47 protein-coding genes and 1 tRNA gene (2 of these 48 cut by a window edge) are annotated in these 57,671 nt (G+C 35.4%); 44 read left to right on the top strand and 4 right to left on the bottom strand.

Annotation, left to right across the window (positions count from 1 at the left end; all coding sequences use genetic code 11):
• Positions 1-702, bottom strand: the 5' portion of a protein-coding gene (locus tag Q5O86_RS05945) for a DNA repair protein (RefSeq protein ID WP_302626227.1). The gene continues 564 nt to the left of window position 1, outside the view; the window shows 702 of its 1,266 coding nt (coding positions 1-702); its start codon is at positions 700-702; its stop codon lies off the left edge, out of view.
• Positions 703-857: 155 nt separating this feature from the next.
• Between Q5O86_RS05945 and Q5O86_RS05940 the strand changes: the two genes are divergently transcribed.
• The 4 genes from Q5O86_RS05940 to Q5O86_RS05925 all read left to right on the top strand — a co-directional run bounded on the left by Q5O86_RS05940 (position 858) and on the right by Q5O86_RS05925 (position 4,821).
• Complete coding sequence (locus Q5O86_RS05940; RefSeq protein WP_302626226.1) at positions 858-1,229, top strand: GntR family transcriptional regulator; 372 nt, start codon at positions 858-860, stop codon at positions 1,227-1,229.
• 68 nt (positions 1,230-1,297) lie between these two features.
• Positions 1,298-2,167: an ABC transporter ATP-binding protein gene (locus tag Q5O86_RS05935; protein ID WP_302626225.1), complete on the top strand. Its 870-nt coding sequence runs from the start codon at positions 1,298-1,300 to the stop codon at positions 2,165-2,167.
• Positions 2,154-2,828, top strand: a complete 675-nt coding sequence (locus Q5O86_RS05930) for an ABC-2 transporter permease (protein ID WP_302626224.1) — start codon at positions 2,154-2,156, stop codon at positions 2,826-2,828. The genes Q5O86_RS05935 and Q5O86_RS05930 overlap by 14 nt, the downstream gene beginning before the upstream one ends.
• A 94-nt stretch (positions 2,829-2,922) precedes the next feature.
• Positions 2,923-4,821, top strand: coding sequence for a glycoside hydrolase family 16 protein (locus tag Q5O86_RS05925; protein WP_302626223.1), 1,899 nt, complete (start codon positions 2,923-2,925; stop codon positions 4,819-4,821).
• Between the two features lie 95 nt (positions 4,822-4,916).
• Here Q5O86_RS05925 and Q5O86_RS05920 read toward each other — a convergent pair whose 3' ends face one another.
• Positions 4,917-5,804 (bottom strand): LysR family transcriptional regulator, encoded by an 888-nt coding sequence (locus tag Q5O86_RS05920; RefSeq protein WP_302626222.1) that lies wholly within the window; start codon positions 5,802-5,804, stop codon positions 4,917-4,919.
• Between the two features lie 175 nt (positions 5,805-5,979).
• Here Q5O86_RS05920 and Q5O86_RS05915 point away from each other — a divergent pair, with 175 nt between their 5' ends.
• The 10 genes from Q5O86_RS05915 to Q5O86_RS05870 all read left to right on the top strand — a co-directional run bounded on the left by Q5O86_RS05915 (position 5,980) and on the right by Q5O86_RS05870 (position 17,880).
• Positions 5,980-6,207, top strand: coding sequence for a hypothetical protein (locus tag Q5O86_RS05915; protein WP_302626221.1), 228 nt, complete (start codon positions 5,980-5,982; stop codon positions 6,205-6,207).
• Positions 6,208-6,247: 40 nt separating this feature from the next.
• Complete coding sequence (locus Q5O86_RS05910) at positions 6,248-6,682, top strand: cupin domain-containing protein (RefSeq protein WP_302626220.1); 435 nt, start codon at positions 6,248-6,250, stop codon at positions 6,680-6,682.
• Positions 6,683-6,875: 193 nt separating this feature from the next.
• Positions 6,876-7,571, top strand: a complete 696-nt coding sequence (gene pyrH, locus Q5O86_RS05905; RefSeq protein WP_302626219.1) for a UMP kinase — start codon at positions 6,876-6,878, stop codon at positions 7,569-7,571.
• A gap of 17 nt (positions 7,572-7,588) precedes the next feature.
• Entirely contained in the window at positions 7,589-8,143 is a 555-nt protein-coding gene (frr, locus tag Q5O86_RS05900) for a ribosome recycling factor (protein WP_302626218.1), read from the top strand.
• Positions 8,144-8,247: 104 nt separating this feature from the next.
• Complete coding sequence (locus Q5O86_RS05895; protein ID WP_302626217.1) at positions 8,248-8,979, top strand: isoprenyl transferase; 732 nt, start codon at positions 8,248-8,250, stop codon at positions 8,977-8,979.
• A gap of 2 nt (positions 8,980-8,981) precedes the next feature.
• Positions 8,982-9,803, top strand: coding sequence for a phosphatidate cytidylyltransferase (locus Q5O86_RS05890; RefSeq protein WP_302626216.1), 822 nt, complete (start codon positions 8,982-8,984; stop codon positions 9,801-9,803).
• Positions 9,804-9,812: 9 nt separating this feature from the next.
• On the top strand, positions 9,813-10,955 hold the full coding sequence (locus Q5O86_RS05885; RefSeq protein WP_302626215.1) for a 1-deoxy-D-xylulose-5-phosphate reductoisomerase: 1,143 nt from the start codon (positions 9,813-9,815) through the stop codon (positions 10,953-10,955).
• Between the two features lie 2 nt (positions 10,956-10,957).
• Entirely contained in the window at positions 10,958-12,262 is a 1,305-nt protein-coding gene (gene rseP, locus Q5O86_RS05880; protein ID WP_302626214.1) for an RIP metalloprotease RseP, read from the top strand.
• A gap of 28 nt (positions 12,263-12,290) precedes the next feature.
• Positions 12,291-13,346, top strand: a complete 1,056-nt coding sequence (gene ispG / locus Q5O86_RS05875) for a flavodoxin-dependent (E)-4-hydroxy-3-methylbut-2-enyl-diphosphate synthase (RefSeq protein ID WP_302626213.1) — start codon at positions 12,291-12,293, stop codon at positions 13,344-13,346.
• A gap of 1 nt (position 13,347) precedes the next feature.
• Positions 13,348-17,880, top strand: a complete 4,533-nt coding sequence (locus tag Q5O86_RS05870) for a PolC-type DNA polymerase III (RefSeq protein WP_302626212.1) — start codon at positions 13,348-13,350, stop codon at positions 17,878-17,880.
• 55 nt (positions 17,881-17,935) lie between these two features.
• Here the strand turns inward: Q5O86_RS05870 and Q5O86_RS05865 are convergent, their stop codons facing one another.
• Entirely contained in the window at positions 17,936-18,754 is an 819-nt protein-coding gene (locus Q5O86_RS05865) for an SDR family oxidoreductase (RefSeq protein WP_302626211.1), read from the bottom strand.
• A gap of 104 nt (positions 18,755-18,858) precedes the next feature.
• On the opposite strand from Q5O86_RS05865, the gene Q5O86_RS05860 reads away from it, so the two are divergent.
• The 10 genes from Q5O86_RS05860 to Q5O86_RS05815 all read left to right on the top strand — a co-directional run bounded on the left by Q5O86_RS05860 (position 18,859) and on the right by Q5O86_RS05815 (position 27,716).
• Positions 18,859-18,930 (top strand) — tRNA-Glu (locus Q5O86_RS05860).
• Positions 18,931-19,169: 239 nt separating this feature from the next.
• A complete protein-coding gene (rimP, locus tag Q5O86_RS05855) occupies positions 19,170-19,637 on the top strand; it encodes a ribosome maturation factor RimP (protein ID WP_302626210.1) in 468 nt (155 codons plus the stop codon).
• Between the two features lie 15 nt (positions 19,638-19,652).
• Positions 19,653-20,864 (top strand): transcription termination factor NusA, encoded by a 1,212-nt coding sequence (gene nusA / locus Q5O86_RS05850; protein WP_302626209.1) that lies wholly within the window; start codon positions 19,653-19,655, stop codon positions 20,862-20,864.
• Positions 20,865-20,875: 11 nt separating this feature from the next.
• A complete protein-coding gene (locus Q5O86_RS05845; RefSeq protein WP_302626208.1) occupies positions 20,876-21,154 on the top strand; it encodes a YlxR family protein in 279 nt (92 codons plus the stop codon).
• Positions 21,147-21,479 (top strand): ribosomal L7Ae/L30e/S12e/Gadd45 family protein, encoded by a 333-nt coding sequence (locus tag Q5O86_RS05840; RefSeq protein WP_302626207.1) that lies wholly within the window; start codon positions 21,147-21,149, stop codon positions 21,477-21,479. The genes Q5O86_RS05845 and Q5O86_RS05840 overlap by 8 nt, the downstream gene beginning before the upstream one ends.
• A 14-nt stretch (positions 21,480-21,493) precedes the next feature.
• Complete coding sequence (infB, locus tag Q5O86_RS05835) at positions 21,494-24,523, top strand: translation initiation factor IF-2 (RefSeq protein ID WP_302626206.1); 3,030 nt, start codon at positions 21,494-21,496, stop codon at positions 24,521-24,523.
• Between the two features lie 12 nt (positions 24,524-24,535).
• Positions 24,536-24,892: a 30S ribosome-binding factor RbfA gene (gene rbfA, locus Q5O86_RS05830; protein WP_302626205.1), complete on the top strand. Its 357-nt coding sequence runs from the start codon at positions 24,536-24,538 to the stop codon at positions 24,890-24,892.
• A 10-nt stretch (positions 24,893-24,902) separates the two neighbouring features.
• Positions 24,903-25,850 (top strand): bifunctional oligoribonuclease/PAP phosphatase NrnA, encoded by a 948-nt coding sequence (locus tag Q5O86_RS05825; RefSeq protein ID WP_302626204.1) that lies wholly within the window; start codon positions 24,903-24,905, stop codon positions 25,848-25,850.
• 24 nt (positions 25,851-25,874) lie between these two features.
• Complete coding sequence (gene truB, locus Q5O86_RS05820; protein ID WP_302626203.1) at positions 25,875-26,783, top strand: tRNA pseudouridine(55) synthase TruB; 909 nt, start codon at positions 25,875-25,877, stop codon at positions 26,781-26,783.
• 18 nt (positions 26,784-26,801) lie between these two features.
• Positions 26,802-27,716, top strand: coding sequence for a bifunctional riboflavin kinase/FAD synthetase (locus Q5O86_RS05815; RefSeq protein ID WP_302626202.1), 915 nt, complete (start codon positions 26,802-26,804; stop codon positions 27,714-27,716).
• A gap of 84 nt (positions 27,717-27,800) precedes the next feature.
• Here Q5O86_RS05815 and Q5O86_RS05810 read toward each other — a convergent pair whose 3' ends face one another.
• A complete protein-coding gene (locus Q5O86_RS05810; protein ID WP_302626201.1) occupies positions 27,801-28,145 on the bottom strand; it encodes a helix-turn-helix domain-containing protein in 345 nt (114 codons plus the stop codon).
• 230 nt (positions 28,146-28,375) lie between these two features.
• Here Q5O86_RS05810 and Q5O86_RS05805 point away from each other — a divergent pair, with 230 nt between their 5' ends.
• The 20 genes from Q5O86_RS05805 to Q5O86_RS05710 form a co-directional block, all read left to right on the top strand.
• Positions 28,376-29,602, top strand: a complete 1,227-nt coding sequence (locus tag Q5O86_RS05805; protein ID WP_302626200.1) for an Ig-like domain-containing protein — start codon at positions 28,376-28,378, stop codon at positions 29,600-29,602.
• Positions 29,603-29,818: 216 nt separating this feature from the next.
• Positions 29,819-30,886, top strand: coding sequence for an AAA family ATPase (locus Q5O86_RS05800; protein ID WP_302626199.1), 1,068 nt, complete (start codon positions 29,819-29,821; stop codon positions 30,884-30,886).
• Positions 30,887-30,909: 23 nt separating this feature from the next.
• Positions 30,910-32,148, top strand: coding sequence for a CpaF family protein (locus tag Q5O86_RS05795; RefSeq protein WP_302626198.1), 1,239 nt, complete (start codon positions 30,910-30,912; stop codon positions 32,146-32,148).
• Between the two features lie 8 nt (positions 32,149-32,156).
• A complete protein-coding gene (locus Q5O86_RS05790; protein ID WP_302626197.1) occupies positions 32,157-33,014 on the top strand; it encodes a type II secretion system F family protein in 858 nt (285 codons plus the stop codon).
• 10 nt (positions 33,015-33,024) lie between these two features.
• The gene (locus Q5O86_RS05785; protein ID WP_302626196.1) at positions 33,025-33,897 is read left to right on the top strand and encodes a pilus assembly protein TadC; all 873 of its coding nucleotides are present in this window, start codon (positions 33,025-33,027) and stop codon (positions 33,895-33,897) included.
• Between the two features lie 30 nt (positions 33,898-33,927).
• Complete coding sequence (locus tag Q5O86_RS05780) at positions 33,928-34,158, top strand: Flp1 family type IVb pilin (protein ID WP_302626195.1); 231 nt, start codon at positions 33,928-33,930, stop codon at positions 34,156-34,158.
• Positions 34,159-34,222: 64 nt separating this feature from the next.
• The gene (locus tag Q5O86_RS05775) at positions 34,223-34,819 is read left to right on the top strand and encodes a TadE/TadG family type IV pilus assembly protein (RefSeq protein WP_302626194.1); all 597 of its coding nucleotides are present in this window, start codon (positions 34,223-34,225) and stop codon (positions 34,817-34,819) included.
• 30 nt (positions 34,820-34,849) lie between these two features.
• Positions 34,850-37,984: a DUF5702 domain-containing protein gene (locus Q5O86_RS05770; protein ID WP_302626193.1), complete on the top strand. Its 3,135-nt coding sequence runs from the start codon at positions 34,850-34,852 to the stop codon at positions 37,982-37,984.
• A 9-nt stretch (positions 37,985-37,993) separates the two neighbouring features.
• A complete protein-coding gene (locus Q5O86_RS05765; protein ID WP_302626192.1) occupies positions 37,994-38,731 on the top strand; it encodes a leucine-rich repeat domain-containing protein in 738 nt (245 codons plus the stop codon).
• Positions 38,732-38,734: 3 nt separating this feature from the next.
• Positions 38,735-39,535 (top strand): TadE/TadG family type IV pilus assembly protein, encoded by an 801-nt coding sequence (locus Q5O86_RS05760; RefSeq protein WP_302626191.1) that lies wholly within the window; start codon positions 38,735-38,737, stop codon positions 39,533-39,535.
• On the top strand, positions 39,536-40,204 hold the full coding sequence (locus Q5O86_RS05755; protein WP_302626190.1) for a prepilin peptidase: 669 nt from the start codon (positions 39,536-39,538) through the stop codon (positions 40,202-40,204).
• Between the two features lie 9 nt (positions 40,205-40,213).
• Positions 40,214-41,515, top strand: a complete 1,302-nt coding sequence (locus Q5O86_RS05750) for a WG repeat-containing protein (RefSeq protein WP_302626189.1) — start codon at positions 40,214-40,216, stop codon at positions 41,513-41,515.
• Positions 41,516-41,525: 10 nt separating this feature from the next.
• Entirely contained in the window at positions 41,526-43,049 is a 1,524-nt protein-coding gene (locus Q5O86_RS05745; RefSeq protein ID WP_302626188.1) for a DUF6382 domain-containing protein, read from the top strand.
• A 23-nt stretch (positions 43,050-43,072) separates the two neighbouring features.
• Entirely contained in the window at positions 43,073-43,840 is a 768-nt protein-coding gene (locus Q5O86_RS05740; protein WP_302626187.1) for a PP2C family serine/threonine-protein phosphatase, read from the top strand.
• Between the two features lie 15 nt (positions 43,841-43,855).
• Positions 43,856-45,577: a serine/threonine-protein kinase gene (locus Q5O86_RS05735; protein ID WP_302626186.1), complete on the top strand. Its 1,722-nt coding sequence runs from the start codon at positions 43,856-43,858 to the stop codon at positions 45,575-45,577.
• A gap of 4 nt (positions 45,578-45,581) precedes the next feature.
• Complete coding sequence (locus Q5O86_RS05730) at positions 45,582-46,118, top strand: hypothetical protein (protein WP_302626185.1); 537 nt, start codon at positions 45,582-45,584, stop codon at positions 46,116-46,118.
• The gene (locus Q5O86_RS05725) at positions 46,115-46,591 is read left to right on the top strand and encodes a hypothetical protein (RefSeq protein WP_302626184.1); all 477 of its coding nucleotides are present in this window, start codon (positions 46,115-46,117) and stop codon (positions 46,589-46,591) included. Before Q5O86_RS05730 ends, Q5O86_RS05725 begins: the two co-directional genes overlap by 4 nt.
• Positions 46,588-55,371 (top strand): immunoglobulin domain-containing protein, encoded by an 8,784-nt coding sequence (locus Q5O86_RS05720; RefSeq protein ID WP_302626183.1) that lies wholly within the window; start codon positions 46,588-46,590, stop codon positions 55,369-55,371. The genes Q5O86_RS05725 and Q5O86_RS05720 overlap by 4 nt, the downstream gene beginning before the upstream one ends.
• Positions 55,372-55,567: 196 nt before the next feature.
• Entirely contained in the window at positions 55,568-56,167 is a 600-nt protein-coding gene (locus Q5O86_RS05715; RefSeq protein WP_302626182.1) for a hypothetical protein, read from the top strand.
• A gap of 758 nt (positions 56,168-56,925) precedes the next feature.
• Positions 56,926-57,671, top strand: partial view of a pilin N-terminal domain-containing protein gene (locus Q5O86_RS05710; RefSeq protein ID WP_302626181.1) — the beginning only. The gene runs 1,453 nt beyond the window's last position; 746 of the gene's 2,199 nt are visible here — the first part of the coding sequence; it begins with the start codon at positions 56,926-56,928; its stop codon lies off the right edge, out of view.

Below are 57,671 nucleotides of genomic sequence, written 5' to 3'. Positions count from 1 at the left end.
GTCTATTAAAAGCTCTGCATCTATGCCGAATGTACGATATAACAAATCTTCATTTGTTTCTGTAATCTCTTTCATCGTATAAATTCCAAGTGAAGCAAGCCTTTTGGCAATTCCATGTCCAATATGCCAGAAATCGGTGAGCGGTCTGTGTGTCCACAAATTTTTTTGATATAAATCTTCGTCTAAATATCCAACAAAATCTTTTGAATGTTTTGCTGTAATGTCTAAGGCTACTTTGGTCAGATACAGATTGGTGCCAACGCCACATGCAGCATACAATCCCAGACTGTTATAAATGTCAGCTATAATTTTTTGACCAAGTTCTATGGCGTTCAGATTATATAGTGATAAATAATCTGTGACATCTAAAAAAGCTTCATCGATGGAATAGACATGAATGTCATCCTTTGAAATGTAATTCAGGTAAATATCATAAATTTCAGCGGCATAATGAATATATAATTTCATGCGTGGAGAAGCAGTAATGTAGTTTATATTTTGTGGAATTTCAAAAACGCGGCAGCGGTTTTTTACCCCAAGTGCTTTCATGGAAGGTGAAACAGCCAGACATATAGTTTTATCTGTACGGGTCATATCTGCCACAACTAAATTTTCAGTCATTGGGTTCAGTCCCCGCTCTACACATTCTACAGAAGCATAAAATGACTTTAAATCAATACATAAATAATAGCGTTGTTTCATATCTATTCCTCCCTGGTGCAAACATATGTTTGGTTATATTATAATTCAGATATTATAAAAAAATAGTGGAAAGTTATGGAAAGGTATTGACATACTGTTATTACTGTATATAATGTAATATATACAGTATATACAAAAAAGACTGGAGGTAAACATTGAAAATAATTATATCAAATCAGTCTGAACTTCCGATTTATGCGCAGATTCGAGAGCAGATAAAGGAGCAGATATTAAATGGCGAGATAGAAGAGGGATATGTTCTCCCATCTATCAGAAGCTTAGCAAGAGATGTAGGAGTGAGCGTTATTACAACGACCAGGGCATACAATGATTTAGAGCAGGAGGGCTTTATAGCTACAATGCAGGGAAAAGGAAGCGTTGTATTGTCAAAGAATAATAAGATTGTCAGAGAACAATACCTTGTAAGGATTGAGCAGGGAATAGAGACAGCGGTACAGACTGCCAAGCGTATTGGAATGACAAAATCAGAGGTGAAGAATATCGTGGATTCTATATGGAAAGATTAAAATGATGTTGTGGGTTTTCGAGTGAATGAATAAGACAAAAGCTAAACAATAGCGGAATGGAGATGGATATGAATATTTTAGAGATTAGAAATTTGAATAAACAGTATAAAGATTTTTCTCTTAAAAACATTAATCTTACAATCCCGTCAGGTTATATTATGGGATATGTAGGACAAAACGGAGCGGGAAAGACCAGTACAATTAATATGATTAATCACATTTGTAAGTTTAAGGAAGGAACAATTAAAATTAATGGTATACGCTACGAGGATAATCCGGTTAAGTATAAAGAGAGTATCGCATACATAGGAGATGAATCTTTCTTTTCAAAAAATGCTAAGATAAAGCTGATTCGGAAAACTTTGAAAGATTTTTACCCTACGTTTGATGAGGAAAAATTTAATAGTCTAATAAAAAAATATGGACTGCCTGAAAATAAAAAGATTGACAATTTTTCCAGAGGAATGAAAGTTAAGCTGATGTTTGCTACCGTTTTTTCAAGAGATTCTAAACTTATGATTTTAGATGAGGCTACAAATGGATTAGACCCGGTGGTAAGAGATGAACTTCTTTCTGATTTGCAGGCTTATATTGAGAATGGAGAGAGAAGTATACTGTTTTCTACGCATGTTTTAAGTGATTTAGAAGAAATTGCAGACTATATCGCATTTATTGACAGAGGAGAAATTGTTCTCGATAAGCCAAAGGATGAGATGATAGAAGATTATATGTTGGTAAAAGGTGACTTTGACAAGTTAACTTATGAACATAAAAAATATTTGATTGGGTTAGAGAAAAAGGCTTATTATTTTGAGGCGATTATAAAGAGTGAAGAAGCAGAAAAACTGGGAGGCGGATTTACGTTTGAAAAACCGGAAATAGCACAGATTATGCTACACAGCATAAAGGAAAGGAGAGAAAAAAATGAACGCAATTAAATTTATGAAATATGATTTGAGAAGAAGTAAATATGTAATATTGCTGTCGGTTGTCCTATTCACCCCACTGTCAGCTTTGATGGGATATAATGTAAATGGAATATTTTCAGTGTTTTGTTATATGGCATTGGTGGTAATGATTGGTCCGGCTACATTGTTTACATATGAGCAGAAAACAGATTGTGGTTTTGACAATATGCTGCCGGGTACGGATATGGAGCGTGTGGCAGGCAGATATCTGGTAGGAGTTTTTTTTATTGCATTTGAGTTGGCTTTGGGATTCATTACAGCGTTTATTATGAGTAATGTTTTTTCTATGAAGATGATAAATATCACAGTTACTGTTTTATATTTTATTGCAGTGACCCTTATTTATCTTACACTATCCAATACTTTATTTTATAGTATCGGAAGAACGGCGAATCCACAGATAAAAAGTCTTTTAATCATGATACCGGCAATAGTGTTATGGGGAGGAGCAAATATGGTGATGGACATACTGACGGAAGATGGAAATACAACTAAGTTAGAAGGAATTATGTCGTTTATTATAAATCATGTCAAATCTATCGGGATAATAGCCGTTGTTGTTGGAGTACTATTATACATTTCGGGAATTTTATGGTGTACGAAGATTGTAAAAAAGAAAGATTTTAGATAGAGATAAACTTGACTTTTTCCTAAGAGTTCGCCATTATAAAAAAAAGATAATATATCAGATTTGAAGAGGAAATTTGATAAAAAAGGAGGATTAGATGCACATATTATTGAAAAGAGCGGTATCAGTGATAATGGCGGCAGCACTTGTTTTCGGTGGTATTGTTATCACAAACAGACAGGAAAAGGAGGTTCAGGCAGCAGGAAGTTATAAGCTTGTCTGGAGTGATGAGTTTAATGGAACACAACTGGACAGAAACAATTGGAATGTTGAAGTAAATGGTTATGGGGGATGGAATAATGAGTTACAATACTATTGTGACAGCCCAGAGAATATCGAGGTGAGCGATGGAACTTTAAAACTGAGGGCATTAAAGAAGCAGTATCAGGGAAAAGAGTACACATCGGCGAGATTAAATACACAGAATAAAGTGACTGTACATCATGGAAGGATTGAGGCGAGAATTAAGCTGCCGAAGTTTATGGGAGCATTTCCGGCGTTTTGGATGATGGGGACAAATGGCCTCACCTGGCCGAAATGTGGTGAGATTGATATTATGGAAGCAGTCAATAACGAATCTGTTATTTATGGTACAGCACATTGGGCATGCGATTATACAAGCAATGAGGAAGGATATGACAGTAATGGCTCAAGTACAGGTGCAGCCGGTATTAATATTGATATTACGCAGTGGCATACATATGGGGTAGAGTGGACTGCGGACAGAATTACATGGTATGTTGACGATAAGAGTTATCATTCCGTTGAAATAACTTCTGCAAAGCAGATGGAAGAACTGGCAATTCCGTGTTATCTTCTTTTGAATTTTGCGGTAGGTGGAGATTGGCCGGGATTTGATATTGATGATTCTGCACTTCCTGCAACGATGGAAGTAGATTATGTCAGAGCTTATGAAAAGATAGATTCTGGTGAAACAATTGTCACGGGAGTTCGTGATTCTGTAGCAGAACACGGTGGAACATGGACTGCCGATATCGGTTCATGGGCAAATGCAGGAGGTTCTATGTCAGCGGCATCCAGCCCCGCAGATGGATTTCAGCTCAATCTTTCCGCTGTTGGAAATAATGAATGGGGAGTTCAGGCAAAACTTTCTAATCTGAGTTATATTCCGGGACATAGTTATAAGTTTCAATGTACTTTGACATCAAGTATTAATAAAAATGTGTTTATTAAGGTTGAGGGAGATGAGCTTACAGAACTTGCAGCAGATTATGTTAGTCTGAAAGCGAATACACCATATACTTATGAAAAAGAAGTGTTTATCCCGAATGGTTATACAGGTTCTGTGATGTTGTTGATTGCCCCGGGCGGTTCTGTTAATGGTGAAAATATTGCAGAAGCAACAGCAATGAATTTGAAAGTGACAGATGTGTCATTTGCAACCCGGGTGGAGATAGAAGATGGTACGACAGAAAAGGTGACTGAGGTGTCAACAGAAGAACCAACAACAGTTTATATGAAGACAGCAGAAATTCAGATTCATGGATATCAGATTAGCGCACCACTGGATGGAATCAGGACAGTATACTCTGTGGATAAGGCAAATGAGAATGTTGAAGAAGTAGGTCTTGTGTATGGGTTGTCGAATCGGGCTTCGGAAAACGAGATTTATGTAGAAAGCAGTAATCCATATGTAGCCTCTGTTCATGGTACACAAAACGGAAAGTCATCTGTCAATTTTAGCGATTCACAGACGGCTACAAGCTATGTGATGACTATGATGTTTGGAGATATATCTTCAGAATTTTTTAAAGAAGGTATTTATGTCAGAGCATATGTAAAATATACGAATGGAGATTATACATACAGCAATATTAAAAAGTTTTCGGTATATTCCATAGCTGACGAGTTATATACAAAGCGTATGATGAACAATATCAGTGCACACAACTATTTATACACAAGAATACTCAGTAGTGTGAAGCCGGATTATAAAGAGGTAGATTATAACTGGGGAAGTACAATTGTGCCATAATTTCAAAGCATCAGCCTTTTCTTTTTATAGAAAAGGCTGATGCTTTTTATGCAATAAAAGAATTGTTTTTCAGAAAAGTTTTTTGGATTCATATATTATTTGCAGGCATCAATCTTTTTCACAAGTCTTTTTAAAAAATGATTAGCAGCTTTAGAGAATATCTGATACCGTTTCCATATTACGGAAAGACCTACGGTAGTTACCGGTTCTAGTGGAATAAAGGTAAGCATACTGTTACCGCTGGTATTTACAAGGTGGTCTAATGTTAAAGCTGCTCCCATGCCCTGTTCCACAAGGAGAGTAGCATTATATATTAGGTTGAATGTTGCCCGGATATTCATTTGCTCAGGGTGTATTCCAAGAATTTCGGGAAAATATCTTCCCTCTAACATTCGTTTAGACACTAAAAGGGGAATATCTAAAAGAGTATGGATTGGAAGTGACTTTTGTGAGGAAAGAGGGTGGTCTTTTCTCATTAAAAGTCCATAAGTATCCTTATATGGAAGTGAAATGGATTCATACTTTCTATAGTCGGCAGGTTCAATTACGACACCAAAGTCAATCAATCCTTTGTCAATCCGGTCCATAACATCATCTGCATTTCCACTGTATAAATGAAATGTAATATCCGGAAATTCCAGATTCATTTCCATCATCAGTTCCGCAAGAATGCGCATAGCAATAGTCTCACCACCACCGATATAAATATCGCCACTGATATGTTCATCAAAATTATGAAATTCAGCCTCTGTTTTGTCCATAAGAGAGGTGATTTCTTCTGCACGCTTTCTGAGTAACATTCCCTCGTCAGTTAAAGTGATGTTACGCTTACCTCTTATCAGAAGCCGGGTACCGAGTTCATCTTCTAATTCTTTTAGTTGCCGTGAAAGTGTAGGCTGGGTTATATGTAAATATTCCGCGGCTCTGGAAATATTTTCTTCTCTGGCAACAGCTAAAAAATATCGTAAAACTCTAATATCCATAATATTCTCCATTTGTGATTTTTCATTTAAAGTAATGTGTTAAACTCTTTTTAATAAAATAACATTTCAATATTATGCCTGTCAAGCATGGTATAAGATTTGATATAGGTATTATACAATAAAGCCGGGTGTTAGTATAATTTATTTATAAAGTGTGAGGAGGCGAGTAGTTAGTTTGGATAAGGAAAATCAATGTACCATTATGTGTTTGGAGGATATAGGATGTAGTCAGGAGATTATAGACCAGTATATCAAACTTAGAAAGGAAAAGGATTTAGAAGGAATGATAAAGCTTTTGTCATGTCAGAAATGTCGGCTGCTTGATAAAATTCATGGGGAACAGAAAAAATTAGACTGTATTGATTATATAATATTCCATTTGAAGAAGGAATTAAATCAATAAAAGATGATTTTACATTTATATATAGAAAGAAGGTTATAAAATGAAAGTAATAAGTGAGGAAATGTTTGAGAAAGAGAATGTTTTTGGCCGTGGTGAGGCAAATACTGCTTTTGCACAATATTTTGTTGGAAATTCTTACTTAAATCCGTTGACAGTACCGGCAGAATGTCCGGTATTTCTGGCAAATGTAACATTTGAACCGGGGTGTAGAAATAATTGGCATATTCATCATGCAACAAAAGGAGGGGGACAGCTTCTTATTTGTACAGCCGGTGAGGGATGGTATCAGGAGGAAGGAAAAGACGCTATCAGCCTTGTGCCGGGTACAGTAATAACAATTCCACCGGAAGTAAAACACTGGCATGGAGCAAAGAAAGATAGTTGGTTTAGTCATATTGCAGTAGAAGTGCCGGGGGAAAATACGAGTAATGAGTGGTGTGAACCTGTAAATAATGAGCTTTATAATAGACTATAAATAAATGCCGCATATCCCGATTATAAAACGGAAATGCGGCATTTATCATATAAAATGTTCCTCAAAAACAATAAAGGATGGACAGATAATTATCTTGGTTCTTCCAATATAATCCTTTATTTTTTTATGGTTATATGTTATTCTATTCCTAGATTTTTAAATTAGAAAAAGACAAATAGAAGAGGAATAGGAAATGAACAGAGTTTTACTGAAGTTAAGTGGTGAAGCCTTAGCCGGAGATAAGAAAACCGGATTTGATGAGGAGACTTGTGTTGCGGTGGCAAAGCAGGTAAAATCTATTGTCGATAAAGGGGTTCAGGTGGCTATTGTTATTGGTGGAGGAAATTTCTGGAGAGGAAGAACCAGCAATAAAATAGACAGACCTAAGGCAGATGGTATTGGAATGCTGGCAACAATTATGAATTGCATATATGTGTCAGAAATTTTCAGGACAGAAGGAATGGATACCAATGTATATACGCCTTTCACATGCGGTACATGGACAAAGTTGTTTTCTAAAGATGAGGCAGTGCAGGACTTAAAGAATGGAAAGGTAATCTTTTTTGCAGGCGGAACAGGACATCCATATTTTTCTACAGATATGACTATGGTTCTCAGAGCAATAGAAATCGAGGCAGATTGTATTTTAGGAGCCAAAGCGATTGATGGTGTTTACGATAGCGACCCGGCGAAAAATCCGAATGCCAAGAAATATGATGAACTTCCGATATCGAAAATCGTTGATGACAGACTGGGTGTTATAGATTTGGCAGCAAGCGTTCTGGCAATGGAAAATAAAATGCCAATGCTTCTATTTGGATTAAATGAAGAAGACAGCATTAATAAAGCTGTATCAGGAGAAAAGATAGGAACAAAAATAACCGTATAAATTAAAGGAGTAATATTATGGAAGAATTATTGATGACATATGAGGAAAAAATGGAAAAGTCACTGGGAAATTTGAATAGTGATTTTTCTACAATCAGGGCAGGAAGAGCAAACCCACATATTTTAGATAAAATAAAAGTTGATTATTATGGTACACCGACACCAATTCAGCAGGTTGGTAATGTTTCTGTGCCGGAAGCGAGAATGATTTGTATTCAGCCTTGGGACACTTCCATTTTAAAAGAAGTGGAGAGAGCTATTATTGCATCAGATATTGGAATTACACCAACAAATGACGGAAAATTAATTCGCCTTGTATTTCCTGAACTTACAGAGGAAAGAAGAAAAGAATTAGTGAAAGATGTGAAGAAAAAAGGAGAAAATGCAAAAGTAGCAATCAGAAATATTAGAAGAGACGCTATTGATACGATTAAGAAAAAAGGAAAAGAGGACGGAATTTCTGAAGATGAAATTAAAGAATATCAGGATGATGTTCAGAAGTCTACAGATGCTTATGTCCAGAAAATTGATGCGGCGGTAGAGGCAAAATCGGACGAAATAATGACAGTTTAGAAAAAAATATATAGTGTAATCTGTCAGGATACACTAAAAGAAAATAGGAGGAAACGAAGGTTTCCTCTATTTTCGGTTTTGAGAAGAACGATTAAGGAGAGACTATGGCACAAAAAATAGATATAACAGGGCTTAATATTCCTGAACATGTGGCTATCATATTAGATGGGAACGGACGTTGGGCGAAAAAGCGTTTTTTACCGAGAAACGCAGGTCATGCAGCAGGGGCAAAAAACGTAGAAAAAATTATAGAAGATGCGCATGATATGGGAATAAAATACATTACGATGTATGCCTTTTCCACGGAAAACTGGAACCGGCCCGAAGATGAAGTGAAGGCGCTTATGAAATTATTGAGAAATTACTTAAAAGACTGCATAGAACGCGCCAATAAAAATAATATGAAAGTAAGTGTTATTGGAGACAAAACAAGGCTGGATGCGGATATTATTGATAAAATTAATGAATTAGAGGCATGTTCAAAAGAGAATACGGGGATTCATTTTATCATTGCATTAAATTATGGAAGCCGTGACGAGATAAAACGTGCCACAAAGAAAATTGCTGAGGATTGTAAACGTGGCATAATTGATATAGAGGATATTTCAGAAGATTTGATTGGAAGATATCTTGACACAGCAGATGTACCTGACCCGGATTTACTCATTAGAACCAGCGGGGAAATTAGATTGTCAAATTATCTGTTGTGGCAGCTGGCTTATACGGAGTTTTATTTTACAGATGTTTTATGGCCGGATTTTGACAAGGAAGAACTAAAGAAGGCTATTGTTAAGTATAACCAGAGAGACAGAAGATTCGGAGGGGTAAAGGCGTAGATATGGTTTTGAAAAAGTTTGCAAATAAGTCTTTCTTGACAAGACTTTTAAGTGGAATCGTTTTGGTAGCATTGATTCTTGCGACAATTATTCCCGGTGGAAATATTTTGTTTGCAGCAAATTTATTGATATCGCTTATCGGTGTATATGAATTATATAAAGTGCTTGGAATCGAAAAAAAGTTACCGGGAATTACCGGATATGTGGCGGTGATTTCATATTATCTGCTTTTGTTCATGGGAAAAACACATAATATGGGTATACTTATGGTTGTGTTTTTGATTGCATTACTGGCACAATATGTTTTTTTGTTTCCGGAGTTTAAGACAGAAGAAATCTCGAATGCCATAATGTGTATGTTATATGCAGGGGTTATGCTCTCATATATTTACAATGTGAGAATGGAGGAAAACGGTGCATACACCGTATGGCTCATTTTTCTCTGTTCCTGGGGAAGTGATACATGTGCATATTTAGCAGGCGTGGCATTCGGAAAACATAAGATGGCGCCCGTATTAAGTCCAAAGAAGTCCGTCGAGGGAGCTGTGGGTGGCGTTATCGGCGCGGCGGTATTAGGTGCGGTTTATGCTGCAATCTTTTTTGACCAACTGAGTCTTACAAATCCAATCTTAACATTTGCGATTATTTGTGCGGTTGGTGCAGGGATATCTATGGTTGGAGACTTGGCAGCATCGGCAATCAAAAGAAATCATAATATAAAAGATTATGGAAATATAATTCCGGGACACGGCGGAATTATGGATAGATTTGATAGTGTGATATATGTTGCACCGATTATCTGGGTTTTGTTACAGATTTTTTAAGGAGAATCAATGAAAAATATTACAATACTTGGCTCTACGGGTTCTATAGGGACACAGACCCTGGACATTGTAAGAGCAAATAAAGATTTAAATGTTGTGGCAATTGCTGCGGGTTCCAATGTAAAAAAATTAGAAGAACAGGTGAGGGAATTTCGACCGGAAATTGTCTGCGTTTATAATGAAAATGCAGCATCTGACTTAAAAGTAGCTATTGCAGATACAAATGTAAAAGTTGTATCAGGTATGGAGGGACTGATAGAGACCGCTATATATGAAACATCACAGATTGTTGTTACTGCATTTGTCGGAATGATAGGAATCCGTCCTACATTGGAGGCAATTAAGGCAGGAAAGGATATTGCTCTGGCAAACAAGGAAACCTTAGTTACGGCAGGACATCTTGTAATAAAAGCTGCAAAGGATTATGGGGTAAAAATTCTTCCGGTAGACAGTGAACACAGTGCTATTTTTCAATCATTAAACGGAGAAAATAAAAAAGAAATAGATAAAATTCTTTTGACGGCTTCCGGTGGTCCTTTTAGAGGATGGAACAGAGAACAGATGAAAAATGTCAGAGTGGAGGATGCATTAAAGCATCCAAACTGGACAATGGGACAAAAAATAACAATTGACTCTGCAACGATGGTCAATAAGGGATTAGAAGTAATAGAGGCAAAGTGGTTATTTGATGTCGATTTCGAAGATGTACAGGTGGTTGTACAGCCGCAGAGCCTGATTCATTCTATGGTACAATTCAGGGATGGAGCAATTATGGCACAGCTTGGAACTCCTGATATGAGGCTTCCGATTCAGTATGCCTTATATTATCCTGAAAGGAGAGTGTTATCAGGGGAGCGTGTAGATTTTGGAAAAGTTGCTCAGATAACTTTTGAAAATCCGGATATGGACAATTTTATTGGATTAAAGATGGCATATGAAGCGGGAAGGATTGGAGGCTCTATGCCTACAGTGTTTAATGCTGCAAATGAGAGGGCTGTCGCAAAATTCCTAGACCGGAAAATCGGATTTTTAGACATAACAGATATAATACAATATTGTATGAAGGAGCATAAAAAGATAGAGAATCCTTCCGTAAATGAAATATTAGAAATAGAACAATGGGCATATGAGCTTATTGAGAACAGGTGGTAATCATGCAGACATTTATTAGTATAGTAATAGCTTTAATTATTTTCGGTGTATTAGTGTTGATACATGAGTTCGGACATTTTATTGTTGCGAGAAAAAATGGAGTTACGGTCAATGAGTTTTCCATTGGTATGGGACCAAGAATTTATAGTTATACAGCAAAGAGTGGAACAAAATACTCCTTTAAAATTTTTCCGATTGGCGGCTCTTGTGCAATGCTTGGAGAAGACGAGGATAATGACGAAGAGGGGTCCTTTAATTCTAAATCTATTTGGGCGAGAATGGCTATTATATTTGCCGGACCGTTTTTTAATTTTATTCTGGCGTTTTTGTTGGCGCTTATTGTAATCGGTGCAAAGGGAGCAGACATTTCATATGTAACCTCCGTTGACGAGAACTCAGCAGCCTATCAGGCGGGATTGAGACAGGGGGACCAAATTACAAAATTTAATGGTGCACACGCAACACTTGGAAGAGAAATTTACTTAGAGGAGTATGTGAATCCTTTAGATGGCAGTGATATTACCATTTCTTTTATAAGAAATGGTGAAAAACAAACGATATCCTATAAGCCGGATACGGAAAAGAGAGCAATTGTCGGCATGCAGTACACTCCGGATGATACAGAGGCGGAAATTAGTCAGGTAACGAAAAAGTCTGCAATGGAGGATGCCGGTGTACAGATTGGTGATGTTGTAACAGAAATTGATGGTACAAAAATTTCTACAGGAAAACAGCTGGGTGAATATATTAATGCGCATCCGTTTGGTGAAGAGGAAGTGAACCTTACCCTGAACAGAAAAGGAAAAGAAATTAAGGTTGTATTGAAACCTCAGGTGTCAGAGATTGCAAATAGAGGTTTTGTGTATAATTTAGCAAGAGAGAAACAGTCTGTAGGCGGTGTGATAAAATATAGCCTTACGGAGGTCAGATATGAGATTGCAATGGTATTAAAGAGTCTCAAGATGCTTGTTACAGGTCAGGTATCAGCAAACGAAATCTCCGGACCGGTAGGAATTGTTAATGTAATCGGTGATACTTATTCGTCCACAAAATCGGCTGGCGCGGCAATCACCATACTCACATTGCTTAATCTGGCAATTATGTTGAGTGCGAACCTTGGAGTAATGAATCTTCTACCGATACCGGCATTAGATGGAGGACGAATTTTCCTATATTTGATTGAAATTATTACGAGAAAGCCGATACCAAAAGAGAAAGAAGGCATGATACATTTTGTCGGTTTTGTATTACTGATGGCGCTTATGGTATTTTTAGTATTTAACGACATTAGAAAACTAATACCATGATTTTGCTAATAAAAAAGAGGTATAGGCTATGTATAGAAATAACACAAAGGTAATCCGAATTGGAAATAAGGTGATTGGCGGCGGAAATCCAATCATGATTCAGTCTATGACGAACACAAAGACTGAGGATGTAGAGGCAACGGTAAAGCAGATTCAAGAGCTGGAGGAAGCCGGATGTGACATTATAAGATGTGCAGTACCTACAATGGAAGCAGCAAAAGCCATTGCAGAGATAAAAAAGCATATTTCAATACCGCTTGTTGCAGACATTCATTTTGATTACAGATTAGCTATTGCAGCAATAGAAAATGGTGCGGATAAGATTCGGATTAATCCGGGAAACATTGGAGATATCGAGAAAGTAAGAGCAGTAGTGAATGCGGCAAAGGCGAAGAATATTCCTATTAGAGTGGGGGTCAACAGTGGTTCGCTGGAGAAAGATATTTTGGAGAAGTACGGCAGGGTTACAGCGGAAGGTATTGTTGAAAGTGCTTTAGACAAAGTAAAAGTGATAGAAGATTTAGGTTATGATAATCTTGTAATCAGTATAAAGTCGTCGGATGTTATGATGTGCGTAAAAGCACACGAACTGATAGCACAAAAAACAGATTATCCACTGCATGTAGGAATTACAGAATCCGGTACGGTTACATCCGGAAATATTAAATCAGCGCTCGGACTCGGTCTGATTTTAAATCAGGGAATTGGTGATACAATCAGAGTTTCTCTGACAGGAGAGCCTGTGGAAGAAATTAGAAGTGCCAAATTAATATTAAAAACATTGGGATTGAGAAAAGGTGGAATTTCCGTTGTTTCCTGTCCGACATGCGGCAGAACACAGATTGATTTGATTGGCTTAGCAGAAAAAGTAGAAACTATGGTTACAAAATATGATTTAGATATCAAAGTTGCCGTAATGGGATGTGTAGTGAATGGTCCGGGAGAAGCAAGAGAGGCAGACATCGGTATTGCCGGGGGTAAAGGTGAGGGATTACTCATCAAAAAAGGTGAAATAATTAAAAAAGTGCCGGAAGAAGAATTGTTGAATGTCCTTGAAGAGGAATTGAAGAATTGGAGGAACTAAATTGGAAAAGAAAAAGTTTTTTGACGTTTTCCAAAGTATAAAATTAAATGATGAATTGACAGCTATGTTTGAGTATGTTGATGTTTGTAAAATAGCGACAAATATAGAACATACAAAAATGCGCATATATATTGAAAGCAGCAGACTTATTGAAAAGTCTGCTATTTTCACTGTTAGAGATGAAATATCGAGAAATTTGCGGGTAGGAAAGAGAATACAGATAGAGATTATTGAAAAATATTCTCTCTCAAGCCAATATACAAAAGAAAATCTTTTTGAATTATACAAAGATAGCATAATCATGGAGTTGAGTGAAAAAAGTCCGATTGTTGCTACGATGTTTAAAAAAGCTCCAATACAGTTTGATGAACAGGGAAGGTTATTAATTGATTTAGAGGAGAGTATTGTATCAGAGGCGAGAATGAAAATACTCAAAGATACGATTGAAAAGATTTTTAGAGACAGATTTGATTTGCCTTTAGAAGTAAAAATTATAAAACGTGTGATGCAGTCTAATCGATTTGCGGAGAGAAATGCCAGACGACTAAAAAATGAAGTGAATGTTCTTCTCGGTAAGAATCAGACGAATGAGGATGAAAAGAAAAAACAAAAAGAAGAAAAGGCAAAGCCTGTAAGAGCCAGAAAAGCAACATACTCTCAGGATCCGGATATGGTTTATGGGCGCGACTTTAAATATGAGAGTGATACAAAATTATGTGATGTTTTTGAGGGAACCGGCGAAACTGTAGTCAGAGGACAAGTAATGACTATGGATGACAGGGAGACAAGAACTGGAAAATTTATTGTGACAATGGAAATTACGGATTTTACAGATAGTATTGCGGTAAAAGTTTTTTTGGCGGATGAAAATGTAAAAAAAGAATTTACTTCTAAAGTGAAAAAAGGTACTTTTTTGAGAATTAAAGGGGTAGCTCTTTTTGATACCTATGATAGGCAGGTTGAAATCAGCAGAGTGGATGGAATGAAAATTATTCCGGCATTTTCAGTTGGTGACAAGAGAAAAGATACTGCAGTAGATAAGAGAGTGGAGCTGCACTGTCATACGAAAATGAGTGATATGGACGGTGTCAGTGAGTGTAAAAAAATCGTAAGAAGAGCCTACGAGTGGGGGCATAAAGCTATTGCGATTACAGACCATGGTGTGGTGCAGGCGTTTCCCGATGCATGGCATGAATATCAGGATATACAGAAAGAATGTAAAAAAGCGGGAAAAGAATGTGATTTTAAGGTTATTTATGGAGTGGAAGCCTATCTGGTAGATGATTTAAAGGATATGATTGTAAATCCAAAAGGGCAGACATTGGATGTAAGCTTTGTTGTATTTGATTTAGAGACTACGGGATTTAGTGCAAAAAGCGATAAAATCATTGAGATAGGAGCGGTAAAGATAGAAAAAGGAAAGATAGTAGACCGCTTTAGCACCTTTGTTAATCCTGAAATTCCTATCCCTTTTAGAATTGAACAGCTCACAAGTATCAATGACCATATGGTCATTGATGCGCCTAAAATAGAGGATATATTGCCGAAATTCATGGAATTTTGTAAAGGGTGCGTTATGGTGGCGCACAATGCGGATTTTGATATGAGTTTTATAGCGGCAAATTGCGAGAGACAGGGACTGCCTTGTGATTTTACGGTAATTGATACGGTGGCAATGTCCAGATATCTTATTATTGGACTGGGAAGATATAAACTCGACAATGTGGCAAAGGCTTTGGGCGTTGTGCTGGACCACCATCACAGAGCTGTGGATGACGCAGAATGTACAGCGCTTATTTTCTTAAAGCTATGTAAAATGCTGGAAGAAAAAGGAATCAACAACTTAGATGAATTGAATGAGCAGGGAAAGCAGTCTAAGAATCTCATAGACAAGCTTCCGGCGCATCATGCTATTATATTGGTCAAAAATCTTGTGGGGAGAGTAAATTTATATAAGCTGGTATCAATCTCTCATATAGATACATTCGCAAATAAGAGACCGCGTATTTTAAAGAGTGACTATTTAAAATATTGTGAGGGGCTTATAATCGGAAGTGCCTGCGAAGCGGGTGAATTGTATCAGGCAATTCTACATGGAAGACCGCAGCAGGAAATTGCAAGATTGGCAGAATTTTACGATTATTTTGAAGTGCAGCCTCTTGGAAACAATGAATTTATGCTGAAAACCGGAAATCCCGAAATTGATAATAAAAAGAAGTTTTTGGTGGACTCTAAAGAAGAACTTCAGGATGTGAATAGAAAAATCATTGAGCTTGGCAGAAAATTTCATAAGATGACGGTCGCAACCTGTGATGTTCATTTTTTGGACCCGGAAGATGAGATTTACAGAAGAATTATTCAATATGGAAATGGATTTAAGGATGCAGATAATCAGGCACCGCTTTACCTTCGTACTACAGATGAAATGTTAAAAGAATTTGATTATTTGGGCAGTGATGTAGCAGAGGAGATTGTAATTACTAATCCCAATAAAATTACAGAAATGATAGATAATATTTCACCGATACATCCGGATAAATGTCCTCCGGTATTGGAAAATTCAGAGGAGAATCTTAGAAATATCTGTTTTGATAAAGCACATGAGATATATGGTGAAGACTTGCCAAAAATTGTGGAAGACAGACTGGAGGTAGAATTAGATTCGATTATCGGTAATGGATATGCGGTAATGTATATTATGGCGCAGAGGCTTGTGTGGAAATCGAATGAGGACGGATATCTTGTGGGGTCAAGAGGTTCCGTTGGTTCTTCATTTGCAGCGACCATGTCAGGTATTACTGAATGTAATCCTCTGGCACCTCACTATTATTGTGAAAAATGTAAGAGTTCTTTTTTTGAGGATGAATATAGAGCTTCAGAAGGAACGAATCCCGAAGAAATAAAGAGGATTCAGAGTATCATTAAAGAAGAAAGAGATGCGGGTGGATTAGGGTTTGATTTGCCGGATATGATTTGTCCCTGCTGTGGAGAAAAGTTACATAAGGATGGATTGGAAATACCATTTGAGACATTCCTGGGGTTTGGTGGAACAAAAGAACCGGATATTGACTTGAATTTTTCCGGTGAATATCAGGCAAATGCTCATGCATATACAGAAGTAATGTTTGGAAAGGGACATACATTTAGAGCGGGAACAATTACCGGCGTGGCAGATAAGACAGCTTTCGGATATGTAAAAAATTATTTTGACGATCATGAGCAGGTTAAGAGAACAGCCGAAATTGATAGAATTTCGAGAGGATGCACCGGTATTAGAAGAAGTACGGGGCAGCATCCGGGTGGAATTGTTATTGTCCCAAGGGACAAGGAAATATATGATTTTACACCGATACAAAAGCCGGCAAATGATATGACTGTCGATACCATTACAACGCATTTCGAGTATCATGCCATCGATGCAAACCTGTTAAAGCTTGATATTCTCGGGCACGACGACCCGACAATGATTCGCAGACTTGAAAAGTTGACGGACACGAATGTACAGACCGATGTTCCCTTTGATGACAAAAATGTAATGTCGTTGTTTCTAAGCCCTGAGGCACTTGGAATAACTTCAGAGGATATCGATGGATGCCCTACCGGAACTTTAGGACTGCCGGAGTTGGGAACAGATTTTGTTATCCAAATGTTAGTGGACACAAAACCGACAAAAATAGCAGATTTGGTTAGAATTGCCGGATTGTCTCACGGTACCGATGTATGGCTTGGAAATGCCCAGCAATTGATTGCAGAGGGAAAATGTACGATTTCTTCTGCTATTTGTACCAGAGATGATATTATGGTATATCTGATGGATAAAGGTATTGAGCCACAGGTAAGCTTTGATATTATGGAACATGTAAGAAAAGGAAGAGGACTGCTTACTTATAAGGATAAGAAAACAGGAGAAGAACGCCAGGAGGAAGATGTAATGCGTGAGCATAATGTACCTGAATGGTATATATGGTCATGTAAAAAGATTAAATATATGTTCCCGAAAGCCCATGCGGCAGCATATATTATGATGGCTTTGAGAGTGGCATGGTATAAGGTTTATCGCCCGTTGGCATATTATGCCGCATATTTTGGAATTAGGGCAAAAGCGTTTGATTATGAAACGATGTGCCGGGGACAGGAAAAATTAGAGTATTACATGTCAGAATTAAAGAGAAAGAAAGCGAATCATGAAGCCTCGAAAAAGGATGAAGATTCTTTGGGAGATATGAAGGTTGTACAGGAAATGTATGCCAGAGGATTTCAATTTCTGCCACTTGACATCTATACTGCGAAAGCCCATGAGTTTCAGATTATAGATGGAAAACTGATGCCGAGTCTCGATACGATAGAAGGTCTGGGAGAGAAGGCGGCAGATGCGTTAGTGGAGGCTGTTGAGGCACAGGAGGGACCATTTGTATCTAAGAATGATTTGAGAGAAAAGAGCAAGTTGAGTAAGACAGTTATTGAAACAATGTCAGAATTGGGATTGTTAGAAGGAATGCCTGAAGACAGTCAATTGTCGATATTTGATTTTTAAAAGAGGAGCCGGCAAAATGCATTATCTGCTGTTTGCCGGCTTTTATACGAGTGGTTTAATTTCTCACGTTTTCAAACATTTTTACTTTTGAAGTTTTGATTATTAATTCATAAAATTTTAATCCAAGTATAGGAAAGAATTTTGAAGTGAAATTCATAAATTTTGCATCTTTTCCGACGATAATCCTTGGTTTCTGTCTGATAATTTTTTTTATTATTTTGGAAGCAGCTTTTTCTACGTTTGTGGATGCAAATGTGATTAGCTTGCTTTTGGAAATAATATATTGGTTTCTAAATATATCTGTTTTTATAAATCCGGGACAGACATAGCCTATGTACATTTCTCTGCCCAGTTCTCCGATAAGTACCTCAGAATAAGCTTTTAGCGCTGCTTTACTGGCGCTGTAGATGCTTGTTCCAATTATTGGGGCGAGAGCATCGGAGCTGGAAATATTAATGATTCCGGGCATTGTTGACCGTCTCAGAATCGGAAGCATTAAATTTATTGCGTATCTACAGCCATGAAAATTGATGTCTATACATTTATTTATCTGTGTTTCGCTATAATTGACAGATTTATCAAATGGTAAAAGAATACCGGCATTATTGATTAATATATCAACATTGATTTTTTCAGCTTTTAATTTATCCACAAATTTTATCCAGTTTTCTCTAATTGCTACATCAAATATTTCATAAAGAAATGCGTCTCTCTGATAGCTGAGTTCATCGAGCAAACTTTTCATTTTCGGTTCAGACAGGCCGACTCCGATAACTTTACAGTTATGTTCTTTAATCAGTTTGACGGTTAATGCGCGCCCGAGTCCGGAAGAAGCGCCTGTGACTAATATTGTTTTTCCATAAATCCAGTCCATAATTAAGTAAATCCCTTTCAAAAATAATAGTAAAATAAATAAAAAGCAAAAAAATACTTGCAAAATATTACGTTGCTGTTATAATAATACAGTAACATTTTTTTGGCTCGTTGGTCAAGTGGTTAAGACGCCGCCCTCTCAAGGCGGAATCAGGGGTTCAATTCCCCTACGAGCTGTTAAAAAGACATTCCTGAAGGGATGTCTTTTTTGCTATTACAAAGCGAACTGCTATATATAATAGCATATTTTAACCGAAAGAACAAAATAACATAAATAATAAATATTTTTCCGGAAAGGGTTGACACTTGTAGAGGAAAGTCTTATAGTTATATGGTAAATATTGACTGGATAGAGAGGAGCGAACCACAAAGGTTCGCTCCTTTGTGTTGAATGTGAAAAAGGGTAGGAGGTCTTAGTGTCAAGAAGAGAAGAATACGAAACAAAAACAGAGGCTTTGCTGCAACCGATTGTAGATGAAAAAGGGTTTGAATTGGTTGACGTAGAATATGTTAAGGAAGGCAGCAATTGGTATCTCAGGGCATTTGTTGATAAGGCAGGCGGTATAACAATTAATGACTTAGAGGCGGTGAGCAGAAAACTAAGTGATTTGTTAGACGAAGAAGATTTTATCAGCGATGCGTACATTTTGGAGGTGAGTTCTCCGGGACTGGGACGTCCGTTAAAAAAGGATAAAGATTTTGACAGAAGTATCGGAGAGGAAATAGAGATTCATCTTTATAGGGCGATTGATGGAAATAAACAGTATGTTGGTCTGTTAAAATCTTATGACAAAGAAAAAATTACTATCGAGGATGAAGATGGTAGTGAAATAAATATTGACAGGGTAAATGTTTCTCTGGTCAGATTAACGATTGATTTTTAGGAGGATAATAGAAAAATGAACAAAGAGTTAATTACAGCATTAGAATTGTTGGAAAAGGAAAAAGGTATTAGTAAAGAGTCATTATTTGAGGCAATTGAAAGTAATTTAGTAGTAGCGTACAAAAATAATTTTAACAAAGCCGATAATGTTGTTGTGACAATGGACAGAGAAACAGGGGACTTTCATATTTATTCACAGAAGAAGGTTGTGGAGGAAGTAAGCGACCCTGTTACAGAAATTTCTTTGGAAGATGCAAGAAATATAAAAGCAGGATATGATTTAGAAGATGTTGTCAATGTGGAAATACAGGCGAGAGATTTTGGACGTATTGCGGCACAGAGTGCAAAAAACGGTATTCTTCAGAAGATGAGGGAAGAAGAGAGAAGAAGTCTGTATGAAGAATATTTTGAGAAACAGAACGACATTATAACAGGAATTGTTCAGAGAATTAATGGAAAGAACATTAGCATTAATCTTGGAAAAGTGGATACAGTTCTGATGGAAAAAGAACAGTCGGCAGGAGAATTTTTTAGACCGAATGACAGAATTAAACTTTATATTACAGAAGTAAAAGATAATGGAAGAGGACCAAGAATTGTTGTTTCAAGAACGCATCCGGGGCTTGTAAAAAGGCTTTTTGAACAGGAAGTAACAGAAATACAGGATGGCACGGTAGAAATCAAGAGCATTGCAAGAGAGGCAGGCTCCAGAACCAAAATAGCCGTGTGGTCGAATAATGAAGACGTAGATGCAGTGGGTGCATGTGTCGGTATTAACGGTGCAAGAGTCAATGCAGTTGTAGACGAACTTCAGGATGAGAAGATGGATATTATTAACTGGAGTGACAATCCGGCAATTTTAATTGAAAATGCGTTGAGTCCATCTAAAGTTGTAGCAGTTCTTGCTGACCCGGACAATAAAGAGGCGTTGGTGGTAGTTCCTGACCTTCAATTGTCACTTGCTATAGGTAAAGAGGGACAGAATGCAAGATTGGCAGCAAAACTTACAAACTTTAAGATTGACATTAAGAGTGAGTCTCAGGCGAAGGCTGAGGGAATACAGTATGTATTTAACGAAGAAGATTATTATGACGAAGAAGAATTTTACGATGATGAGTATTATGATGGAGAATACTATGATGATGAGTATTACGATGAAGAATATGATGCAGAGTATGACGATGAAACAGAAGTGACAGAAGAACCTTCAGAAATAGAAGAAGCATAGGAGATAATGTTATGGGGCAGGTAAAGAAAATTCCCACAAGAACCTGTACAGGATGCAGACAGGTAAAAAATAAAAAAGACTTAATCAGAGTTGTGAGAGACAAAGAGGGAAAGGTTTTTGTAGATATTACGGGAAGACAAAATGGTAGAGGTGCATATATTTGTCCTGATATGAGCTGTTTGGAAAAGGCAGTAAAAAATAAAGGATTAGAGAGGACTCTAAAAATTTCAGGAATAGATGAGGAAGTTTATACAAACTTGAGAAAAGAATTGGGAGAAATCAATGAGTGAAATTTTTAATGAAGCTTTGTTAAATAAAGTATTTTCCATGACAGGACTTGCGACGAGAGCAGGTAAGACGGTGGCAGGAGAGTTCTCTGTAGAGAAAGCCGTGAAAACGAAAAAGGCCAAGTTAGTCATTGTTTCAGAAGACGCTTCTGCGAACACAAAAAAACTATTTATGAATAAATGTAAATTTTATGATATTCCTGTTTTTATTTGTGGAAGTAGAGAGCAGCTTGGAAAATCTACAGGAAATAAGGAACGTGCATCCATAGCAGTATTAGATGAAAGTTTTAGTAAAACGATTATTAAAATGTTAACACAGAGTAATTAAGTGGAGGTAATTAAATGGCAAAAATGAGAGTACGAGAATTAGCCAAAGAATTAGATATAAAAAGTGCAGATATTGTGACAGCGCTGGGTGAAAAAGGTGTTGAAGTAGTAGCGGCAAGTTCAATAGAAGAAGAAAACATCGAGTTTATTAAGAGTAAATTTGGAAATAATAAGGAAGCTGCGAAACAAAGCGGCGGCGAAGAAAAGAAAGAAGAAAAGTCAAAGCCTAGAGTAATTATTACAAGTAAGGGAATAGTAAGAACAGGTGAAAGACGTTCCAAAGGTGAAGGTGAGCGCAGACGCCGAAGACATAGTGAAGGTGAGCATAGACATCGTTCCAGAAGCAGCTCTGAATCAAAAGGTGAGACCGTAAAAGAAACGATAAAAGAAGAGGCGAAAACGGAAGTGAAAACAGAGACAGTGAGAGAAGCTGTAAAAGTCAATGAAGAAGTGAAGAAAAAAGATGATGTGTCTGTAAACACAGAGTCTGTTTCGCTTAAGAAAGAACAAAAAGCAGAAGAAAGCAGAACCAATACTGTTGAATTCAAAACAGAGCCGGTTCAGACGGAAAAGGTAGTGCAAGTAAAGATAGACGAGAAAAATGATGAGAAAAAAGAAACAAAGGATGTGTCTGTGCAAGAACAAATAAAAAAGGTAGAACCGCAGAAGAGCGCCATTCAGGAAGAAAAGAAAGAATCTGCACACACGGAAAACAGACCACAGAAAAATAATCCGCCAAAGAATAATGTCAATAGAAATACTGACAGAAGACAGAATGGTGACAGAAACGGGAATACTGACAGAAATAACAGAAACGGAAACCGTGACAGAAATAACGATAGAAATGGAAACCGCAATAACGACAGAAATGGAAATCGCAACAATGATAGGAACGGTAACCGTAATAATGACAGGAATAATGGAAACTTCCGTGACAGAAATGGAAACAATGACAGAAATAATAGAAATGGAAACCGTAACAATGACAATAGAAACGGTGGAAATTTCCGTGACAGAAATAATAACAATAACAATAGAAACAGTAACAATAACAACAACAGAAATGATGACAGACGTGATTTTAGAAAAAATGATAGAGGAAATGACGCTCCATCAGAGTCCATGCAGGATAAAAACAGAAAATCCAGGGAAAATAAGATACGTCAGGACAGACAGGAACGCAATAAAAAGAACTTTGAAGATGGCGGAAGAAAGGGAAAAAATGGAAAGAGAGTTGACCTTTCAAAACCTATAATGGAGAAGCCAAAGAAGAAGGAAGAGAAGAAAGAAGAAATTAAGGTTATAGAAATTCCTGAGTTCATTACGATTGCACAGCTTGCAGAAAAAATGAAAATGCAGCCTTCTGCAATTATTAAAAAATTATTCCTTGAAGGTAAAATGGTTACTGTAAATACTGAGGTCGATTTTGATAGTGCAGAAGAAATAGCAATGGGCTATGACATTATGTGCGAGAAAGAAGAAAAAGTCGATATTATTGAGGAACTTTTGAAAGAAGAGGAAGAAGATGAGGGATTGATGGTCAAGAGACCACCGGTTGTCTGTGTTATGGGACACGTTGATCATGGTAAAACATCACTTCTCGATGCAATCAGGGAGACAAATGTTATCTCCGGAGAAGCAGGTGGAATCACACAGCATATTGGTGCATCTGTAGTGAAGATTAACGACCGCACAATTACTTTTCTTGATACACCGGGACATGAAGCGTTTACAGCTATGCGTATGAGAGGTGCGCAGTCAACAGATATTGCAATTTTAGTTGTCGCAGCGGACGACGGTGTTATGCCGCAGACGGTAGAGGCTATTAATCATGCTAAAGCAGCAGGAATTGAAATTATTGTTGCAATTAATAAGATTGATAAGCCGGGTGCAAACCTGGATAGAGTAAAACAGGGGCTGGCAGAGCATGAGCTTCTGGCATCAGACTGGGGTGGAGATGTAGAGATGGTTCCGGTTTCGGCACATACAAAAGAAGGTATCGATGACTTACTTGAAATGGTGTTATTGCAGGCTGATGTATTGGAATTAAAGGCAAATCCAAATCGTCAGGCAAGAGGTATTGTTATCGAGGCGAAGCTGGATAAAGGCAAAGGACCGGTTGCCACTGTTTTGGTACAAAAAGGTACACTCAATATTGGAGCAAATATTGCAGCAGGTGCAAATCACGGAAGAGTGAGAGCAATGACAGATGATAGAGGAAATCGAATTAAAATGGCAGGTCCATCTACTCCTGTAGAAATCCTGGGTCTCAGTGGCGTTCCAAATGCGGGTGAAGTATTTGTTTCAACTGAGACAGCAAATGAGGCAAAAGATTTTGCCAATACATTTGTTGAGGACAGCAAAGCAAAACTTATGGAAAGTAATAAGTTTAGAATTTCTCTGGATGACCTTAATTCGCAAATTGAGGCAGGAGAACTCAAAGAACTTAATGTAATTATCAAAGCTGATGTTCAGGGTTCTGTAGAGGCAGTAAAGCAGAGTTTAATTAAGCTCTCTAATGATGAGGTTGAAGTAAAAGTAATACATGGAGGCGTAGGTGCTATTAACGAATCTGACGTTATACTCGCATCGACATCCAATGCGATTATTCTCGGATTTAATGTAAAACCGGACGGCAGAGCAGAAGAGACTGCAAAGAACGAGAATGTAGATTTAAGACTTTATTCAGTAATTTATACTGCAATAGATGATATTGAACGTGCTATGAAAGGAATGCTTGAACCGATTTATGAGGAGAAGATTATTGGTCATGCCGAAATTCGACAGATTTTCAAGGCTTCCGGTGTTGGAAATATTGCAGGTTCCTATGTGTTAGATGGTATGATGCAGAGAGGCTGTAAGGCTAGAGTATCCAGAGACGGAGAACAGATTTTTGAGGGACCGGTTGCGTCTCTTAAGAGATATAAAGATGATGTAAAAGAAGTGAAAGCTGGTTATGAATGTGGTCTGGTATTTGACGGATTTAACGAGATTACAGAGGGTGACCAGGTGGAAGCTTATATTATGGTGGAAGTACCTAGATAGGGGAATTTTATTATGAGAAAGAATAGTATAAAAAATACCCGGATTAATGGTGAGGTTCAAAGAGAGCTGAGCAATATTATCAGGGAATTAAAAGACCCGAGAATTGGAATAATGACCAGTGTGACCGCAGTAGAGGTCACACCGGACCTTAAATTCTGTAAAGCATATATTAGTGTTCTCGGAGATGAGCAGGCGAAAGCGGATACATTAGAAGGCCTGAAGAGTGCAGCAGGATTTATCAGGCGGGAGCTTGCGAGAACAGTCAATCTTAGAAATACTCCGGAGATTAAGTTTGTTATGGACGAATCCATTGAGTATGGAATGAAAATGTCTAAATTGATTGATGATGTCAGAAAGAACGAAGAATAAAGGGTAAATCATGAAGAAAATAAATGAGATAATAGGTGAGGCTAAGACGATAGCCATAGCCGGTCATGTGAGGCCGGATGGAGATTGTGTCGGTTCCTGTATGGCTTTGTATAATTATTTAAAAAGAAACAGGCAGGATTTGACTGTAAAAGTATATTTAGAGTATGTTGACAAAAAGTTTGACATGATTGCGAATGTTAGTGAAATTATTACAGACGGATATGATGGAACAAAGTATGATTTATTTATTTCACTAGATACGGCAAGTTTAGATAGACTTGGCAGGAATGCAGCATTTTTTCATAATGCAAAGAGAACGGTATGTATTGACCATCATGCAAGTAATCCGGGATATGCCGATTATAATTATATTGTCTCAGAAGCGAGTTCTGCCAGTGAGGTCTTATTTTATGTTTTAGATGAGGATAAATTTGATAAGAGCATTGCAGAGCCAATGTACATGGGAATTGCCCACGACTCAGGAGTTTTTCGATTTTCCACAACGACACCGGAGACGATGCGTATTGCAGCAAGGATGATGGAATACGGAGTGCATGCAAATGAGATATTGGAGGAGACTTTTTATAGAAAAACATATAGTCAATTCATGGTTACGGCAAAAATACAAAATGATGCTGTACTTTGTATGGAGGGGAAATGTATTTATGGATTTTGTACTTCAAAAACTATGAAAGAGTTTGGGGTAACGTCAAATGATTTAGATGCAGTGATTGCCTCTCTCAGAAATGTGGACGGTGTTGAAGTGGCATTATTTGCCTATCAGCTTGAGGAGGACAGATACAAAATCAGTCTTCGTTCGAAAAGATATGTGGATGTAAGTAAAATCGCTATCCAATTTGGAGGCGGTGGTCATGTTAGAGCTGCGGGATTTGATATAGAGGGTAGTTTAGAGGAAGTGCTTGAAAAGGTACTTGCTGTGATAAAAGGGATTCTGTAGTGTAGAGTGATAAGGAATCATTGTATGATAAGTGGAGTAATTAATGTTTATAAAGAACCTGGGTTTACATCCCATGATGTTGTGGCAAAGCTCAGGGGAATATTGAAACAAAAGAAAATTGGACATATGGGAACACTCGACCCCAATGCGGTGGGAGTGCTGCCTGTCTGTTTAGGAAAAGCCACAAAATTATGTGATATATTGTCTGAAAAAGATAAGAGTTATAAGGCTACTTTGTTATTGGGAGTTGAGACAGATACACAAGATACTGATGGTCAGATAATTGCTAAAGCAGATGAGGCATCGGTTTTGGCATTGACGGAGGAAAAGGTTTTTGAAACCATTAAAGGTTATATTGGGGACTATGAACAGATTCCTCCGATGTTTTCTGCAATTAAGATTGGTGGAGAAAAGTTATATAATCTTGCCAGAAGGGGAATGGTTATCGAACGTCCCGCAAGGCATTGTAAGATTATAGATATCACGGTTACGAAAATGTATCTTCCAAGAGTAGATTTACATGTCACATGTTCCAAAGGTACATATGTTAGAACTTTATGCAGTGATATTGGAAATGACCTTGGTGTAGGCGGATGTATGGAAAAGTTGATAAGGACAAAAGTAGAAAGGTTTCATGTGGACGAAAGTATTACATTGAAACAAATTGAGGCATATAGGGACAACGGTACGTTAGAGGCTTATATTACACCGGTAGATGAAATGCTTGATACATATTCTAAATGTGTGGTATCAGAGAATGCCGGGAAATTAGTATATAATGGTAATATTTTTACGTCAGGAAATACATTTTTGAAGATGAATCATGAAGATGGACAGACAGTGAGAGTGTATACTTATGATGGAAAGTTTATTGGGTTATATAAGTTTTATAAAGAAAAGCAGATTTATAAGCCGATAAAGATGTTTCTATAGGAGAAGATAGGAGTAAACATGCAGAGCATTTCAGTAAATGATGGTATTAAGTTAAAAAATACAATTGTTACGATTGGAAAGTTCGATGGTATTCATAAAGGACACGAGAAATTATTTGAGGAAATTGCAAAGCATGCCAATGGAAGACAAAAGGTCGTGCTTACATTTGGGACTTCGCCCAAAGCCTTTCTCACGAATAATCCAAATAAGACGATTGTAACTGATATGGAAAAACAGATTCTCTGTGAACAGCAGGGGATAGATGTTTACATGATAATGCCATTGGAAAAAGAATTTTTGGCATTAACACCGGATGAATTTGTTAAGCAGATATTAAAAGATAAAATAGGTGCAACGACGATTGTATGTGGGACTGATTTTCGTTTTGGCTCTGAGGCAAGAGGAGATGTCGATTTTCTTAAAGTAAACCAAAAAAAGTATGGTTATAACGTGATTGTTGTAGAAAAAGAGAAATATCATAATAAAGATATTAGCAGTACGACAATTCGGGAAAAAATTTCTGCCGGTGATATGTTAGAAGTAAATGAGATGTTAGATCATCCGTATAGTGTGATAGGAAAGGTAGAAAAGGGAAAGCAGTTAGGTAGAACATTAGGACTTCCCACAGCAAACATTATTCCGGAGGAGACAAAGCTACTGCCACCGAATGGAGTCTACAGGTCAGTGGTAGATGTAGGTGGACAAAGATTTCATTCTATAAGTAACGTGGGAATTAATCCTACGGTAGAAAATGGAAAACAGATTAAAGTTGAGACACATATTATTGATTATAAGGAATATATATATAATGAAATTGTTCAGGTGCAGTTTTTTGATTATATAAGACCTGAACGAACTTTTGAGAGTTTAGAGGAATTGAAAAAACAAATTGAAAATGATATTGAAAAATGTAGGGAAATAGTAGGAAAATAAATATTAATATGATTTTATGACAAAAGCAGTACAGATAGGAAAAGATAAATGAAGTACTGCTTTTGCTATGCGGCGTGTTGTTATCTAATCATCTTCACATGGTGTGGTAGTTAATCGTTGAAGTGCATGAAGTATGTTTACAATACAATCAAAATTATCGTAGCCAAGAGTGTTACAGTAATCAAGTATGGAATCCATATCAAGGCTGCTTCCCTGACCGGTTAAAATATAATCACAACTGAGATTGAGTTCCTGACTAAATTTAATAATATTTTCAGGTCTGATACCCTTTGTTCCGTTTTCGGCAGTGCTAATCATTTGAGGAGTTACTCCCATCAATTCTGCTAATGTTTCTTGAGACATCCCCATTTGTTTTCTCCGCTTTCGAATGCGATAGCCAATTTCTTTATATAATATGTTTTTATCCATAAATATCTCCGTTTCATAAATAGTTTGTATTATATTAAAAAATACAAATAACAATGTTGGTAACTAATATATCATTCAAGAACGACAATTTAAATAAAACATAGTTGCAAAATAACAACTATGAATGATGAAAAATAAATATAACATATATTAGTTTGTACAGAGAAAAAATAAATATAAGTTGATGTAAAAAAGATTATATATTGAAAATAATTCATAGGGTTGGTATAATGGGAATGAAAAAAATTGAATATGGAAGATTATGGAAAGGAAAGAATATGAAAAAGAAATTTTTATGTTTATTGACGACTGTTGTAGCGGCAATCGGTATGGCAACAATGGTAAATGCAGCTACAATCGAAAGCAACGGAAAGGTTAACAAAGTGGACTCTGTGATGGTATCTGATCCAATGAGCATTGCAGATACTTATGAGTGGGGCGAAGGCGAGGAACACATTGATGATGTATATAAAGTGAAATTTACTTTAGACCAGCCTGCTTATGTTAAGGTAAGTGTAAATAGTACGATTTGTTATAATGGGTTAGATAATTTAGGAAATTTGAATAATGCCATTGTTACGACAGTAGGTGGGAAAATGTTAGGGGAATCCATTGGCTCTAATATAGGAACTATTTTTACAAATGAGGAACATAGCGGATATTATATATTAGAAAAAGGTAGCTATTATATAGTATATAATGGAAAGGAAAGTGATGGTTATAGCAATAAATCAAAGGGAAGCGTTACTACCATTATTGAAGCCGAGGATGTGATGAGAACAGGAAATGTTACCGGAGTGTCTTCAAAGTCAATGCTTCCATTGACAAATAATAAGGCAGGTTATGGTTATATCTCAAACCTGTACAGTGAGCAGTATTTTAAGTTTACAGTTACGAAACAGTCAAAGGTAAGTCTCGACATGTCGATAGCAGATACACCATCGTGTCTTAAATTATTGATGAAATATGAATTGTTTTCTATTGGTGGTATCAGTTATACAGAAAAATTAAAAATGCAAAAAAATTCAGCTAAATATAGTACAACGGAAAGAAGGCAGTTGGGAGAAGGAGGCAGCTTCGATAATTTTCCTAAGAGCGGTTCTACAGGTTATGTAACGTTGCCAAAGGGAACTTACTATTTGAAAATATCAGGAATTAGTGGTCAGGGCGCTGTAAAGGTTACGCCACATATAACTGAGATAAAATCAACTCCTACGCTGAAAGCACCAAAATTAAAAAAATACAAAAAAAATACGAAGAAGATAACAGGAACAGCTACAAAGAAAGCAACGGTAAAGGTAAAGGTTGGAAAGAAAACATATACTGTAAAAGCGAACGCAAAAGGTAAGTTTACGGTAAAATTAAAAGCAAAATTGAAAAGGAAAACTAAGATTGTTGTATATGCTAAATTAAAGGGATATAAAGATAGTAAGAAAGTAACTTATAAGGTGAAATAATTAAAAATTATTTGTTAAACAAAAGTGTCACAATAAATCTATAGTATAGATAAAAGAATCTGAACTATAGTTTATCGTGGCACTTTTGTTTTAACTAAATATTTATTTTTTATACAAATAATAAAACTATAGTTGAAAAATATCAAATATAGTTATATAATAAGGCGTATAAAGTCGAATAAAGTTGAAAAAAGGATGAAACATAGGAGCGAAAGTATGAAGATAAGAGTAGCCATATTGGATGGGGATAAAACGTATTTAAATAGAATAACGACAGTTTTTATGAACAAATATATGGATAAATTGGAGGTTTATTCTTTCTCAGATATAGAAATTGCTTTATCGTCTTTAGAAGAAAAGAAAATAGATGTATTGATAGCAAATGAAAATTTTGAAATTGATTCTTCTAAAATTCCTAAGAGATGTGGTTTTGTTTATTTTGTTGAAAATAATAATGTGGAAGAAATTAAGGGAATAAAGACAATATGTAAGTTTCAAAAGGTAGAATTGATATATAAACAGATATTAGGAATATTTGCTGATATTAGTATCAATATGTCTGGAGTAAAATTTGAAGAAAATAGTACAAATATTATTGCATTTTGTGGTGTGAGTGGTGGAGTAGGGAGTTCTTCAATTGCAGCATCATATGCACGAAAAATGGCAAAAGAAAATAAAAAAGTCTTATTTTTAGAATTGGAACAGTTTGGAAGCAGTACCTACTTTTTTGAGGGTGAGGGAACACTTACGTTTAGTGATATTCTATATTGTATAAAGAGTAAAAAAGCAAATCTTCCTTTAAAACTGGAAAGTGCTGTAAAAAGAGACCAGTCAGGAGTTTATTTTTATGAATCTAGTGAAATGGCAATGGATATAGCAGAGATGAAAGTTGATGATTTCAAAACTTTGATTCAAACATTAAGAACAACTGCAGAGTATAATTTGATAGTTTTGGATATTGATTTTATCATGAATGACTTGTTTGCCGAAATAATTAAGACAGCATCAATTATTGTATTAACTGGGGATGGCAGTGAAATTTCAAATGTAAAATTAATGAGAATTTACGAAACGATTAAAATAATAGAACAAAAAAATGATATTGGAATACTCCCAAAAATGAAATTGATATATAACAAATTTAGTAATAAAACAGGAAATATTTTGGAGGATATTGAAATTAGTAATATCGGAGGTGTTCCGAAGTTTGAGCATGCTACGACAAAACAGATATTAATGCAATTAGAAAGTAGAGACAATTTATTAGAAAAAATTAATGAATAAAATTAGTTGAAAATGGAGGTTGCATGCAGGAAGAATTACAGAAAAAAGTTGTCGATGAAATGAAAACCTATGTTACAGAAAATTTTCCGTTAAGTAAATTATCAGATGAAGAACTGGAAGAAAAGGTTGAAGAATTGGTAGCTGCAAAGTTGCGGGGAATTTATTGTACTATAGATGACAGGGTGGAAATTGTCAGACAAATATATAGCTCTATAAGAGGATTGGGATTGTTAGATAGTATTATTAGCGATGATACGATAACCGAAGTTATGATTAATGGTCCCAAAAATATTTTTATAGAAAAAAGTGGAAAGTTACAAAAACTAGATAAAGAATTTGAGAGTCAAAGGAGACTTGAAGATGTGATACAGAGAATTGTGGGAATGGCAGGAAGAGAGGTAAATCAGGCAAATCCCATTTGTGATACCAGACTTCCGGATGGTTCTCGTGTAAATGTTGTATTACCACCCATTGCTTTATGCGGTCCTACGCTCACAATACGAAAGTTTTCAAAAACACCGATGACGATAGAAAAATTAATAGAGTATGGTTCGTTGACAAAAGAAATAGCTGAAAAACTACAATTACTGGTAAAGGCAAAATACAATATATTTATCAGTGGGGGAACGGGGTCAGGAAAAACTACATTTCTTAATGCCTTATCAAATTATATACCCAAAGATGAACGAGTAATAACAATAGAAGACTCAGCAGAACTACAGATTGTAGGAGTAGAAAATCTTGTCAGTATGGAGACGAGAAATGCTAACTCTGCGGGAGCAGGAGCCATTACAATAACGGATTTAATTAAATCCTCGCTTCGTATGAGACCGGAAAGAATTGTGGTTGGAGAGGTGCGTGGTGGAGAAGCATTAGATATGCTACAGGCTATGAATACCGGACATGATGGTTCTTTGTCTACCGGACATGCAAACTCCACAGAAGATATGTTGAGTCGTTTAGAGACAATGGTTTTGCAAGGTTCTGCGGGATTGCCATTAGAAGCAATTAGGCAGCAGATTGCCTCTGCGGTAGACATTATTATTCATCTTTCAAGGCTTAGAGACCATTCCAGAAAGACAATGGAAATTACAGAGGTAGTAGGTTATGACAATGGAAAGATTATATTAAATCCGCTGTACCGGTTTGTAGAAGATGAAAACAGTACCTTAGAAAAGGTGTCCGGAAGTTTAAAAAGAACGGACAATCCAATGAAAAATATATATAAGTTACAGTTAACAGGAATAAAAAAAGAAATTTAGGAGGACACATGTTTTCTAAAAATAAGAAGAAGGAAAGAGAACCGCAATATTATATGTCGGCAGTAAATACTGCCGTATATAACTATAAGGTATACTATATGTCACCAAAGGAAAAAATACTATATTTCTTGTTGGCATTTGCAACAGGTGCTTTCGTTGCGTATTTGTTTTATGGAGGGCTGGCAAAAGATGAATATGGGAATCCGACTACTGCAACATATGTTTTAAATATAATTATCTGTTCTCTGGTAGGATTATTAGCAGCAAAATTTTATATACCAATCAGAACAGAGAAGCTACAGGAAAAGTCTGTAAACAAGCTAAGAATACAATTTAGAGATATGTTAGATTCTTTGACAACTTCTTTAAATGCGGGAATGAATGTAACAGATTCTTTTATTAATGTATATGAGGACTTAAAAGTTCAATATGATGAAGATGCTTATATAATCAGGGAGTTAGAAGTGATTTTAGAAAGCATACGAAATAATATTGATATAGAAGATGCGTTAATGGATTTGGGAGTGAGAAGCGGTATTGATGATATAAAGAGTTTCGCAAACGTTTTTAAATTGTCTTATAGAAAAGGTGGAAATATAAAAGATATTATACGAAACACGCATGAAATTATCTCAGAAAAAATGGAGATTGAAGAAGATATTAAATCAATGGTGTCTTCTAATAAAAGGGAACAGAATATGATGACAGTTATGCCTGTCGGTATCGTGGGAATCATCAAGCTTATGAGTGGTGACTTTGGAGCAAATTTTTCTACGGGAATTGGCGTGTTATCTACAACAATTGGAGTTGTAATTTTTGTTATTTCATATTTCTTAGGAAAGTCCATATTAGATATTAAAGTTTAGGAGATAGATTATGTTTTTGACAGGAATGGATTATATGATTATAGCTTTGGGATATATTGTATTGATTATATGGTTAGTTTTCTTTTTTAGAGGTTTAAAATATTCCGAATTATTTTCAAGTTTAGATGAAAAAGAGTATATTTTTAAAGATTTGTATGGATTTGGTTATGGAATTATGGAAATGATTCATTATGATTATAAATCTAAAAAAGATAGGAAATTACGAAAGGAAATTGAAATTTTATATGATAAAAAGTTTGCTGATTTTTATATCAGAACAGCATATGCCCAAAAGATAACTATAGCTTCTATTGTTTTTGTTTTAGCGTTTGTAATGTATGGAATCAGTGGCTCATTGATGGGATTGCTGTTAATAGCAGGGATGGCAGGACTTTGTTATTACTATTTTGGAGATACAACAAATAAAAAGATAAAAAAACGTTCAGATGAGATGCTGAGTGATTTTTCTGACGTGGTGTCAAAATTAGCGCTGTTAACGAATGCAGGAATGATTTTAAAAGAAGCGTGGATTGAAACGGCATATGCCGGCGAAACTACAATATATAAAGAAATGCAGAAAGCTGTGGAAGATATGAATAATGGGGTTTCGGAAGTGGGGGCATATTTTTTGTTTGGAAACAGGTGTATTATTCCGGAAATAAAAAAGTTTGTATCAACGATTACACAGGGGGTTACAAAAGGTAATTCAGAGCTTGTAATTATGTTGCAACAACAGAGCAAAGAAGTTTGGCAGTTAAAACAGTCGAACGTAAGGCAAAAGGCTGAGAAGGCTGCATCACAGCTTATGATACCGATATTTTTAATGTTTATCGGTATTTTGATAATGATATTGGTACCTATTTTTGGAAATTTAGGTATTTAATATAAAAATTTATTAAAAGGAGGAAAGAAAATGGATATGTTATTCATCAAAGGTGCATTAGTCAAAGACAAAGTAAAGGGTTGCATTTCAGATTTCTTACATAAAGAAAGTGGGGAAGTAAATGTAGTGGCAATTATTGTATTAATTGCAGTTGCTATTGCAATTGCGCTAGTGTTTAAAGAAGAGCTTGGAAAATTGGTTACAACTTTATTTGGCAAGTTAACTTCAAATGGAACAGAGGCAATTGACGGATTGAAATAAAAAAGTGTATTACTAAGCAGTAAGGGGTGTATTTAACACACCCCTTATTCAGAGGAGATAAGTTATGAAAAAAGAAAAGGGAGCAGTCTTAATCGTGGAAGCTACGATTGTTTTCCCAATTGTATTTTTTGTTGTGTTTTTAATCATTTTCTATGGAAATGTTTTTTACCAAAGGTCAAGAATCGATAACTATGTTTCAAGTTATGCCCAGTGGGGAGCACAGCAGTGTGCAGACCCTTTATTTGATGGAGTTGTGAGTCGTGGCAGTGTTTCCAGAAGTACAGGAGATATGGATATCAAGCCTTACCGTAATTTTGGTTCTATGAATGATATAGAATTAAAGGTGATTTCAAAAATAGAAGAGAAATCAAAAGGGGCGGGATTTTTTAAGGGAATGCAGCCCAAAAATATGAATGTAACAGCCAAATATACAAATTATATTATATACAGTAATTTTGAGGTGGAAGCCAAATATAATATTGAGTTTCCGATAACTCTGCTTGGCACGAAAATAAAATTGTCAACAATGTCAGCTTATGAGGAGGTTCCGGTATCGGACCCGGCTGAGTTTATTCATAATATTAATATGGCAAAGGATTTTATACAGTCTAATAAAAAAATACAGGATGCCATAAAAAAAGTAAAAGATTTTTTTGATTAAAATTTGAAAAGAAAAAAATGAGGTGCAAAATTGCTTAATTTATTCAAAAAACAAAGAGGAGCCGTAACTGTTTTTTTAGTTATTATATTAGTTCCGACAATTACAATATGTAGTCTGTTTGTAGATGTAAGCAGAGTACAGCTGGCGAAGCCGGTAGTAGATTCAGCAGGAAATCTGGCATTAAATACAATGCTGACAGAGTATGATATGGATTTAAATAATTTTTTTGGTTTGCTTGGCTCTTGTCAAAATACCGAAGATTTAAAAACTTTAGTGAAACAATACTTTGTAGATGCTTTGAAATCACAGGGAATAGATAATTCGGAGACAGAAGGTATCCTTGGAAGGCTTGAACAGATGTTTGAAAAAGACTCAGATATTGCGGACTTATTAGCCATTGAAGCAAATGATGTAGAAATCAACGAAGTTTCAAACGGTAATCTGGCAAATCCTGCTTTGGTAAAACAGCAGATTGTAGAATTTATGAAATATAGGGCACCAATAGATTTAGCTTCAGGACTTATTAATACGATAAAACAGGTAGCTGCAAGTTCGAAAGCTGCAAAGGCTGAGGCTGAGGTGACAAAGGCGAAACAAAAGTATTATGAAGCTGAAAATGAACTATTAAAGAAATTAAAACAAATTTACGATGCATTAAGAAAATATAATAGACTGAATATAACAAATGAATATATTAGAGAAGTAAAAGGCAATATTTCAAGAGAGTTTAAAAATCAATATAAAAAGATACATAAAAAAGTAGTGCATGATTTGATAAATACGTCCGGGCTTGGTGTTTTTAGTCCGGAAAATATTAAGTATAAAGTAAGTCAATTCAATGATTCGGATTATCACACGGATGTTAAATATACTACAAATAATAAGGCAAAAAAACGTGATGTGCAGTTACGGGCAAATAATCTTATTTCAGCAATATCAAATTATATTAGAGATAAAAAAAGTATAGATAGTTATGTATGGAATTATAACGCATATGACAGCAGTGTTTATAAAACTCAATATTGGGCACAGTCGATAGCGTTAATTAATGATAATTATAACAAATATACAAATTATATACGGTCTGCGAAGCAAATGGGTAGAGCATATTGGTTATTTAATAATGCATGTCAGAATACAAATCAGACACAACAAATAACAATTGGCAATTATATGGAAATAACTAATTATCTTGGAAGAAGTGATTATGTCGGGACAAAATCTATTAGTGACTCTATTAATGGGAGACAAAATTTCAGTCTGGCAGGAATATACAAAAATTTGGCAAAGGATTTTGATACAGATGGATTTTATGGAAAAGTTTCTCTGAGATTAAAAGATATTTCAGAACAGGCGGTAAATGGAAATGCGTCGCTGGATATTGGAACAGGAGGAACGGAGGGAGATGTAGGAACTATTAAAACCTCAGAAGCAGAAAGCAAAATTGATGAAATCTGTAGTAAATCAAAAGAATATTACAATAAATTTAAAAAAGCAAAAAAATATTTAAAAGAGGCGAATAAATATTTAAGAGAACTGGGAGATAGCAATTCCGGACTGATTAAAAGATTAAAAGAGAGCTTTCAGGAATGGGATGATAAAACCAAAGCATTGGAGAATACAGATAGTGAAATGATAAGTGATAATGCCGATGACTTGAAAGATGAAAAGAAGATTATTGATGAGGTATTAAAGGATAGCAATATAAAAGAATTATCAGATAGGGTAGATAAGATAAAGGAACTGATAGAAACAGTTTACTCAAATATTAATTCTACCAAATATAATGGAAATCAATTAAAAAAAATAGAAAATCTTTCTATTTTTATTTCAAAATCCGGGATAAATAAAAATAGAATTTCTATTAAAACAGCAGAGTTATCATCCTATGCAGAGAGTAGTTTTCAATTTAGTGAGGGTTCCAGAAATATAAATCTCTCAACAACAAATAATCCGGATATTGATAGAGTGAACCCGCCGGATTTATATCGCTGGATGAAAGAAAAGTTTAAAAATCAAGATGGTGATATGACAGAGGATGAGGCAGAAGATGCGTATGATGAGTATAAAGATGATTCAGAAAAAAGTGATTATGATGATAGTGAGGTGGGAAAAAGCTCCAATGAAATAAAAGGATTAGATGGACTGCCGTCCGATGGAAATGGTTCTGAAGAAGAAGAAAAGACTGCACAATTATCGGCAGTGACAAGTTTTATTTCTACTCTTTTTAGTGACGGAATACTAAGTGGTCTGGAAAATCTGGGAAAGAGATTTCGAGATAATTTATATACCACAGATTATATTATGAATATGTTCAGCTATGACACTTTTGTCAATGAGGGAAAATATAATTATTATGCAGATAAAAATGAGACGGTTACTCTGACAAATTATATTGGAAAATATCGGGCATTATCAGAAGATGAATTTGAGAAGAATCCGGATAAAACGTTTCGATATAACAAATCGTTAACAAACCAGATGATAAATGCAGATAATCATTATGACTATTTAGGAGAAGTGGAATATATATTATATGGCAACACCAATGCAATCAATAAAGCAAATGCGTATGGAAGAATCTTTTTATTGAGATATGCATTTAATATTGCCCCGGTCTTTCAAAAGTATTGGAAGGATAGGTTAGTCATATCAATAGCGAATGCAATATCTGCGGCTACCTATGGGGTAATTCCCGAAAGCTTAATAAAGCTTGCCATTTGCCTGGTTATAACTGTGGCAGAAACGACACATGATTTACTTTGCCTAAGAGCGGGAATGGGAGTAAAACTGATAAAAGATAAAGATGAGTTGGCGATTTCGTTTTCTAGAGAAAATGGAGCAGAAACCAATAAAAATACAAGAGCAAAAGGGACATTTATGCCCCAATATAGTGATTATATTTCTTTATTTGTGTTTATAAAATTAAGCTCTTCGTCAGAAAATCAGGTGTATAAACGAATAGCCGATGTGGTACAGACGGATATGCAAAAGATTACAGATAATAAAAATTATCGATTAAACAAGTCGGTTGTTTATTATCAGATAAAATCGTCTATTCGCATCAAACCACTACTATTGGATTTAGAGATAAATCAAGGGGAGAATTCTTTTCAATTTAACACTTTATGTGATTATGAATATAAAAATATAGCAGGATATTAGGAGGCGAATATGAGAAAATTATTTATTTTATTAACAATTGGAGCTTTCATTTTTAGTGGATGTGGTAATAGCGGTACACAGGAGAAAGGTGTAAATGAAACAGAGAATATAGAATATAACAAAGAGGAAGAAAGTCTTAATAATGTGTCTGAAGAAAAAATAAGGTCAAAGCCGGAAGAGTTTAGCTATGGAGTGTCAGAGGAAGACGATGATTGTTACACAATAGAAAGTTATTTGGGAGAGGCGGAGATTATTGATATTCCTGATGAGTATGAGGGAAAAAAAGTTGTAGAAATAGAGAAAAATGCATTTGCCTATTCCAACATCAAAGAGGTGAGCATGGGACAGAATATTAAAGTCATTAAAGACTTTGCATTTACAAATTGTAAGTCATTAGCAAAAGTACAGTTTAATAGTTCGCTTGAACGTATTGAAGATATGGCTTTTTCAGAGACTGCATTGATTGAGATAGAGTTGCCTGATTCGTTAAAAGAGATTGGTGTTGGTGTTTTTTGTATGAGCGAAAGCATAGAACGTGTTAAATTTGGAATAGGTAAAGTAAGTATGGAAGGTCAGGTGTTTGCAGATGACAGTTCATTAAAAACTGTATATATCAATAATGACAATGTACAATTTTTAGAAAATAATATTTTTGAGAATTGTAAAGATGTAACAATTATTGCGGCCAAAGGTTCTACTTCGGAACAGTATGCAAAGAAAAATAACATTAATTTTCAGGAAAGGTAACAAATGAAATTAAGAGATGAGAAAGGTGCAATCGTAGTAGAAGCTACGCTAAGTTTAACATTTTTTATATTTGCAATGCTTATGATTTTATCTATTACAAATATTTGTCTTGCTCAGTCAAAAATAGGAACGGCATTGAATAGTGCTGCGATAGAAATATCAGAGTATTCCTATTTATATGGGCTTACAGGGTTAAATGATAAACATAAGGAATTAGCGCATAAAGGTGCAGAGGCAGATGAAAAAATTGGAAATGTTGCAAATGGTGTAGCCGAATTGTATGGCAGTATTTCAGAAATTGCAAATGTGGGGAGTAATATAAAAGTTTCTGATTTTTCTGATATTACAAACGCATACAATTCCATAAGTGGAAATGTGAATCAGGCACAGGCCTCTGCAAATCAGATAATTGATACGGTAAAATCTGTGGCAGATGACCCTAAAGCCTTTATATTAAGTTTGGGAGCTTTGATTGGTACTGGAGCCTGGAATACTGTAAATACAGAAGTTTCAGGCATTATAGGTCAAAATTTTATGAAAAAGCACTTAAATAATAAAAAAGGTGGCGATTATGAGACATATCTGAAATGGCTTCATGTTGTACCAAAAGGTGGTTCCTATTTAAAAGGATTAAATTTTTCACAGTCTAAGGTATTTGCAAATGGAACAGAAGATATTGATTTGGTTGTAACATACAAAGTAAGAGTAATAAAACTTTTAGGAGTAGAAAAAGATTTTGTATTTACACAAAGAGCACATACCAAAGGATGGTTTGGAAATAAGAGCAGTAGTGAGGAAACTTAAATGTCAATAAGTATAATTTACGCATGTTTGATGTTTATTGTTGTGATGATAGGCATCAGATATAGAGATATAAAAAAGAATAAAAGACTATATCAGAAAATAAGCACAATAGCTGTGATATCAAAAAACAATGTAATTTATTTGATAATTTCATTTCTGGGTATTGTAGGGGGGATGTTATTCTTAGAACTTGTGTATACACAAAACAGTGTTATTCAAAATATAAGATGTATTACTGTGATTTCTTTGTTATTTGTAGCAGCCTTTTATGATTACTTAGAGTATAGAATCCCCAATAAAATAATTTTTTTGGGATTAATTTTATGGGTGGGAATTACATTTACAGAAGTGATTGCGTATAAAGACATATGGTTAAAGAATTTTATATCAGAAATTATTGTATGCATTGCATTTTCTATTATTTGTATTTTATGTCTGATTATTGTAAAGAATGGCTTAGGAATGGGCGATGTAAAAATATTATTGTTAATTGGATTGTTACAGGGATTAGACGGAGCAATGTCCTCAATTTTCACGTCTATTATAGTTATTTTCTTTGCATGTGTTTTTTTCCTGTTAACGAAAAAAAAGCAAAAGAACGATGTAATTCCCTTTGCACCATATATTTTAATTGGAACATTCATTTCGATTTGTGTATCGGGATACTAAGGAGGAGCAATGAAAGGATATAAGTTTTTAGTACCAATTTTTTTGATGATAGCAATGTTGTATTCTACTTACAGTTTAATATCTACAAATATTGAAAATAAAAAAATGTATACTTCATATGTAGAAAAAGCAAGGGAATATGCGAAACAGGGAATCGTAGTAGATGCGTTGAGCTGTTATAAAGAGGCAATTAATATGATAGATTCCGATAATTTAAGATTGGAAGTTGCTGATATGCTTGTAAAAAATAATGACATAGATGAATGTATCAAATGGATGGAAAATGGAGTTGACGTCTACTCTGAATCTTCCAAAATGTATGACAAATTATTGGAATTATACATAGATAGTAAAAAATATGAGGATGCATATGACTTGGTGGAAGATATAGAACATAGAGGATTAGTGACAAACAAAACCCAAAAGCTTTACAGTTCCATAAAATATAAATATGAATTGGAATTAGATAGGTATGAAAATGCTGTATCGGCAGGAAACGGATATTTCGTTGTGACAGAGAATAATAAAAAAGGTCTTTTATATAACAGTAAATTTGTGTTATTTAGCAAGTTTGATGATATTGGAAATTATAGTGATGAGTTAATTTCGGTATCAATGAATGGAGAAAAATATTATGTTGATGAAGAGGGAAATAAAAGAAAAGTGCCTCCTGAAAAAATGAATTGCGAATTTTTAGGAGACATCTGTCAGGGATTTATTGTTATTAAAGAGAATGGAAAATATTCTTATTATAATGTAGAATTTGAAAAACAATTTGGAAATTATGATTACGCGACCAACTTTAATGAAGGAGTTGCCGCAGTAAAAGAGGGAAATAACTGGTATTTTATTAATAAAAAAGGACAGAAGATAAATAAAACGCCATATAAAAATATAGTAATTAATGAAAAAAATATCGCATTTAACATGGGACGTGCTTTTGTCCAGGTGAATGAAAAATACGAAATGATTGATAAAGCAGGAAAGAATGTAACAAATGAAGAATATGAAGGGGCAAATCTGTTTGAAGAAAAGGGCGGTTATGCTGCCGTTAAATCATCGGGAAGCTGGAGATTTATAGATATAAATGGGAAGCTATTAAATGATGACTATTTTGAAGGAGCAAAATCTTTTTCTCTCGGTATGGGAGCAGTTATGAAAAACGGGAAATGGGGATATATAGATGAAAATGGCAAAATGGTCATAGAAAACATTTTTAGTGATGTAAAAACTTTTTCAGATAATGGAGTAACTATGGTAAAAGATAATGAGGGATGGATGACATTATCTCTATTTAGATATATGAATTAGGAGCAGAAGGATGGAGTTTAGAAAAGAAACACAGGGAATGTATTCTTATTTGGTATACGAATTAAACAAAATGGATGAAATAGATGAACTTAGTTTAGGAATGATAACAAATAATAATATTTTAGGGATAATGTCGGTTATTTTTACTCAATTAGATGATAAAAAGTATTTCAAATATAATATTTCTAAAAAAATACCAGTCACACAATTTTTTTCCGGAATAGTGAATAAGAAACGTCTTCTAAGCGTTTTTGAAAGTATTGCAGATGCACTGATTTCGGCAAGTGAATATATGATTGAGCAAAAAACACTGATATTGGACTTGGATTATATATTTGTAGACGTTATAACCAGTAAAGCAGAACTAATATCTCTTCCGGTTATTATGGAGGGAGATAGTACAGATATACTTATGTTTTTTAAAAATATAATGTTTTCCACACAATTTGACCAAAGAGAAAACTGTGATTATGTTGCAGGAATAATTAATTATCTCAATAGTACATCCGTTTTTCAGCCGGAGGAATTTAAAAATGTAATAAAAAAATTGTCCGTAGATACAGAAAAAAGCAGTGTAAATAAAATAAACCGAGGAGAGAATGTTCGAGATGAAGATAGGGAAGCCACGATTAATAATAATTTACATATGAAATCAGATAACAGTGTTAAAGTGGAATCGGTCTCTTCGAATGTATTAAATAATAATATTCAGCAAAATCCAAATGCAAATTTAAAATTGGATACTCCGGTTTCTAATAATAATATAACAATACCAGACAATATTGCTAACCATAAAGAAAAGACAGATGAGAAAAAAATATCTATGATTGGTTTGTTGATGCACTATAGTAAGGAAAATAAGGAATTATATAAACAACAAAAAAAATCAAAAAAACATCAATCAGAGACGGTTTCGAGAGAAAAGAATTCAGAAGCCAAAAAGGCTTCGGCAATGAATCATTCTCAATTTGCTGTTCCGGGTATAAAGAATCAGTCGCAAATGCCGGCAGCTTCCATGGTAAATGCGGATAAAGAATCTGTGGATGTGCAGGAAAATAAAATTTTATCTGCCAATTTAGATATAGGGCAAAATAATAGTAAAGAAATAGGAGCGATTTTGCAGCCAAGAACTAATTATTCACAGGTATCAGCAAACTTTGGCGAAACCACTGTATTGGGCGGAGGTGTACCGGGGGAAACTACAGTCCTAACGGCGGCACAGACATCTGCGCAACAGCCAGCACCATATATTATCCGTCAGAAAAACAATGAAAAAATACCAATTAACAAACCTCGTTTCCGCATTGGAAAAGAAAAAAGTTATGTAGATTATTTCATAGGTGACAACACAGCAATCAGCCGCAGTCATGCAGACATTGTTACAGTAGACAACACATATTTCATAATTGATATGAATTCTACAAACCATACGTTTATCAATGGAAATATGATTCAGAGTGGAGACCAGGTGCAGATGAATCATGGAGATATACTTAAGCTTGCCAATGAAGAATTTGAATTTAGAATTTACTAAAAAATATAAGGTGGTACAAAAGATTGAATTATATAATATCAGCCAGCACGGATATCGGCATAAAAAAGAGTACAAACCAGGATAGTTTAACAGTAAAAATTTTAGATACACAGCAGGGGAAAATGGTATTTGCCCTGCTCTGCGATGGAATGGGAGGACTTGCAAAAGGTGAAGTGGCAAGCAGCGAACTGGTAGAAGCATTTCAAACCTGGGTTGTGGAAGAACTTCCGGAAATTTGTGATAAACCAATAGAAGATAGCGTTATCAGACAGCAGTGGAGTCGTATTGCCGAAACGCAAAACAACAGAATTATAAATTATGGAAATCACTGTGGTATCCGTCTGGGTACCACGGTTGTTGCTATGCTTATAACAGAGGAACGATACTATATTATGAATGTGGGTGATTCCAGGGCCTATGAATTGGCAGAAGGAATCAGGCAGTTGACAAAAGACCAGACATTGGTGGAAAGAGAAATTGCGTTAGGCAATTTAACTCCTGAGGAGGCAGAAAGCGACCCTAGACGAAGTGTGTTGTTACAGTGCATTGGCGCATCAGAAGATGTCTATCCTGACTTTTTCTTCGGCAGGACAAGAAAAAATGCGGTGTATATGTTGTGTTCCGACGGATTTCGTCATGAGGTATCATCTTATGAAATATTTGAGATGTTAGAGCCGAACAGAATGTTAGATGAGAAGACCATGAGACAGAATGTGGAATATTTAATCGGTTTAAATAAAAGTCGTATGGAGCAGGATAATATTTCCGTAATTACAATCAGGACTTACTAGAGAAGGGAAAGCAGTATGTTAGAAATAGGGACACTTCTTGATGGAAGATATAAGATTCTCAGCGAAATCGGTCATGGTGGCATGAGTGTTGTTTATATGGCGCTGAATGAAAAAGCAAATAAAACCTGGGCAGTCAAAGAAATCAGAAAAGATGGCAAAATGGATTTCAATACGGTGCGTCAGGGACTGGTAGCGGAAATTGATACATTGAAATGTCTGAATCATCCCAATATTCCCAGTGTCATCGATGTTATAGAAGATGAAGAGAGTTTTATTATTGTAATGGATTACATAGAGGGAAATTCTTTGGACAAGGCTTTAGAGGAGCATGGCGCACAGCCACAGGAATATGTGATTGAGTGGGCAAAGCAGCTGTGTGATGCTCTGGGATATTTGCATTCCTGTAATCCACCGATAATTTATCGTGATATGAAACCGGCAAATATTATGTTAAAGCCGGATGGAAATATAACATTGATAGACTTTGGTACGGCGAAAACATATGAAATTGATTTGGGAGAAACCACAGGAATTGGAACCATCGGCTATGCGGCGCCAGAGCAGTATATCGGCAGTGGACTTGGAAGAACAGATGCCAGAACCGATATATATTGTCTGGGAATTACATTGTATCATCTGCTGACAGGGATTGACCCATGTAAATATGTAATTAGTAACAGGTCTGTTCGGGCTGTGAATCCCGCATTATCTCCCGGACTGGATGCAATAATTATCAAATGTACTGAGCCTCAGCCGGAGGACAGATACCAGTCCTGTACGGAATTGTTATATGCACTAGAGCATCATAATGAAATGGGAGAAATATACAGAAAAAAACAGAAGAGAAAACTTATCAGTTTTTTCGCAACAAGCGTATTGACAATTGCGCTGGCAGGAACCTCTGTTTTCGGATATGTATCAGCGCAAAATAAGAAAAGTGAAAATTATAGCATTCAGGTGGAAAATGCAAATAATCCTGATTTGTCTCAAAAAGAAAGAACGGAATTGTTTATGAATGCAATTAAGATAGAACCGGAAAAAACAGAAGCTTATCTCGAAATGCTCTCCCTATTTTTAAGCAGTAGTGAGGGAGATTTTTCATTTAGTAAAACGGAAGCTGCTTCGATTGTGCAGTTAAGTGCAGGAGTGGATACAAAGAATGCTTCAGGGTTTTCGACAACACTTTATCCATTTCAAACATTAAAAAAAATTAATCCGGATGGATATGCAGAGGTCTGTAACGAAATAGGTCTCGCATATTGGTATGATTATGAAGTAATATCGGAGAGGTATTCTCAAGCCGTAGAATGGTTCAGGGAGGCGGAAAGTAAGTATCCTATTGCAAAAATTTATTGTAGTATCGGTCAAAATCGAATTGAAATTAAAAAATATGAGGACCAAAAAAGAACAGAAAAAATGTATGAGGCATATCAGGCTTTATGGAAAGATTTAAAACAACTGCAAGAGAGAACAGGGACACTGAAAGAGAATGATATAAAAATTTTAGTGTGGGATGAAATTGTAAATACAATTTATGAAAAATCAACTTATTTTTTAGTAAACGTTAAAAAAGATGAGATAGAAACAGTGTTATCGCAGGTAAAGGTTGAGTCAGAAGAACTTAAAAAAGAAACGAAATTAGAGGATGTAAAAGTGATATTAGACGAATTGTTAAAGAACATAACGAAAACTAAGGAGCGTCTGTATTCGGCTGAGCAAAGCGAAAAGGAGGGATAGAGTCATGACTTATGAATCATATATCTGGATGTGTTATATATGCGCAGGCTTGAGTGGATTTATGTTATTGCTGTCTGTTTTTCTGTTTTTTAAGCTTAAAATTATTGGAGTAGTTGGTGATTTAACAGGTTCCAATGCGAAAAAGGCAATTCGTGATATTAGAGAAAGAAATAAGGCAACAGGGAATAAGGCATATAAACCCAGTGAAGTAAATCAGAAACGTGGAAGAGTAACAGATAAGATTTCAAATTCAGGAAATTTGTATCCTTTTCGTGAAAGTTCAAATATTAGTGCAGGCACTGAAAAGTTAGAAAAGACATCACATTCTTCTGAAACGCAAGTGTTAGATAATCATACAACACTTCTTCAAAACACAGAAAATAATCAAACTACGGTTTTGAAACAGTCTACACCTAAAGTGACGACAGTTTCAGACAGACAAAAGATGGATGATATCGGAAAAATTGCAGGTAAATATAGATTTTCTATCGAATATGATATTACATTTACACATGCAACAGAAAGGATTGATTCAAGATGAGAGTAAATAAAATCAAACGAAGAAAGACAATTATCTTGTCATATATTATGTATTTATGTTTATTGGTATTTTCGTGTTCGTTTTCTTTTATGCCATTGGCTAGTAAATTCGCAATTGAAACAGGCAGTAGAATACCATTCATAATTACCGGAAGTATGTTCTGGGGTGGATTTATTATCGGATACATATTGTTTTTTTATATAAATGTAAGAAGAAAAAATGATGTAATAAAAGAGCTGACTGTGAAAAGGGCGCCGGGAGTGGTTTGTTTTTGCACGAGTAAGGCAGCGGCTGTCATAGATATATTGATGTTACTTTGTATTGTTGTATTGATATATTGTATTGTGAGAGCAAATGAAGCAACAGTGTATTTATTGTTGTCCCTATCAATGTTATTGATACAGTTACATAGTTATATGAATGGAAAAAATTATCAGTATATTCAATATATAAGGAAGGGAGAAAACAAATGAAAATGGGAGAGAAACTAAAAAAAGTAATAGCGTTTGTTATGTCCGTTGCAATAGTTATATGTATGTGTCCTTTGAGTCATGAAATCTATGCAGAGGGAAATGACGATAATTTTAAAATTCAGGTACTTCAAAAAGAAATACCAATGGCGGATATAGAATGTTATTTGACAAATAATGACGAGGGAAACTTGTTATCGGATACAGGCATGACAGATAGTGATGGAATTTGGGTTACAAAATATTCTTTGGAAGAGTTAGACGGAACTGAAATGGAACTGACTATTGATGGAAAGAAGAGAACAGTAACCTTTAATAGCGAAAGCAGACAATATCTGCTTGTGGAGTTAAGCAACTTTGAACAAACCCGATGGGAAGAAAAGGCAGTAGAGACAGAGATATTAGAAAGCATCGACGGATTAGAAAGCCTGATTGTTGATAATGGAACGAAAATAGAGGTACTGAAAGATAAGCTTCCGGTAAGTGTGCATATAAATACATCAACAAAGAAACATGATGTGGCTCAAGTTGAATGGGATTACAGCACTATAAAATATGATGTAAACTGTAAATCAGAGGAACAGAAATTTAATGTTTCAGGTAAAGTGAAGATACCGGAAGGTGTTAAAGTTTCAGAAGAAAGTTTATTAGATGTTATTCTTCATATTACAGTAAAAAAATATCCGGATGCTGAATTTACCATAGAACCTAAAGATGTGGTTTTAAATGTGGGAGATGAATTAAATTTAAGTGCATCTGCAAAAAATGCTGATGAAAATACTTATCGGTGGTATAGAGACGGACAAGAAGTCACAGGCGCTGTAGGACAGTCAATACATATTGACAATGTCAGTCTGAAAGATAGTGGTATTTATACATGTAAAGTCATGGGATTGAATGGTACTGAAGTTGAGACGCGGGAAGTCAAGGTTAGCATAAATAAGATTCTGTCTGACAATATGATGCTTGCAATGAAAGATAGTGCATCGACTACACAGACGAGACCGATAGAGAAGGTGGGCATACAGGTAATCAACTTAAATCAGGATGCTACGGGAACCCTGACATATACGGTTCGGGTAAAAAGTGACAATTCGATTATTGCTGAATTAACGAAGGATGCAGGAACAGGACGTGAATATATTTTTGAAATTCCGAAAACTGCAGTTAATGATTATGTGTTTTCAGTGAAATATTCCGGTGATGAAAAATATGAAGGGGCAGAAAGCAGCCTTGAATTTCATATGGAAAAAGGAATGCAGTCAAAGCTGGAATTAGGAATACCGGAAAGTATCAAGTTGGCAGATAAAAGTTCTGAATTGCCGAATTTAGAAGTTTCGGGTGGAGATGGAAGCGGAAATTATATTTATAGCATTGGTGAAGAGTATGATATTGTCGGTAATAAATTAGAAGGAACAAATAATATAGCGGAGATTAACAAGGATGGAACGGGGCTTACAATAAAGAGGTCCGGAAAATTTCAGATTGTTATCTATAGAGAGGGGGACAATGACTATAATGAGAGCAAACCGGTGTCAGTGGCGATTGAAGTGGGAAAAAAACAACAGTCCGGCTTTCGTTTTGAGAAAGAACCGGAAACGCTTATTTATGAAAACGGTTTGACCTATACCAATAAGGTAGTTGGCATAGAGAGCAGTAACCAAGAAGTCGAGTATGAGATTGTAGAGGGCAAGGATGTAGCAGACATTCAGGATGAAACATTAAAAATAAAAAAGGCCGGCACTGTTACTGTGAGAGCCATTCATTCAGGTGATGACATATATGCAGCCGCAGAGGCAGAGTATAAAATTACAATTGAAAGAGCGAAACAGCAGGTTCAATTTGAAAATGTTGCTTCGAATAAAATTAAATATGGAACAATATCTTATAAAAATAAGGCTTTCAGCAGTCAGACAGACAGTAAAGGCGAGGTCAGCTATATAATAATATCCGGGGAGGATATTGCGGAAATTAATCAAAATAGTGGAGAGCTTACCTTTAAAGATGGAAAAACAGGAATGGTTGTGGTGAAGGCATCCATTGCGAAATGTGAAAGATATGAAGAGGCAGCTTCTGAGTATTGTGTTGAGGTCGAAGAAAATATCTGTCCGGAAAACGCATATATAATAGAAGGAGAATCGAAAAATGGCTGGTACCGAAGTGATATTACAATCAAACCCAAAGTAGGTTATCTCATTGGTAAATCAAATGCATTAAATGCAGATTTTTCAGATAAAATTGTTGTAGAGAATGAAGGTAAAAATAATGGGTTTGATATATATCTTAAAGATAAAGAAGATGGCTCGATTACACTGGGAACAACTATAGACAGCAGTAATTTAAAGATAGACAAGACAGGTCCGGAGAATCTGATGATAAATTATGAGGAACCAAAGGGAACATTTTGGGAAAACATCACATACGGATATTATCAAAGTACGGTAACAGTGACGATTTCGGCGACAGATAGTTTATCGGGAATTGAAAGTATGCACTGGGAATATCACAGCAATGATACCGAACATATAACGAAACTGGAAGCGACGGAAGGGGAGTTGGATAAAAAGAGTTTAACGTATTCGGAAGACGGCACGGAAGCATCAGCAGAAATTACGCTGAGAGTGGAGAGTGTTGAAGATTTAAAAGGGAATATTATTATAAAGGCATGTGATTGTGCAGGACATGATACGACTACAGAGGATAGTGGATACGTTGTTGTATTTGATAATATTTCGCCAACAACGAGTGTATCTTATAGTCAGGCTGAAAGAGTAGTAGATGTAGAAACCTTGGAAGATGTAAAAGAATATGATTACGGCAGTGAGAGTAAATATAATCTCTATTATAAGGAGAAAGCTACAGCAACGATAACGGTTGATGAAAAAAATTTCTATCCGGATGGCATAGAAGTCAGGGTTAAAAATGTTCGGGCAAATCAGGAATATAAGGTATCCAAAAGTGAGCTAAATTGGTATCAGAAAGAAGATACAAAAAAGTGGATAGGAGTCATCAATATAAATGAGGATGGTGAGTATGTTATTTCTATGTCCGGGACAGACTATTCTTCCAATAAAATGACAGAATATACATCACCCAATATTATTATTAATAAACAAAAGCCTAAAATAGAAGTGGAATATGATAATAAAGAGGTTGAGAATGAAAAGTATTATAAGAAATCAAGGACGGCAACGATAACCATTAAAGACCGTGATTTTAGAGCTGATGATGTTGAGGCAGTTGTAGTGGCAGAGGATGTTGCAGGACAGAAGGTTTCTCCTTCCTTTATTGTAAAAGATAAGGATGGAAAAGATGTAATCGTGTCCGACTATAACGCATATTTGAAGGAGAGAGAGAACTGGTCAGGAAATCAGACAGAGCATACGGCAACGGTAACCTTTGACACAGATGCACAGTATTATTTTTCAATTGCATACACGAATCTGGCGGGAAAGGAAGCCGATACATATTCTGATGAGTTCGTAGTAGATAAGACAGAACCTGATAGTATGAATATTCATGTGTCTTATAGTGAGTCCCTGTTAGATAAGCTGATTAAGGGGATTACATTCGGTTATTATAATCCGGATGTTACAGTTCGAATAACAGCAGAGGATGACACATCCGGAATCGACTATATCAATTGGTATTATGAAAAAGAAAATGGCGCAAGCAGCATAAATGTGGAGAAGGAAGATAAAACAATAAATAATACGGATGAGAAATTCAGTTGCAGTAGTGATAAAAAAACAGCAAGTGTGGAGTTTACACTTACAGCAGATGAAGCAAAACAGTACAGAGGGAAGATTTCGGCGGAAGCGACGGACAAAGCAGGAAATTGCAGTCAAACATATCATGATAATGCCCATGTTGTAGTTGTAGATACGATTGCACCGACAAGAACCGTGTCCTATAGTCAGGCTGACAGAGTAGTAGATGCAGATACACTGAAAGATGTAGAAGCGTATGATTACAGCAGCGAGGGCAGATATAAGCTCTATTACAAAGAAGAAGCCACAGCGACGATTACCGTTGATGAGGCAAACTTCTATCCGGAAGATGTTCATATCACGGTGAAAAATGTGGAGACAGAAGAAGAACGTGTTGTAAAAAGTAACGAACTGGACTGGGAGCAGATTGCGGATACAGACAAGTGGATAGGAAATATTAAGATAGAAGAAAATGGGGATTATCTTATTTTAATGACATATTCCGACCGCTCAACAAATGAGATGAAGGAATATCTGTCACCTTATATTATGATAGATGACAATAAGCCTAAAATTTCTGTAGTGTATGATAATAATGAGGCTGTGAATGGAAAGTATTACGCGCAGGCAAGAACAGCTAAAATTACTGTAGAAGAGCACAATTTCAGGGCAGAGGATGTGGAGACATTGGTACTTGCAAAAGACGTTGCAAGAAAGGATGTGGGTGTAAAAGATTATGCAGCATATCTTAAGGATAGAGAAAGCTGGGTAAGTGAAGGAGATATCCATACTGCTACGGTGACTTTTGATGCGGATGCACAGTATGATTTTGTAATAAACTATAGTGATTTAAGAGGAAATCCGGCAGATACATATGATGCAGATATGGAGGATACGGAACTGGATAATGGAGAAGTATCACTGAAAAATGTATCAGCCTTTGTCATTGATAAAACAGCGCCGGATAGTAAAAATATTCATGTGTCTTATAGTAAGTCCTTGTTAGATAAGCTGATTGAGGGGATTACATTCGGTTATTATAATCCGGATGTTACAGTTCGAATAACAGCGGAGGATGATATATCGGGAATCGACAATATTCATTGGTATTATGAAAAAGAAGATGGCGCAAGCAGCATAAATGTGGATAAGGAAGATAAAACAATAAATAATACGGATGAGAAATTCAGTTACAGTAGTGATAATAAAACAGCAAGTGTGGAGTTTACGCTTCCGGCGGAGGAGGCAGAGCAATACCGGGGGAAGATTTCGGCGGAAGCGACGGACAAAGCAGGAAATCTAAGTGAAACATATCATGATAATGCCCATGTTGTAGTTGTAGATACGATTGCACCGACAAGAACCGTGTCCTATAGTCAGGCTGACAGAGTAGTAGATGCAGATACACTGAAAGATGTAGAAGCGTATGATTACAGCAGCGAGGGCAGATATAAGCTCTATTACAAAGAAGAAGCCACAGCGACGATTACCGTTGATGAGGCAAACTTCTATCCGGAAGATGTTCATATCACGGTGAAAAATGTGGAGACAGAAGAAGAACGTGTTGTAAAAAGTAACGAACTGGACTGGGAGCAGATTGCGGATACAGACAAGTGGATAGGAAATATTAAGATAGAAGAAAATGGGGATTATCTTATTTTAATGACATATTCCGACCGCTCAACAAATGAGATGAAGGAATATCTGTCACCTTATATTATGATAGATGACAATAAGCCTAAAATTTCTGTAGTGTATGATAATAATGAGGCTGTGAATGGAAAGTATTACGCGCAGGCAAGAACAGCTAAAATTACTGTAGAAGAGCACAATTTCAGGGCAGAGGATGTGGAGACATTGGTACTTGCAAAAGACGTTGCAAGAAAGGATGTGGGTGTAAAAGATTATGCAGCATATCTTAAGGATAGAGAAAGCTGGGTAAGTGAAGGAGATATCCATACTGCTACGGTGACTTTTGATGCGGATGCACAGTATGATTTTGTAATAAACTATAGTGATTTAAGAGGAAATCCGGCAGATACATACGATGCAGATATGGAGGATACGGAATTACTTGATAATGGAGAAGTATCTCCGGACAATGTATCAGCCTTTGTCATTGATAAAACAGCACCCGCTAAAGAGGAAATAAGGGTATCATATAGCGAATCTCTGTTGGATAAGTTTCTTGAGGGGATTACATTCGGTTATTATAATCCAAGCGTGACAGTCAAAATAACAGCAGAAGATGATACGTCAGGAATTGATTATATTAGCTGGTATTATGAAAAGGAAAGCGAAGTTAGCAGTAGCAATAGAGAAAAAGAAAATGGAACGATAAAAAATACAGATGATAAATTTACGAATAGCTATGACAAAAAAATATCATCGGTTGAGTTTACACTTACAGCAGACGAAGCGAAACAGTACAGGGGAAAGATTTCAGCAGTCGTCACGGACAAGGCAGGAAATCATAGCGACGAATATAAGGACAGTCACCGTGTGGTTGTGGTGGATACGATTTCACCAACAAGAACTGTAAGCTTTAGTAATGCGGAACATGTTGTGAATGCAAAAACTTTGAAGACAGTAGATAAATATAATTATTCGACAGAAGGTAATAAATATAAATTATATTATCAAAGTCAGGCAATTGTGACATTTTCTGTCAATGAGGCAAACTTTTATCCGGAAGATGTTGAAATTAAAATTAACGGACAAAAGGTGAGAGCTGAAAAGTGGAAAAAGTGGAAAGATGATAACTGGACCTCTTCCATAACAATTGCAAAAGAGGGACACTATGTTGTGACAATGGATTATAAAGACCGTTCTAACAATAAGATGAAATCTTATACAAGTAATGAGATAATCATTGACAAAACCAGACCTGCGATAGATGTGGAATACAGCGAAGATAATGTGATTCGAACTGTCAAGGGAAGAAAGTATTATGATAAAAAGCAGACTGCAATGATAACAATTACGGAGCATAATTTTAGAGCAGATGATGTGGAAGTGGTCGTAAAAGCAAAAGATATAACCGGAAATGATATAAAAGTTATGGATTTTGCAAAATATCTAAAAAACAGAGGAAATTGGAAATCCAATGGTGATGTGCATACGGCAAAAATTGCTTATACAAAAAATGCAAATTATACATTTGATGTAAAGTATAAGGATTTATCTAACCGAAACATTTTAAGATATAAATCTGATAAGTTTACAGTAGATAAAACAAATCCTGCTAATCTGAAAGTATCTTATAGTACGAATATTTTTGAAAATGTATTAAATTCAGTTACATTTGGCTTTTATAATGCGCAGATGACGGTTACAATACAGGCCGATGACAACATATCAGGCATACATAAGTTTGTTTACAGTTATGAAAATGCTAAGGGTGTAAGCAAAAGAAATGCAGAGTTAATTGATAAAGCCCTTACAAATGCAAGAATAACTTATATAAATGGCGGCAAGACAGCAGTAGCGAAATTTAATATTCCGAAAAATACGTTAAAAGGTGATAACCAATTTAGAGGTAAGGTTAGATTTACTGCGTATGACCGTTCAGATAATTCTTCAGACAAAGAAGAAAAGAAGACTGTGGTAGTAGATAACATCGCACCACAGGGTAATGTAACCTTAAATAAACCTGTTGCATCTAATAATGGAATTTCTTATTACACAGGAAATATTACAGCTACAATTCAGATTAACGAGGCGAACTTTTATCCTGAGGATGTTTCCATTAAAGTAAATGGTGCATCCAGAAGGGCAGAAAAATGGACACAGAATGGAGATAATTGGACTGGTATAGTTACAATATCCGGTGACGGGCATTATAAATTAAATGTGGATTATAAAGACAGGTCACAGAACAAGATGAAATCATATCAATCCAATGAATTGACCATAGACAGCAGGAAACCGACAATTATGGTTCAGGGAATCAAGAATAATTCTGCAAATAAGAAGGATAAAATAGGATTTACCATTGTTTCCAAAGATGAGAATCTAAATTCCGGTGCTTTTGATGCTGAATTATCGGCAGTATATAAAACAGGGGATGGTAAGTTTAAGACAAAGATAATTGATATTGGAAAAGGTGTTTTGAGCGACAAGGGTAAGACGCATTCTTATGTGATTGATAATTTAAAGGAAGATGCAGTTTATACATTAAAATGTAAAGCTGCTGACTATGCAGGAAATTCTATTGACACATTTACAATATCAGACTCAGGAAATGAGCAGTCAAAGAACCTGTCATTTTCCGTTAATAGAAAAGGTTCTGCTTTTATGTTGGATGATTACGCAAAACAGATTGTAGATAATTACTATAATCAAAGTGTAGATGGCGATATCAAAATCGTTGAGATTAATGTGGACCCACTCCGTAGTTATAAAGTGGAATTGAATAACAGGGAATTGAGGGAAGGAATAGATTATACCGTTTCTAAATCAGAAGGAAAAGGAAAATGGTGCAGATATGAATATTCTATTAAGTCATCCCTGTTTCAGGAAGAAAATAATTATTCTGTAATAGTTACATCGACGGACAAAACAAAGACAGTAGCTTACAGTGATATAAAAAAAGCGGAGATAAGTTTTGTTATTGATAAGACATCTCCTGTGTTGACTGTTTCGGGAATGGAGAAAAATGGAAGGTATCAGACAGACAGCCAGACCGTTACGATAATACCAACGGATGATGGGGGAAAACTTTCATCGGTTATTGTTGAAGTGACAGACAGAGATGGAAACATTATTAACACACCATTTGATTTGACGGGAGACAGCCTTGAGAACACACTAGAAAAAGATTCAAATAAATTAATATTTCATTTGAAAGAGGGAATGTATCAAAATGTAATTATTACATGTAAAGATAAGGCGGGTAACAGTTACAGTTCTAAGGAAATTTTTTATAATATTACGGTTTCTCCTAGTGCATTTGTTATTTTTTGGACAAATACATTACTAAGATGGGTTGTAATAATTGGACTAGTTCTCATTGTTTCAGGAATTTTGTGGATTATCCTGAGAAAGCGCAAAGCAAAGGCTACAACAAAATAGAAAAATATAGAGAAGTTTTCGTGTGACTGTGAAAAGTTATGGGAAAGCTTCTTTATTTTATAGGAATTATGACATCGTTGGATAATTAATAAATTTTTATTTGTACTTGTTTATTAAATTTTATAAAATAGATAAAGTTTTTAATCAGATTATGTTTTTTAAAATTTATGAAAAAGTATCGAAAGGGGATAAAGTAATGAAAAATAATGATAATAATTTGTTTACTAAGTGCAAAAGGATGAGTGAGATTGAATATCTAAAGTACGAAAGTGTGGTAAAAAGTGAAAATGAAAGAATGGCAAAGTATTATGATGCAAAGCTGAAAATAATTGGAAAAAGGTATGATATTTGTTTATCGTACAATCATTTGGATAGGAGAAAGTTAGTGACGGTGGTCAAGTTGTTTAATGATGCCGGTTATTCTGTTTTTATAGATTGGATGAACGATGAAAATCTTATGTATTGTCAATCAAAAATGAAAATGCTCGTAAGGCATAGCTCTGTTTTGCCTGAGGTGAGTAATGCGATAACCGTGCGCATTATTTGTGATAAAGATTTTTTCTGGAAAAATAAATTTGTCAGCAGCAACTTTAAAAATAGCAACAATATGTTATTGGTTGTTGAAGATTACAGTCTTTTGAAAGAAAGATTTTTAAGAGCGAAGTTTTATTTGAAGTATGCAAAGATAAAAGGACAAAGTAAGTATGATTTCTGGGTATATGAATGGGATAAAGGAAAATGTACTATTTTAAGAGAATGGATACATAGGTTACAGGATTTATTAAAGATGCAATAACACAAAAATAAAGCATCTGAAACATAAATATTATGTTGAATTTTATAAATTATATGATACAATATAACAAACGCTTTATCTAATAAGTATAAAATTAAGGTATTTATGAATATTTGGAGAGAATTACAGGAAATATTGTTTATACCTGGACATTGAAAATTTCATATCAAGTGATTACGGTTTTGTGTATATTTTTGTAAAAAAATATCATCTATAGTTGATAAAAAACAAATATAGTCGTATAATTGACTTAAAATTATTGTTTTACAACTGTATTTATAATGTAAAAATAGTTTATAAAGTTATATACAAAAGATTAGACCAAAAGGGAAAACGTAAGAACATTGATAATAGGATAGAGTATGTAGTGTATGATGTAACTTAAAGAAGAGAACATGTGATTTCATTTTTGGAGAAGAAAAAAGATTATATTTTTGTATAACTAAATGGAAAATATAATATATTTTGTGATTATGAAATGTTTGAAATTATAAAGCTAAAAAATTGGGGGATTTTATCCAATCATTGATTTTAGTATTAAATATTTTTGTCAAATTACAGTTTAAAGAGAAAATTATAAAATTTGTACAAGGAAACATATATACAGAAAATGAAATAGCATGAGAGACATTACATCTTTGTAATGTCTTTTTTGTATGAGCAGCGAGGAAAAAGCGTGAAATGTTAAAGATATTGTGTTTTCAATATAACAACCTAAAGGTTTTATATAAATTATAGTTTATCTAGGAGGAAAAGAGATGAGAAAAGGTTTAAAAAAAATAAGCACTATTGCTCTGGTACTTGTTTTGGCGGTTCGGACAGTATTACCGATAATGGCAGACACAGGATATTCATCAGCGTATGCCTCAAACACAGAAGCAGTAAAAGACGCTCTTAATAATGCAGATATCATTGATTATGCAAAAAAGGGCAGTATGACAATCAGAAAGTATGACATGACAGCAGCAAAACAAATTGCGGGTCTTGATACGAATGACACAGAAGCAACAGGTTTTTCCAGTGGAGAACAAAATCGTGTTGTGGAAGACAAATTTAAAGATTTTGAAATTTCCGGTGTTGAGTTTACTTATGTGAATCTTGGACAGATTGAGACGTCATCTAAAGTAGTGGATGGTAAGAAAGAGATAAAAGTAGTCTATGAGATTGATGCAGAACTCCGAACGATTTTGGGGCTGGATTCCATAACGCCGGAAAATATGAAATCGGATAATGAAGCAAACAAATGTACAGGAACAAAGTATCATTATACGGCATCAACACTTCAGGATGCGGTCAGGGCTACGAATGAAAAAGGGGTCAAAGCTAAAAATAAGTTAGAGGCTTATGCAGTTAAAAATGGTACTGCAATGGAATTAACGGATAAAAATGGTCTTGCAAAGGCTGAAAATCTTGACCTTGGACTGTATCTTATCGTAGAGACGAAGGTTCCAGAACAGGTGACAATGACAGTTGAACCATGGATTGTGTCTATACCAATGACACA

The organism is uncultured Eubacterium sp. (genome assembly GCF_937958975.1).
GTDB lineage: Bacteria > Bacillota > Clostridia > Lachnospirales > Lachnospiraceae > Eubacterium_G.
The sequence above is the reverse complement of the archived record's forward strand: the minus strand, read 5'-3'. Positions and strand labels throughout refer to the sequence as shown.

Coding starts and splice junctions, on each gene's coding strand:
- Q5O86_RS05935 (WP_302626225.1), top strand. CDS start 1,298: ATGAATATTTTAGAGATTAGAAATTTGAATAAACAGTATAAAGATTTT.
- Q5O86_RS05930 (WP_302626224.1), top strand. CDS start 2,154: ATGAACGCAATTAAATTTATGAAATATGATTTGAGAAGAAGTAAATAT.
- Q5O86_RS05925 (WP_302626223.1), top strand. CDS start 2,923: ATGCACATATTATTGAAAAGAGCGGTATCAGTGATAATGGCGGCAGCA.
- Q5O86_RS05920 (WP_302626222.1), bottom strand. CDS start 5,804: ATGGATATTAGAGTTTTACGATATTTTTTAGCTGTTGCCAGAGAAGAA.
- Q5O86_RS05910 (WP_302626220.1), top strand. CDS start 6,248: ATGAAAGTAATAAGTGAGGAAATGTTTGAGAAAGAGAATGTTTTTGGC.
- pyrH (WP_302626219.1), top strand. CDS start 6,876: ATGAACAGAGTTTTACTGAAGTTAAGTGGTGAAGCCTTAGCCGGAGAT.
- frr (WP_302626218.1), top strand. CDS start 7,589: ATGGAAGAATTATTGATGACATATGAGGAAAAAATGGAAAAGTCACTG.
- Q5O86_RS05895 (WP_302626217.1), top strand. CDS start 8,248: ATGGCACAAAAAATAGATATAACAGGGCTTAATATTCCTGAACATGTG.
- Q5O86_RS05890 (WP_302626216.1), top strand. CDS start 8,982: ATGGTTTTGAAAAAGTTTGCAAATAAGTCTTTCTTGACAAGACTTTTA.
- Q5O86_RS05885 (WP_302626215.1), top strand. CDS start 9,813: ATGAAAAATATTACAATACTTGGCTCTACGGGTTCTATAGGGACACAG.
- rseP (WP_302626214.1), top strand. CDS start 10,958: ATGCAGACATTTATTAGTATAGTAATAGCTTTAATTATTTTCGGTGTA.
- ispG (WP_302626213.1), top strand. CDS start 12,291: ATGTATAGAAATAACACAAAGGTAATCCGAATTGGAAATAAGGTGATT.
- Q5O86_RS05865 (WP_302626211.1), bottom strand. CDS start 18,754: ATGGACTGGATTTATGGAAAAACAATATTAGTCACAGGCGCTTCTTCC.
- nusA (WP_302626209.1), top strand. CDS start 19,653: ATGAACAAAGAGTTAATTACAGCATTAGAATTGTTGGAAAAGGAAAAA.
- Q5O86_RS05845 (WP_302626208.1), top strand. CDS start 20,876: ATGGGGCAGGTAAAGAAAATTCCCACAAGAACCTGTACAGGATGCAGA.
- Q5O86_RS05840 (WP_302626207.1), top strand. CDS start 21,147: ATGAGTGAAATTTTTAATGAAGCTTTGTTAAATAAAGTATTTTCCATG.
- infB (WP_302626206.1), top strand. CDS start 21,494: ATGGCAAAAATGAGAGTACGAGAATTAGCCAAAGAATTAGATATAAAA.
- rbfA (WP_302626205.1), top strand. CDS start 24,536: ATGAGAAAGAATAGTATAAAAAATACCCGGATTAATGGTGAGGTTCAA.
- Q5O86_RS05825 (WP_302626204.1), top strand. CDS start 24,903: ATGAAGAAAATAAATGAGATAATAGGTGAGGCTAAGACGATAGCCATA.
- truB (WP_302626203.1), top strand. CDS start 25,875: ATGATAAGTGGAGTAATTAATGTTTATAAAGAACCTGGGTTTACATCC.
- Q5O86_RS05815 (WP_302626202.1), top strand. CDS start 26,802: ATGCAGAGCATTTCAGTAAATGATGGTATTAAGTTAAAAAATACAATT.
- Q5O86_RS05810 (WP_302626201.1), bottom strand. CDS start 28,145: ATGGATAAAAACATATTATATAAAGAAATTGGCTATCGCATTCGAAAG.
- Q5O86_RS05805 (WP_302626200.1), top strand. CDS start 28,376: ATGGGAATGAAAAAAATTGAATATGGAAGATTATGGAAAGGAAAGAAT.
- Q5O86_RS05800 (WP_302626199.1), top strand. CDS start 29,819: ATGAAGATAAGAGTAGCCATATTGGATGGGGATAAAACGTATTTAAAT.
- Q5O86_RS05795 (WP_302626198.1), top strand. CDS start 30,910: ATGCAGGAAGAATTACAGAAAAAAGTTGTCGATGAAATGAAAACCTAT.
- Q5O86_RS05790 (WP_302626197.1), top strand. CDS start 32,157: ATGTTTTCTAAAAATAAGAAGAAGGAAAGAGAACCGCAATATTATATG.
- Q5O86_RS05785 (WP_302626196.1), top strand. CDS start 33,025: ATGTTTTTGACAGGAATGGATTATATGATTATAGCTTTGGGATATATT.
- Q5O86_RS05780 (WP_302626195.1), top strand. CDS start 33,928: ATGGATATGTTATTCATCAAAGGTGCATTAGTCAAAGACAAAGTAAAG.
- Q5O86_RS05775 (WP_302626194.1), top strand. CDS start 34,223: ATGAAAAAAGAAAAGGGAGCAGTCTTAATCGTGGAAGCTACGATTGTT.
- Q5O86_RS05765 (WP_302626192.1), top strand. CDS start 37,994: ATGAGAAAATTATTTATTTTATTAACAATTGGAGCTTTCATTTTTAGT.
- Q5O86_RS05760 (WP_302626191.1), top strand. CDS start 38,735: ATGAAATTAAGAGATGAGAAAGGTGCAATCGTAGTAGAAGCTACGCTA.
- Q5O86_RS05755 (WP_302626190.1), top strand. CDS start 39,536: ATGTCAATAAGTATAATTTACGCATGTTTGATGTTTATTGTTGTGATG.
- Q5O86_RS05750 (WP_302626189.1), top strand. CDS start 40,214: ATGAAAGGATATAAGTTTTTAGTACCAATTTTTTTGATGATAGCAATG.
- Q5O86_RS05745 (WP_302626188.1), top strand. CDS start 41,526: ATGGAGTTTAGAAAAGAAACACAGGGAATGTATTCTTATTTGGTATAC.
- Q5O86_RS05735 (WP_302626186.1), top strand. CDS start 43,856: ATGTTAGAAATAGGGACACTTCTTGATGGAAGATATAAGATTCTCAGC.
- Q5O86_RS05730 (WP_302626185.1), top strand. CDS start 45,582: ATGACTTATGAATCATATATCTGGATGTGTTATATATGCGCAGGCTTG.
- Q5O86_RS05725 (WP_302626184.1), top strand. CDS start 46,115: ATGAGAGTAAATAAAATCAAACGAAGAAAGACAATTATCTTGTCATAT.
- Q5O86_RS05720 (WP_302626183.1), top strand. CDS start 46,588: ATGAAAATGGGAGAGAAACTAAAAAAAGTAATAGCGTTTGTTATGTCC.
- Q5O86_RS05715 (WP_302626182.1), top strand. CDS start 55,568: ATGAAAAATAATGATAATAATTTGTTTACTAAGTGCAAAAGGATGAGT.